This is a genomic window from Gryllotalpicola reticulitermitis (assembly GCF_042651345.1).
Lineage (GTDB): Bacteria > Actinomycetota > Actinomycetes > Actinomycetales > Microbacteriaceae > Gryllotalpicola > Gryllotalpicola reticulitermitis.
The window spans coordinates 905741-961694 of sequence record NZ_JBHSCN010000005.1; the positions used below are offsets into that span (position 1 = coordinate 905741).

General features: G+C 68.8%; 51 protein-coding genes, 3 tRNA genes and 1 pseudogene (2 of these 55 cut by a window edge). 29 read left to right on the plus strand and 26 right to left on the minus strand.

What is annotated here, in order from left to right; translation table 11 throughout:
* From gnd to ACFOYW_RS11425, 9 genes are all read left to right on the plus strand, one after another.
* A protein-coding gene (gene gnd / locus ACFOYW_RS11385; RefSeq protein WP_390229048.1) for a phosphogluconate dehydrogenase (NAD(+)-dependent, decarboxylating) crosses the window boundary here: on the plus strand, window positions 1-164 show its 3' end. 724 nt of this gene lie to the left of the window's left edge; only the last 164 of its 888 coding nucleotides appear in the window; the start codon falls outside the window, past its left edge; the stop codon is at window positions 162-164.
* Window positions 165-193: 29 nt separating this feature from the next.
* Window positions 194-1363 (plus strand): DNA replication/repair protein RecF, encoded by a 1170-nt coding sequence (recF, locus tag ACFOYW_RS11390; protein WP_390229049.1) that lies wholly within the window; start codon window positions 194-196, stop codon window positions 1361-1363.
* Window positions 1360-1851, plus strand: a complete 492-nt coding sequence (locus ACFOYW_RS11395; RefSeq protein ID WP_390229050.1) for a DUF721 domain-containing protein — start codon at window positions 1360-1362, stop codon at window positions 1849-1851. Before recF ends, ACFOYW_RS11395 begins: the two co-directional genes overlap by 4 nt.
* Before the next feature lie 122 nt (window positions 1852-1973).
* Window positions 1974-3986 carry a DNA topoisomerase (ATP-hydrolyzing) subunit B gene (gene gyrB, locus ACFOYW_RS11400; protein WP_390229051.1) on the plus strand — a complete coding sequence of 671 codons (2013 nt, stop codon included), beginning with the start codon at window positions 1974-1976 and terminating at the stop codon, window positions 3984-3986.
* Between the two features lie 31 nt (window positions 3987-4017).
* Window positions 4018-6624, plus strand: a complete 2607-nt coding sequence (gyrA, locus tag ACFOYW_RS11405; RefSeq protein WP_390229052.1) for a DNA gyrase subunit A — start codon at window positions 4018-4020, stop codon at window positions 6622-6624.
* Window positions 6614-7024, plus strand: coding sequence for a DUF3566 domain-containing protein (locus tag ACFOYW_RS11410; protein ID WP_390229053.1), 411 nt, complete (start codon window positions 6614-6616; stop codon window positions 7022-7024). Before gyrA ends, ACFOYW_RS11410 begins: the two co-directional genes overlap by 11 nt.
* 92 nt (window positions 7025-7116) lie before the next feature.
* Window positions 7117-7190: transfer RNA gene (locus tag ACFOYW_RS11415), tRNA-Ile, on the plus strand.
* Window positions 7191-7301: 111 nt separating this feature from the next.
* Window positions 7302-7374 (plus strand) — tRNA-Ala (locus ACFOYW_RS11420).
* Between the two features lie 167 nt (window positions 7375-7541).
* On the plus strand, window positions 7542-8138 hold the full coding sequence (locus tag ACFOYW_RS11425) for a class I SAM-dependent DNA methyltransferase (protein ID WP_390229054.1): 597 nt from the start codon (window positions 7542-7544) through the stop codon (window positions 8136-8138).
* Between the two features lie 213 nt (window positions 8139-8351).
* Here ACFOYW_RS11425 and ACFOYW_RS11430 read toward each other — a convergent pair whose 3' ends face one another.
* A complete protein-coding gene (locus ACFOYW_RS11430) occupies window positions 8352-8999 on the minus strand; it encodes an alpha/beta hydrolase (protein ID WP_390229055.1) in 648 nt (215 codons plus the stop codon).
* Between the two features lie 330 nt (window positions 9000-9329).
* Here ACFOYW_RS11430 and ACFOYW_RS11435 point away from each other — a divergent pair, with 330 nt between their 5' ends.
* Genes ACFOYW_RS11435 through ACFOYW_RS11445 form a run of 3 tightly spaced genes read left to right on the plus strand, consistent with a single transcriptional unit; the run spans window position 9330 to window position 10752 of the window.
* Window positions 9330-9899, plus strand: coding sequence for an adenylate kinase (locus ACFOYW_RS11435; RefSeq protein ID WP_390229056.1), 570 nt, complete (start codon window positions 9330-9332; stop codon window positions 9897-9899).
* 8 nt (window positions 9900-9907) lie between these two features.
* Window positions 9908-10300 carry a PPOX class F420-dependent oxidoreductase gene (locus ACFOYW_RS11440; RefSeq protein WP_390229057.1) on the plus strand — a complete coding sequence of 131 codons (393 nt, stop codon included), beginning with the start codon at window positions 9908-9910 and terminating at the stop codon, window positions 10298-10300.
* 29 nt (window positions 10301-10329) lie between these two features.
* Window positions 10330-10752 (plus strand): NUDIX hydrolase, encoded by a 423-nt coding sequence (locus ACFOYW_RS11445; protein WP_390229058.1) that lies wholly within the window; start codon window positions 10330-10332, stop codon window positions 10750-10752.
* A 68-nt stretch (window positions 10753-10820) separates the two neighbouring features.
* Here the strand turns inward: ACFOYW_RS11445 and ACFOYW_RS11450 are convergent, their stop codons facing one another.
* The gene (locus tag ACFOYW_RS11450) at window positions 10821-11360 is read right to left on the minus strand and encodes a hypothetical protein (protein WP_390229059.1); all 540 of its coding nucleotides are present in this window, start codon (window positions 11358-11360) and stop codon (window positions 10821-10823) included.
* 131 nt (window positions 11361-11491) lie between these two features.
* Here ACFOYW_RS11450 and ACFOYW_RS11455 point away from each other — a divergent pair, with 131 nt between their 5' ends.
* Window positions 11492-12031, plus strand: a complete 540-nt coding sequence (locus ACFOYW_RS11455) for a peptidylprolyl isomerase (RefSeq protein WP_390229060.1) — start codon at window positions 11492-11494, stop codon at window positions 12029-12031.
* 111 nt (window positions 12032-12142) lie between these two features.
* On the opposite strand, the gene ACFOYW_RS11460 is transcribed toward ACFOYW_RS11455, so the two are convergent.
* The gene (locus tag ACFOYW_RS11460) at window positions 12143-12304 is read right to left on the minus strand and encodes a hypothetical protein (protein WP_390229061.1); all 162 of its coding nucleotides are present in this window, start codon (window positions 12302-12304) and stop codon (window positions 12143-12145) included.
* On the opposite strand from ACFOYW_RS11460, the gene ACFOYW_RS11465 reads away from it, so the two are divergent.
* Complete coding sequence (locus tag ACFOYW_RS11465) at window positions 12303-12944, plus strand: rhomboid family intramembrane serine protease (protein ID WP_390229062.1); 642 nt, start codon at window positions 12303-12305, stop codon at window positions 12942-12944. The two genes, ACFOYW_RS11460 and ACFOYW_RS11465, sit on opposite strands and share 2 nt — an antisense overlap.
* A gap of 110 nt (window positions 12945-13054) precedes the next feature.
* On the opposite strand, the gene ACFOYW_RS11470 is transcribed toward ACFOYW_RS11465, so the two are convergent.
* Entirely contained in the window at window positions 13055-13300 is a 246-nt protein-coding gene (locus ACFOYW_RS11470) for a cell division protein CrgA (RefSeq protein WP_390229063.1), read from the minus strand.
* Between the two features lie 41 nt (window positions 13301-13341).
* Here ACFOYW_RS11470 and ACFOYW_RS11475 point away from each other — a divergent pair, with 41 nt between their 5' ends.
* Genes ACFOYW_RS11475 through ACFOYW_RS11485 form a run of 3 tightly spaced genes read left to right on the plus strand, consistent with a single transcriptional unit; the run spans window position 13342 to window position 14945 of the window.
* Window positions 13342-14115 (plus strand): class E sortase, encoded by a 774-nt coding sequence (locus tag ACFOYW_RS11475; RefSeq protein WP_390229064.1) that lies wholly within the window; start codon window positions 13342-13344, stop codon window positions 14113-14115.
* A gap of 30 nt (window positions 14116-14145) precedes the next feature.
* Complete coding sequence (locus ACFOYW_RS11480) at window positions 14146-14307, plus strand: hypothetical protein (protein WP_390229065.1); 162 nt, start codon at window positions 14146-14148, stop codon at window positions 14305-14307.
* On the plus strand, window positions 14304-14945 hold the full coding sequence (locus tag ACFOYW_RS11485) for an anthranilate synthase component II (RefSeq protein ID WP_390229066.1): 642 nt from the start codon (window positions 14304-14306) through the stop codon (window positions 14943-14945). Before ACFOYW_RS11480 ends, ACFOYW_RS11485 begins: the two co-directional genes overlap by 4 nt.
* Window positions 14946-14955: 10 nt before the next feature.
* Here ACFOYW_RS11485 and pknB read toward each other — a convergent pair whose 3' ends face one another.
* The 7 genes from pknB to ACFOYW_RS11520 all read right to left on the minus strand — a co-directional run bounded on the left by pknB (window position 14956) and on the right by ACFOYW_RS11520 (window position 24104).
* Window positions 14956-16713, minus strand: a complete 1758-nt coding sequence (gene pknB / locus ACFOYW_RS11490) for a Stk1 family PASTA domain-containing Ser/Thr kinase (RefSeq protein ID WP_390229067.1) — start codon at window positions 16711-16713, stop codon at window positions 14956-14958.
* An 86-nt stretch (window positions 16714-16799) separates the two neighbouring features.
* The gene (locus ACFOYW_RS11495; protein ID WP_390229068.1) at window positions 16800-18611 is read right to left on the minus strand and encodes a protein kinase domain-containing protein; all 1812 of its coding nucleotides are present in this window, start codon (window positions 18609-18611) and stop codon (window positions 16800-16802) included.
* On the minus strand, window positions 18608-20065 hold the full coding sequence (locus ACFOYW_RS11500) for a peptidoglycan D,D-transpeptidase FtsI family protein (protein WP_390229069.1): 1458 nt from the start codon (window positions 20063-20065) through the stop codon (window positions 18608-18610). Before ACFOYW_RS11500 ends, ACFOYW_RS11495 begins: the two co-directional genes overlap by 4 nt.
* Window positions 20062-21489, minus strand: a complete 1428-nt coding sequence (locus ACFOYW_RS11505) for an FtsW/RodA/SpoVE family cell cycle protein (protein ID WP_390229070.1) — start codon at window positions 21487-21489, stop codon at window positions 20062-20064. The genes ACFOYW_RS11500 and ACFOYW_RS11505 overlap by 4 nt, the downstream gene beginning before the upstream one ends.
* Complete coding sequence (locus ACFOYW_RS11510; RefSeq protein WP_390229071.1) at window positions 21479-22720, minus strand: PP2C family protein-serine/threonine phosphatase; 1242 nt, start codon at window positions 22718-22720, stop codon at window positions 21479-21481. The genes ACFOYW_RS11505 and ACFOYW_RS11510 overlap by 11 nt, the downstream gene beginning before the upstream one ends.
* A 5-nt stretch (window positions 22721-22725) precedes the next feature.
* Entirely contained in the window at window positions 22726-23430 is a 705-nt protein-coding gene (locus ACFOYW_RS11515) for an FHA domain-containing protein FhaB/FipA (protein WP_390229072.1), read from the minus strand.
* Window positions 23427-24104: an FhaA domain-containing protein gene (locus ACFOYW_RS11520; RefSeq protein WP_390229073.1), complete on the minus strand. Its 678-nt coding sequence runs from the start codon at window positions 24102-24104 to the stop codon at window positions 23427-23429. Before ACFOYW_RS11520 ends, ACFOYW_RS11515 begins: the two co-directional genes overlap by 4 nt.
* A gap of 141 nt (window positions 24105-24245) precedes the next feature.
* On the opposite strand from ACFOYW_RS11520, the gene ACFOYW_RS11525 reads away from it, so the two are divergent.
* Window positions 24246-24332 (plus strand) — tRNA-Leu (locus tag ACFOYW_RS11525).
* A gap of 76 nt (window positions 24333-24408) precedes the next feature.
* Here ACFOYW_RS11525 and ACFOYW_RS11530 read toward each other — a convergent pair.
* The gene (locus ACFOYW_RS11530) at window positions 24409-25671 is read right to left on the minus strand and encodes a tyrosine-type recombinase/integrase (protein ID WP_390229074.1); all 1263 of its coding nucleotides are present in this window, start codon (window positions 25669-25671) and stop codon (window positions 24409-24411) included.
* 24 nt (window positions 25672-25695) lie between these two features.
* A complete protein-coding gene (locus ACFOYW_RS11535) occupies window positions 25696-26277 on the minus strand; it encodes a helix-turn-helix domain-containing protein (protein WP_390229075.1) in 582 nt (193 codons plus the stop codon).
* Window positions 26278-26369: 92 nt separating this feature from the next.
* Here ACFOYW_RS11535 and ACFOYW_RS11540 point away from each other — a divergent pair, with 92 nt between their 5' ends.
* Together ACFOYW_RS11540 and ACFOYW_RS11545 are read left to right on the plus strand one after the other, a co-directional pair.
* Window positions 26370-26579, plus strand: a complete 210-nt coding sequence (locus tag ACFOYW_RS11540; RefSeq protein WP_390229076.1) for a helix-turn-helix domain-containing protein — start codon at window positions 26370-26372, stop codon at window positions 26577-26579.
* A 93-nt stretch (window positions 26580-26672) separates the two neighbouring features.
* The gene (locus tag ACFOYW_RS11545) at window positions 26673-27968 is read left to right on the plus strand and encodes a Fic family protein (protein WP_390229077.1); all 1296 of its coding nucleotides are present in this window, start codon (window positions 26673-26675) and stop codon (window positions 27966-27968) included.
* Window positions 27969-27971: 3 nt separating this feature from the next.
* Here the strand turns inward: ACFOYW_RS11545 and mobF are convergent, their stop codons facing one another.
* The 3 genes and pseudogenes from mobF to ACFOYW_RS11560 all read right to left on the minus strand — a co-directional run.
* Window positions 27972-31388 carry a MobF family relaxase gene (gene mobF / locus ACFOYW_RS11550; RefSeq protein WP_390229630.1) on the minus strand — a complete coding sequence of 1139 codons (3417 nt, stop codon included), beginning with the start codon at window positions 31386-31388 and terminating at the stop codon, window positions 27972-27974.
* Window positions 31389-31519: 131 nt separating this feature from the next.
* Window positions 31520-32062, minus strand: a complete 543-nt coding sequence (locus tag ACFOYW_RS11555) for a hypothetical protein (protein ID WP_390229078.1) — start codon at window positions 32060-32062, stop codon at window positions 31520-31522.
* 76 nt (window positions 32063-32138) lie between these two features.
* Window positions 32139-32974: pseudogene (locus tag ACFOYW_RS11560) on the minus strand (integrase core domain-containing protein); the annotation flags it as partial.
* Window positions 32975-33036: 62 nt separating this feature from the next.
* On the opposite strand from ACFOYW_RS11560, the gene ACFOYW_RS11565 reads away from it, so the two are divergent.
* The 4 genes from ACFOYW_RS11565 to ACFOYW_RS11580 all read left to right on the plus strand — a co-directional run bounded on the left by ACFOYW_RS11565 (window position 33037) and on the right by ACFOYW_RS11580 (window position 36469).
* A protein-coding gene (locus ACFOYW_RS11565; RefSeq protein WP_390229079.1) for an IS3 family transposase occupies window positions 33037-34193 on the plus strand; the annotation gives its coding sequence in 2 pieces (ribosomal slippage) (window positions 33037-33310 and window positions 33310-34193; 1158 coding nt in all).
* 236 nt (window positions 34194-34429) lie between these two features.
* On the plus strand, window positions 34430-35020 hold the full coding sequence (locus tag ACFOYW_RS11570; RefSeq protein WP_390229633.1) for an NTP transferase domain-containing protein: 591 nt from the start codon (window positions 34430-34432) through the stop codon (window positions 35018-35020).
* A complete protein-coding gene (locus tag ACFOYW_RS11575; protein ID WP_390229080.1) occupies window positions 35017-35283 on the plus strand; it encodes a DUF6457 domain-containing protein in 267 nt (88 codons plus the stop codon). Before ACFOYW_RS11570 ends, ACFOYW_RS11575 begins: the two co-directional genes overlap by 4 nt.
* Window positions 35276-36469 (plus strand): molybdopterin molybdotransferase MoeA, encoded by a 1194-nt coding sequence (locus tag ACFOYW_RS11580; RefSeq protein ID WP_390229081.1) that lies wholly within the window; start codon window positions 35276-35278, stop codon window positions 36467-36469. Before ACFOYW_RS11575 ends, ACFOYW_RS11580 begins: the two co-directional genes overlap by 8 nt.
* A gap of 36 nt (window positions 36470-36505) precedes the next feature.
* Here ACFOYW_RS11580 and ACFOYW_RS11585 read toward each other — a convergent pair whose 3' ends face one another.
* The 4 genes from ACFOYW_RS11585 to nirD form a co-directional block, all read right to left on the minus strand.
* A complete protein-coding gene (locus tag ACFOYW_RS11585; RefSeq protein WP_390229082.1) occupies window positions 36506-38140 on the minus strand; it encodes an FAD-dependent oxidoreductase in 1635 nt (544 codons plus the stop codon).
* Window positions 38137-40302, minus strand: a complete 2166-nt coding sequence (locus ACFOYW_RS11590) for a molybdopterin oxidoreductase family protein (RefSeq protein WP_390229083.1) — start codon at window positions 40300-40302, stop codon at window positions 38137-38139. Before ACFOYW_RS11590 ends, ACFOYW_RS11585 begins: the two co-directional genes overlap by 4 nt.
* Window positions 40299-41720, minus strand: coding sequence for an MFS transporter (locus ACFOYW_RS11595; RefSeq protein WP_390229084.1), 1422 nt, complete (start codon window positions 41718-41720; stop codon window positions 40299-40301). Before ACFOYW_RS11595 ends, ACFOYW_RS11590 begins: the two co-directional genes overlap by 4 nt.
* A gap of 95 nt (window positions 41721-41815) precedes the next feature.
* Entirely contained in the window at window positions 41816-42916 is a 1101-nt protein-coding gene (nirD, locus tag ACFOYW_RS11600; protein WP_390229085.1) for a nitrite reductase small subunit NirD, read from the minus strand.
* Between the two features lie 197 nt (window positions 42917-43113).
* Here nirD and nirB point away from each other — a divergent pair, with 197 nt between their 5' ends.
* The 3 genes from nirB to ACFOYW_RS11615 are packed head-to-tail and all read left to right on the plus strand — an operon-like array spanning window position 43114 to window position 47663.
* Window positions 43114-45696 (plus strand): nitrite reductase large subunit NirB, encoded by a 2583-nt coding sequence (gene nirB, locus ACFOYW_RS11605; RefSeq protein WP_390229086.1) that lies wholly within the window; start codon window positions 43114-43116, stop codon window positions 45694-45696.
* A 17-nt stretch (window positions 45697-45713) separates the two neighbouring features.
* Entirely contained in the window at window positions 45714-46478 is a 765-nt protein-coding gene (gene cobA, locus ACFOYW_RS11610; RefSeq protein ID WP_390229087.1) for a uroporphyrinogen-III C-methyltransferase, read from the plus strand.
* A gap of 9 nt (window positions 46479-46487) precedes the next feature.
* On the plus strand, window positions 46488-47663 hold the full coding sequence (locus ACFOYW_RS11615) for a uroporphyrinogen-III synthase (RefSeq protein ID WP_390229088.1): 1176 nt from the start codon (window positions 46488-46490) through the stop codon (window positions 47661-47663).
* A gap of 662 nt (window positions 47664-48325) precedes the next feature.
* Here the strand turns inward: ACFOYW_RS11615 and ACFOYW_RS11620 are convergent.
* From ACFOYW_RS11620 to ACFOYW_RS11645, 6 genes are all read right to left on the minus strand, one after another.
* Window positions 48326-49726, minus strand: a complete 1401-nt coding sequence (locus ACFOYW_RS11620) for a type II toxin-antitoxin system HipA family toxin (RefSeq protein WP_390229089.1) — start codon at window positions 49724-49726, stop codon at window positions 48326-48328.
* On the minus strand, window positions 49723-50034 hold the full coding sequence (locus tag ACFOYW_RS11625; RefSeq protein WP_390229090.1) for a helix-turn-helix domain-containing protein: 312 nt from the start codon (window positions 50032-50034) through the stop codon (window positions 49723-49725). Before ACFOYW_RS11625 ends, ACFOYW_RS11620 begins: the two co-directional genes overlap by 4 nt.
* A gap of 92 nt (window positions 50035-50126) precedes the next feature.
* Complete coding sequence (locus ACFOYW_RS11630; protein WP_390229091.1) at window positions 50127-51158, minus strand: aldo/keto reductase; 1032 nt, start codon at window positions 51156-51158, stop codon at window positions 50127-50129.
* 142 nt (window positions 51159-51300) lie between these two features.
* Window positions 51301-52104: an ABC transporter ATP-binding protein gene (locus ACFOYW_RS11635; RefSeq protein ID WP_390229092.1), complete on the minus strand. Its 804-nt coding sequence runs from the start codon at window positions 52102-52104 to the stop codon at window positions 51301-51303.
* A gap of 19 nt (window positions 52105-52123) precedes the next feature.
* Entirely contained in the window at window positions 52124-53176 is a 1053-nt protein-coding gene (locus ACFOYW_RS11640) for a FecCD family ABC transporter permease (protein WP_390229093.1), read from the minus strand.
* Window positions 53173-54249 carry a FecCD family ABC transporter permease gene (locus ACFOYW_RS11645; protein ID WP_390229094.1) on the minus strand — a complete coding sequence of 359 codons (1077 nt, stop codon included), beginning with the start codon at window positions 54247-54249 and terminating at the stop codon, window positions 53173-53175. The genes ACFOYW_RS11640 and ACFOYW_RS11645 overlap by 4 nt, the downstream gene beginning before the upstream one ends.
* A gap of 74 nt (window positions 54250-54323) precedes the next feature.
* Here ACFOYW_RS11645 and ACFOYW_RS11650 point away from each other — a divergent pair, with 74 nt between their 5' ends.
* Both ACFOYW_RS11650 and ACFOYW_RS11655 read left to right on the plus strand, forming a co-directional pair.
* Window positions 54324-55328, plus strand: coding sequence for an iron-siderophore ABC transporter substrate-binding protein (locus ACFOYW_RS11650; RefSeq protein ID WP_390229095.1), 1005 nt, complete (start codon window positions 54324-54326; stop codon window positions 55326-55328).
* 8 nt (window positions 55329-55336) lie between these two features.
* Window positions 55337-55954 carry the 5' portion of a siderophore-interacting protein gene (locus ACFOYW_RS11655; RefSeq protein WP_390229096.1) on the plus strand. The gene runs 228 nt beyond the window's last position, so the window shows 618 of its 846 coding nt (coding positions 1-618); it begins with the start codon at window positions 55337-55339; its stop codon lies off the right edge, out of view.

Sequence of the window (55954 nt, forward strand, 5' to 3'; positions counted from 1 at the left end):
GCTGGACCGTCGAGGAGGGCATCGCGAACGCCGTTCCGCTGCCCACGATCTCAGCGTCGATCTTCGCGCGCTTCGTCTCCCGTCAGAAGGACTCGCCTGCGATGAAGGCCGTCGCCGCCCTGCGCAACCAGTTCGGCGGCCACGCGGTCAAGGCAGTCGACTAAGCAGGGAAAAAAAGGGAGCGCAGCGGCCGTTGCACGTGAAACGGCTCTCCCTGACGGATTTCCGGAACTACCGTGACGCCGAGCTCGAGCTCGAGCCCGGCGTCACGGTGTTCATCGGTCCGAACGGTCAGGGCAAGACCAACCTCGTCGAGTCGCTCGGCTACTTGGCGACGGTCGGCTCGCACCGCACTTCGACCGATCAGGCCATGATCCGGGCGGGGCAGGACGCGGCGATCGTCCGGGCTCTGCTCCGGCACTCCGAGCGTGAACTGCTCGTGGAAGTGCAGCTGAATCGCGGCGCGGCCAATCGCGCGCAGGTCAATCGCTCAGCCATCCGCACCCGGGATCTGCCCCGGTACTTCTCGAGCGTCCTGTTCGCACCGGAGGACCTGGCGCTCGTCCGAGGCGAGCCGAGCATCCGTCGTCGTTTCATCGACGAGTTACTCGTGCAACGAGCGCCCCGCCTCGCCGGCGTGCAGTCGGACTACGCGCGCGTGGTCACTCAGCGCAATTCGCTCCTCAAGTCGGCGCGCGCGCAGAACCTCAAGGCCGCGCAGCTGACGACCCTCGATATCTGGGACGAGCGCCTCGTCGCTCTCGGTACCGAGCTGATCGAGCGGCGTGCTGACCTCGTCGGTGAGCTCGCCGACCCATTGCGCGCGTCATACCAGGCGGTCGCGGGCGTCGATCAGCACCCGCGCATCTCGCAGCGGCTGACGATTCTCGGCGCAGCGGGCGACGGAGATGAGACGGATGCCTCGGCCGGCGCTCTCGCCACCGATGCCGGCATGGCCGGTGAAGACCTCGCCGACCAATTCCGCGCCGCGCTCGCGACCGTGCGCCGCAAGGAGCTCGAGCGGGGACTGACCCTGGTCGGTCCACACCGTGACGAGCTGCTCTTCGAACTGAACGAGCTGCCGGCCAAAGGCTATGCGAGTCATGGCGAGTCGTGGTCGTTCGCCCTCGCGTTGCGGCTCGCGTCGGCTCGGCTGCTGCGCGAGGACTCGGTGGTGGGCGACCCGGTGCTAGTACTCGACGACGTGTTCGCCGAGCTCGATTCCGGGCGGCGCCGGGCTCTCGCGGGCGCGATCTCCTCGTTCGAGCAGGTGCTGATCACGGCCGCGGTGCTCGAAGATGTTCCTGAAGAGCTGGGTGCGCGCATGGTGCGGATCCGGTCGGGCGAGGTGGTCACGTCATGAACGAGTCGCAGAGCGAGGCATCCGTCGTCTATCTGCGCCTCAAGCGAGTCTTCGGGGGCGCGACGACGAGATCCCGCAGCAGCGGCAGAAGCCAGCGTGGCTCGGAGCCGGGTTCTGAGCCGTTCGGCGCGGGGCGAGACCCTCGTGGGCTGGGCGCGGTGGTCGAGTCACTCACGAGTGAGCTCGGCTGGGATTCGGAGCTGGACAAGGCCGAGCTGATCGACGCATGGGCGGAGCTGGTCGGCGCGACGACCGCGGCGAAGTCGAGCCCGGTCGGAATCGAGGACAGCGTGCTGACGGTCCGGTGCGAGTCGACCGCGTGGGCCACTCAGCTGCGCATCATGCGGTCCGAGTTGCTTTCTGCAATCGCCCAGAGATACCCGCGCGCGGGCATCCAATCGATCCGCTTTAACGGGCCGGACGTACCAAGCTGGAAATACGGTCCCAGGTCGATGCAAGGGCGTGGTCCTCGCGATACCTACGGCTGACAAGGCAAAACTGGTGTCGGGCCCAATAAAAACGCGTCAGATCGGCGTATGAGCCCCGGAATGATGACCCCTCCTGATAGCATGGAATGTCAAGACTCTAGGGGTCAGGAGCTCAATTTCAGATGACGATCGAACCCACACCGCAGGCCGGGGCAAGCAATTCCAACTCTGACAACGAGAGCTACGGCGCTAACCAGATCCAGGTGCTCGAGGGCCTCGAGGCGGTGCGGAAGCGCCCTGGAATGTACATCGGCTCGACCGGGCCCCGCGGCCTTCACCACCTCGTGTGGGAGATCGTCGACAACGCCGTAGACGAGTATCTCGCCGGCAGCGGCGACCGCATCATCGTGACTCTGACCGCTGATGGCGGCGTTCGCGTCGTCGACAACGCCCGCGGCATTCCCGTCGGCATCCACCAGCCTGAGGGCATCTCGACAGTCGAGCTGGTGCTCACCGTGCTGCACGCGGGCGGCAAGTTCGGTGGCGGCGCGTATGCCGTCTCCGGCGGTCTGCACGGCGTCGGCTCATCGGTCGTGAACGCTCTGTCGAGCCGCCTCGAGGTCGAGGTCAGGCAGCAGGGTCACGTCTGGACGCAGACGTACCGCGACGGAGCGCCCGAGGCCCCCCTCACCAAGGGTCCCGCCGCGCAGACGACCGGTACGACGATCACGTTCTGGCCGAGCAAAGAGATCTTCGAGAGCACCGAGTACGACTACGACACGCTGCGCACGCGGTTCCAGCAGTACGCCTTCCTTAATAAGGGGCTGTCGATCGAGCTGCACGACGACCGCGACCTCGAGAAGTTCGATGACGAAGGCGAGCCGGTCCCGGCCCGCACCGCGGTGTTCCACTACGACCGCGGCCTTGAGGACTACGTCGAGTACCTCAACTCGATCAAGAAGAACGAGATCGTCAACGACGAGATCATCCACTTCGAGTCGGAAGACACCGAGCGCAAGATCGCTCTCGAGGTCGCCATGCAGTGGACGACTGCCTACAGCGAGAGCGTGCACACCTATGCGAACACGATCAACACGCACGAGGGCGGCACACACGAAGAGGGGTTCCGGGCGGCGCTGACCACGCTCGTCAACAAGTACGCGCGTGAGAAAGGCATCCTCAAAGAGAAGGACGACAACCTCTCCGGGGAAGACGTCCGCGAGGGTCTGACCGCCGTCATCTCCGTCAAGCTCGCCGAGCCGCAGTTCGAGGGCCAGACGAAGACCAAGCTCGGCAACACCGAGGCCAAGGCATACGTGCAGAAGGTCGTCGGCGACCAGCTCGGCGACTGGTTCGATCGCAACCCGAACGTCGCGCGCGACATCATCCGCAAGGGTCTGCAGGCTGCGACCGCGCGGCTCGCCGCCCGCAAGGCGCGCGAGACCGCCCGTCGCAAGGGGCTGCTCGAGGGCGGCGGCATGCCCGGCAAGCTGAAGGACTGCCAGTCGAAGGACCCGACGATCAGCGAGATCTTCCTCGTCGAGGGCGACTCGGCCGGCGGCTCGGCGACCCAGGGCCGCAACCCGATGACGCAGGCGATCCTGCCGCTGCGCGGGAAGATCCTGAACGTCGAGAAGGCGCGCCTCGACCGTGCGCTCGCCAACGCCGAGATCCAGGCGATGATCACGGCGTTCGGTGCCGGCCTCGGCGAAGAGTTCAAGGCCGAGAAGGTGCGGTACCACAAGATCGTGCTGATGGCGGATGCCGACGTCGACGGCCAGCACATCACCACGCTGCTGCTCACGCTGATCTTCCGGTACATGCGCCCGCTGATCGAGCTGGGCTACGTCTACCTCGCGCAGCCCCCGCTATACCGCCTCAAGTGGACTAACGCCGAGCACGACTATGTGTACTCGGATGCCGAGCGCGACGCGCTCATCGTCGCGGGCCAGGCCGCCGGCCACCGGTTGCCGAAAGAGAACGGCATCCAGCGCTACAAGGGCCTCGGCGAGATGAACTACCAGGAGCTCTGGGAGACGACGATGAACCCCGAGACTCGCACGCTGCGCCAGGTCACCATGGAGGACGCGGCGACCGCCGACGAGGTGTTCGCGACGCTCATGGGAGACGACGTCGATTCGCGCCGTCACTTCATTCAGAAGAACGCCAAGAACGTCCGCTTCCTCGACGTCTAACGCTCGATAGACCCCGTAGAAAGAGACATTCATGTCTGACGAAACCCCCGGTGACGACGAGCGCGCTGCCGCTGAAGCCGCCGCCGCACTGAGCGTGCACGGCAAGATCGACCAGGTCGACCTGCAGCTCGAGATGCAGCGCTCGTACCTCGACTACGCGATGGCCGTCATCGTCGGCCGCGCGCTGCCCGAGGTGCGCGATGGCCTGAAGCCGGTGCACCGCCGCGTGATCTACGCGATGTACGACGGCGGGTATCGCCCCGACCGCCCGTTCTCCAAGTGCGCGCGCGTCGTCGGCGATGTCATGGGGCAGTACCACCCGCACGGCGACTCGGCGATCTACGACACCCTCGTGCGCCTGGTTCAGCCGTGGTCGCTGCGCTACCCGCTCGCGCTCGGTCAGGGCAACTTCGGCTCGCCCGGCAACGACGGTGCGGCGGCCCCCCGGTACACCGAGACGAAGATGGCCCCGCTCGCTCTCGAGATGGTGCGAGACATCGGCCAGGACACCGTCGACTTCCAGGACAACTACGACGGTTCCACCCAGGAGCCGATCATCCTGCCGAGCCGGTTCCCGAACCTGCTGGTGAACGGGTCCGTCGGCATCGCGGTCGGCATGGCGACGAACATCCCGCCGCACAACCTGCGCGAGGTGGCGGAAGCCGCGCTGTGGGGGCTGGCCCACCCCGACGCCTCCCGCGAGGAGCTGCTCGAGGCGGCGATCGCCCGCGTCAAGGGTCCCGACTTCCCGACCGGCGCGCAGATCCTCGGCGTCAAGGGAATCCAGGATGCGTATCGCACCGGTCGCGGATCGATCACGATGCGCGCGGTCGTCAACGTCGAAGAGATCCACGGCCGCACCGCGCTCGTCGTCACCGAACTGCCGTATCAGGTCAACCCCGACAACCTCGCGATCAAGATCGCCGAGCTTGTCAAAGACGGGAAGATCGCCGGCATCGCCGACATCAACGACGAGACCTCGGGCCGCACCGGCCAGCGACTCGTCATCACGCTGAAGCGCGACGCCGTCGCGAAGGTCGTGCTGAACAACCTGTACAAGCACACGCAGCTGCAGGAGAACTTCGGCGCGAACATGCTGGCGATCGTCGACGGCGTGCCGCGCACGCTGGCGATCGACGGCTTCATCAGCGCCTGGATCGACCACCAGATCGAGGTCATCGTCCGGCGCACGCAGTACCGTCTGCGCGAGGCCGAAGAGAAGGCGCACATCCAGCGCGGCCTGGTGAAGGCGCTGGATGCCCTCGACGAGGTCATCGCGCTGATCCGCCGTTCGCCCGACGTCGATGAGGCTCGCACCGGCCTCATCGAGCTGCTCGACATCGATGAACTGCAGGCCAATGCGATTCTCGCGATGCAGCTGCGCCGCCTGGCAGCCCTCGAGCGGCAGAAGATCGTCGACGACCTCGAGGCGCTCGAAGTCGAGATCGCCGAATACCGCGCGATCATCGCGTCGCCCGAGCGCCAGCGCTCGATCGTGAGCGACGAGCTCACTGAGATCGTCGACAAGTACGGCGACGAACGCCGCACCGAGATCCTGTTGGGCTACGACGGCGACATGTCGGTCGAAGACCTGATCCCCGAGGAAGAGATGGTCGTCACGGTCACCCGCGGCGGCTACATCAAGCGCACCCGCAGCGACAACTACCGTTCGCAGCATCGCGGCGGCAAGGGAGTGAAGGGCGCGCAGCTGCGCGGCGAGGACATCGTCGACCACTTCTTCGTGACGACGACGCACCACTGGCTGCTGTTCTTCACGAACCTCGGCCGGGTGTACCGCGCCAAGGCGTACGAGGTGCCCGAGGCCGGCCGCGACGCGAAGGGCCAGCACGTGGCGAACCTTCTGGCGATGCAGCCCGACGAAGAAATCGCCGCGGTGCTCGACATCCGTGATTACGAGGTCGCGACGCACCTCGTGCTCGCGACCCGCGACGGTCTTGTGAAGAAGACCGAGCTGACGGAATACGACACCAACCGCACCGGCGGCATCATCGCGATCAAGCTGCGCGAGGGCGACGAGCTCATCTCGGCGCTGCTGGTCGAGAACACCGACGACGTTCTGCTTGTCTCACGCAAGGGCATGTCACTGCGCTTCACGGCGAACGACGACGCTCTGCGGCCGATGGGCCGGTCGACCTCCGGTGTGAAGGGCATGAGCTTCCGCGACGGTGACAGCCTGCTCGCGGCATCCGTTGTCAGTGACGAGGGTTACGTCTTCATCGTCACCGAGGGCGGCTACGCCAAGCGCACCTCCGTCGATCAGTATCGTGTGCAGGGCCGCGGCGGCCTGGGAATCAAGGTCGCAAAACTCGTCGAAGACCGTGGCGATCTCGCCGGCGCGCTGATCGTCGGCGAAGATGACGAGGTGCTCGTCGTCCTGCAAACGGGTAAGGTTGTGCGCTCGGCTGTCTCAGAGGTTCCTGCGAAGGGCCGGGATACGATGGGCGTCGTCTTCGCTCGCTTTGCCGACGATGACCGGATCATCGCCCTGGCGCACAACACCGAACGAAACCTGGTGGCGCAGGACGAGGCGACCGAAGCGGTGGAGACCGCACACACGGACGACAGCAAGCCCGAGGGGGACCCGGGCGCGGAGGGTGTAACGACCGATGAGCAGTAGCGTTGCCGAGCGATTGGCCAAAAAGACGGCCAAGCGCCCGACCTCGAAGCAGGTCCGCCTCAAGCTGGTCTACGTCGACTTCTGGTCGGCTGTGAAGATCTCCTTCCTCGCGGGCCTGGCCTTCGCGATCATCGGCATCGTCGTGACGTTCCTGCTGTGGACCGTGCTCACCCAGACCGGCGTCTTCAAGACAGTCGGCGACCTGTTCAACTCGATCAGCGGGCAGGGCTCCAACAGCTTCATGAGCGCCCTCGGGCTCGGCAACGTGATGAGCTTCTCGATCATCGTCGGCATCCTTGACCTCATCGTCGTGACTGCGCTCGGCGCCGTCGTGGCGCTGCTGTACAACCTGTCGGTGAAGATCACCGGCGGTCTGCTGGTGGGGTTCACCAACAACTGATTTCACGCGTGACGGATGCCTGATTCAGGGGTTTCCCGGGCCGATTTCGTTAGCGAGCAATCGTCCGGTAATCTCTAACAGGTCCGTTTCACGGGGCTATAGCTCAGGCGGTTAGAGCGCTTCACTGATAATGAAGAGGTCCCAGGTTCAAGTCCTGGTAGCCCCACGGTGTTTGTTTTGCAACATGATTCGCTTCCGCACCACAGCGATTCGGCGGCGTGTACGGCGAATCGCGTAGCGAATCTGGCCGGGCGAGGACCGGCCTGACCACAAGCAAGGGGCCTTAGCTCAGTTGGTAGAGCGCCTGCTTTGCAAGCAGGATGTCAGGAGTTCGATTCTCCTAGGCTCCACAATTCGAGCCGTGCTCGAACTCCTGACATCATTCGGTCTTGGGCTTGCGCCGGCTCTTTGACTCGTGCCCATCTCGGGTCTGGCGGTCCGTTAGCGCCCGTCCGATACCGTTTCGGTCATGGCCGGGAATCTCCTCGTAAAGCAGACTCGTGAGGCGTACGACATCGTGGCCGAAAGCTACGCCCGGATGTTGCCGGACGCTTCCTACGAAGCGCCGCTTGACCTTGCGATGATCGGGCACTTCGTCGCGCAGCTGGCGAAGGATGCGCGGGTCCTGGATGCTGGCTGCGGCGCCGGTCGGATGATCGACTACTTGACGCAACTGAATCCGTCTTTACACATCGAGGGAGTCGATCTCTCTCCGGCGATGGTCGAAGTTGCACGGGCGGCTTACCCGGATGTGCGGATCAAGACCGGTGAGCTCGGCGCTCTCAGCTATCAGGACGGCGAGTTCGACGGCGTCTTAGCCTGGTATTCACTCATCCATTGTCCGAGCGAGGGACTGGGTCCGATCTTCGACGAGCTGTACCGTGTTCTCGCCCCCGGGGGCGTTGTCCTCACCGGATTCCAGTCTGGCGAGGGCGAGTGGCTGAGCACACGCCCCTACGGTCACATCGTGGAGCTACGTTCGTTCCTTCGAAGCACCGACCAGATGGCACGCTGCGCCGAATCGGCGGGGCTTGTGGTCATCGCACGACTCGACCGAGGCGCGCGGAAGAACGACCGCCACTCGCAGGGATTCATCCTTGCTCGCCGTCCCTAGTTCATGAGGTCAGCGGCGCGAGTCGCTAGCCATGAGGTCAGCGTCATCGTGTGGCGCGATCAGCCTGGAAGCCACGTCGTGTGCAGATCCGGTGCGTCGTCCGGACCTCGTCTCGATGTTTGTTTGTTCGCGTTGACGTTCGGAGCGGGCGGCCCGGTGGGCTCGAACTCCTGACATCACTCGGTCTTGGTGCGAGCGCGCGCCAGTTGCTGACTAGCCCACGTGCCGGGCGAAGAATCGCGCCGCGTCCTCGCCGGCGAACGCCGGTACGCCCACGTGCCCGCCCATGTTGGCCTGCAGGGTCTTTTCATGCGAGCCAAAGGCGTCGAACAGGGCGAGGGCCGCTTGCCGGTCGTTGTCCACGTCGTCCCACTGCAGCAGAACATGCAGCGGGATCGTGACGTGGCGTGCCTCCTCGAACATGGCGGCCGGAACAAGGCTTCCCGCGAAGAGCCCGGCAGCCACGATGCGCGGCTCAACCACTGCCAGCCGGATTCCGATGGAGATCACACCGCCCGAATATCCGACCGGGCCTCGGACTTCCGGCAGTGTGAGCAGGGCATCCAACGCCGCCTGCCATTCCGCGACAGCCTGCTCGACGAGCGGCAGGACGAGCCGGTCGATGATGTCGGAGCTGACCTGCTCGCCGGCCGCCAGCGCGCGTCGCAGGTCGGCGCGCGCTTCCTCGGCTGCGGACAGCCGTGGCCGATCGCCCCTGCCGGGGAGTTCGAGGGTCGCCGCAGCGAAGCCGTCGGCTGCCGCCCGCTGCGCTCGTGCGAAGAGGCGCGGGCGCATCTGCGTGAGGCCGCCCGGGTGGCCGAGCAGGATCAGCGGCACGGGTGCCGGGACGGTTGCGGGCATCCATAGGATGCCCGCAACGCCGCCAAGGGTGAAGTCGCGTTCGACGATCCCGTCGCCCGGTCGGGGTTCAGAAATGAAGGTTAAGTGCATGGTCGTGCCTTTCGGGAGTGCGCTGGAATGGCGCTCCCGGGCGACCTATTGCCCGACCGTGAGACCAGAGGGAGCACCCACGTATACGTTCACAGGTACCACCTCCTCATTCAGCTGCACGGACCGTAGGAGCTTAGCAATGCGCGACTCGCGCGGCGCTGTGGCGCCAGAACAATCGATAGCGAATCTCCGCGTCAGGGCCGCTGGCGCGGTCATGCTGCAGTGAGTAGGCTCCGCCGAGTGTCTGTGCCTCTCGCGCCGCGTCGAATTCTGTTGCACGGTGCCACCGGTTCGGGGAAGAGCACCGCGGCGGTGCGAATCGCCGCGATTCTCGGTCGTCCGGTGACCCTCGCCGATGAGATCGGGTGGCTGCCCGGCTGGCGAGAGCGCCCGGTTGAGGAGCAACGAGCCATGGTGCAGGCGGCGGCCGCGGGTGACTCCTGGGTATTCGACAGTGCGTACTCGAAGTGGCGAGATCTCGTCATGCCCAGCGTCGACCTGATCATCGGGCTGGATTACTCACGCTGGCTGTCGCTCACGCGCCTCATCGTGCGGACGGCCCGCCGCGTGATCACGGGCGAGTTCATCTGCAACGGCAACCGCGAGACCCTCCGCAAGGCACTCAGCGCCGACTCCATCGTCATCTGGCACTTCCGAAGCTGGAAAAAGAAGCGGGTCACCATGCGCGCATGGTCGGCCGACCAGACGGGGCCGCCGACGATCCTGTTCCGGCGTCCCCGTGACCTCGAGGCGTGGATTGGGGGACTCACGCCTGTCAAGGCGGGCGGAGTGAGGCATCCGCTTGATTGAATTGCCGCATGAGCGTAGCTGACATACCGGCCGACCTGATCACCCTGCTCGAAGAGCCGAACTTCGGGGTTCTCGGCACGATCCGCCCCGACGACACCGTGCAGGTGAACCCGATGTGGTTCGAGTTCGATGGCGAGGTCATCCGCTTCACTCACACGACGTTCCGGCAGAAGTTCCGGAACCTGCAGCACAACCCGTCGATGAGCGTCGCGGTATTCGCCACCGACAACCCGTACCGCTATCTCGAGGTGCGCGGGAAGCTGCTGGAAGTGGTCCCGGACCCGACGGGCGCGTTCTATGTGCAGTTGGCGCACCGCTACGGACGGGATCAGGAACCGCCGGCCGACAGCGCGGACCGCGTCATCCTCGTGATGTCGGTCGAGCACTACACGACCCAGTAGCCGTCGGCGCCGCGGTTAGGCTCGACACCATGGCTTTGCGAGTTGCCGCGTACTGCATCATCGTCGATGACAACCGGATTCTGCTGTCCCACTGGAATGAGGGCGGCAACAGCGGGTGGACGCTACCGGGTGGTGGTCTCGACCCCTATGAGGACCCGGCGGATGCCGCGGTGCGGGAGGTCTTCGAGGAGACCGGGTACCGCGCCGAGCTCGGTGAACTGCTCGGTGTGGACTCGCATGTGATCCCTGCGGAGAACCGGTTCCACGGCGCGACCGAGCCGTTGCAGGCGCTGCGGATCGTGTATCGCGCGCGGGTCACCGGCGGCGAGCTCACCAATGAGGTCGGCGGCTCGACCGACGAGGCGGCGTGGTTTCCTCTCGGAGACGTGGCGTCTCTGCACCACGTCGGCCTCGTCGATGCGGGGCTGCGCTTCGCCGGCCTCAGCGCGTAAGGCCGCGCCCGAGTAGACGAATCCCCCTCGACGCGTGGGGCGGAGGGGGATTCGCGGAGTGCTGAAGGTCAGGACTCGGGGTTGCTCGTCGACTCAGGCTCGTCGGCGACCCAGAGCTCGTCGTCGGAGCGGAAGGTCTGCCAGACGGCATACGCGACGCCGGCGAGGGCCGCGACACCGAGGCTCACGCCGATGATCGTGCCGACGTGGGACTTCCTCTTCGGCTTCTTGCCGCCGGGAAACTGGCGGGCGATCTGGTTGCCGCTCGCCTTCACGCGCTTCACGGCTGCCTTGACGCGCGTGTCGTTCGCGATGTCTGCGACCGAGAGAGCGGTGCCGAGCACAGTGCCGACGGCGGGAACGATGCTGTGGGTGACGACGTGGCCGGCGCGCTCGGCAGCCGGGGTGACGTAGCTGGCGTAGCCGCCGCGAACACGCGGGTAGACCTGCTCACGAGTCAAGTACTGCGCCTGCTTGCCGGCCTGCTGCGCGACGTCGGTTGCGTGCGCGAGCACATCCTGCTGGTGGGCGAGGAGCGCCTGCGCGTCCGCCTTGAGCTTTCCGAGTTCTTTGACACGCTTTTTCGAAAGAGAAAGGGACGTACTCACCGGGGTTACCTCCAAGGGAGTTGCTTGCGGGCGGCGTCAAACTGACACCCATCTTGCCACTTGCCCCCGGGCAGACAACCAGGCATTGACATTGCGCCGGGCGTTGACACCGCCTGTGGAACAATTGCCGCATGTCGATTCACACCGCCGTTGCCACGCTTCACACGAACCACGGCGATATCGTCGTCAACCTGTTCGGCAACCACGCTCCGAAGACCGTTCGCAACTTCGTCGGTCTCTCGACCGGCGAGCAGGAGTGGACGAACCCCGAGACCGGCGCGAAGACCAACGAGCCGCTGTACAAGGGCGTCATCTTCCACCGCATCATCCCCGGCTTCATGATCCAGGGGGGCGACCCGCTCGGCACCGGAACCGGTGGCCCTGGCTACCAGTTCGACGACGAGATCAACCCCGAGCTCGACTTCAACAAGCCGTACCTGCTCGCCATGGCGAACGCCGGCAAGCGGGGTGGCAAGGGCACGAACGGCTCGCAGTTCTTCATCACGACCGACCCCACCCCGTGGCTGCTCGGCAACCACACCATCTTCGGTGAGGTGGCGGACGACGCGTCGAAGCAGGTCGTCGCGAAGATCGCCGCGGTCGCCACCGACGGCCGCGATCGCCCCGTCGAAGACGTCGTCATCGAGTCCGTCGACATCGCGGGTGTCTGAGACGGATTCCTGAACGAGCGGCCTACCGCCCGCGACGCGCATGACCGACTACCAGCCAGAACGCTCGAATTACTGCTACCGGCACCCCGACCGGCAGAGCTATGTGCTCTGTCAACGCTGCGGGCGCACGATCTGCGGCGAATGCCAGACCCCCGCGCCGGTGGGGGTGATCTGCCCGGAGTGCATGCGCGAGGCGCGCGCGGGTGCGCCCCGAACGCGGCCTGAGGCGGTGCGGCGCATCAGCTTCATGAGCCGCAGCGGCCAGCCGGTCATGACGTACGCGTTGATCGGTGTCTGCGTCGTCGTGTTCATCCTCCAAGAGGTGACGGGCATCGGCAGCGGGCCGGTGACGCGCGCTCTGCTCTACAACGGCATCTACTCGCAGCCGACGGGCACATACCCCGGCTTCGCCTTCGAGCCGTGGCGCCTGCTGACGAGCGTCTTCCTGCACGCGAACATCCTGCACATCGCGCTCAACATGTACACGCTGTGGATCTTCGGCCAGATTCTCGAGCCTGCCGTCGGCAAGTGGCGCTATCTGGTCCTGTTCCTCATCAGCGGTGTGGCCGGGTCGGTCGGCATGCTGGTGCTCGCGCCGACCACCTCGGCGGTGGGCGCCTCCGGGGCGATCTTCGGCATGTTCGGCGCGCTGGTCGTGATCCAGCGCAAGCTCGGCGGCCCGATCAGGCAGCTCGTCGTGCTGATCGTGATCAACCTGGCCCTCGGGTTCTTCCCCATCTTCGGCGGGGCGATCGCGTGGCAGGCCCACGTCGGAGGCTTGGCCGGCGGCCTGCTCGTGGGTCTCGTTCTCACCGAGACGCGGCGCATTTCGCAGCGGCCGCTGCAGATCGCTCTGCTCGCGGTGCTGGCCGTGGTCGTGATCGTGGCAGGCATCTACCCCGTGATCTTCTAGCGAAGTCCACACCTGTGGAGAACCGCCGGGTTATCCACAGGTTTAATAACACTGGGGATAATTACAGCCGTGTAATTATCCCCAGTGTGAGTGGCATGTGGATGGAAGCGCTACTTCCACCGCGTGGTCATCAGGAAGCCGATGAAGGCGATCGCGAAACCGATCAGGATGTTCCACGAGCCGAGGCCCGGAATCGGGTAGAGGCTTCCGCTCAGGTAGAAGACGATGATCCACAGCAGGCCGACGACCATGAATCCGATCATCAGCGGTTTGAACCAGACGGGGTTGCCCGCGTGCTCGCGTGCGGCGGCGCGCTCATCGCGGGTGAGCTTGTTTCGGGTGGTCTTGGGGGCCATAGCCCGGTAGTTTACCGGGCCGCCCAGTTAGACTCACGCCCATGAGCCGCGAGGAACAACGCAGTGCGCGCGCCCGCGGGCCGCGTCGCAGGGTCTCGTTCATCGGCGTCTTCGGCGAAGTCCTCATCACCGCCGGCGTGATGGTGCTGCTCTTCATCGCGTGGCAGAACGTCTTCAACAGCTGGTATCTGAACGGCAAGCAGGACAGTGCGGCGGCACAGCTCGGCAAGCAGTGGCTGGAGCAGTCGGAGGGCTCGGGCACATCCTCAGGAAGCGGTGGGGGCGCCCAGACCGCCGTCGGGCCGAACGCCGCGATCCCTGTGGAGAAGACCGCACCCGCCTACCTCGGCGCCGTCGGCGTGATCTACGTGCCGCGGTTCGGCACGGACTGGAAGCGCACCATTCGTGAAGGCACCGACACCCCGGTGCTCAACAGCACGTCGGCCGGCGTGGGCCACTACCAGAACACCGCGATGCCGGGCGCCGTCGGCAACTTCGCCGTGGCGGCGCACGACACCGGCTACGGCAACACGTTCCTGCACATTCAGAATCTGCGAGTGGGCGACAAGGTCTACGTGCAGACGCAGGACGGCTTCTACACCTACGTGTTCCGCAACTACGTGTACGTGCAGCCGAATGCGGTGCAGGCGCTGCAGCCGGTTCCGATGAAGAACGGGCAGAAGGCATCCGATCGCATTCTCACGATGACGACGTGCAACCCGCCCTATCACTCGGTGGAGCGCCTGGTCGCGTACTCGGTGCTCGAGTCGTTCTCGAAGACGCCGCCGGCCGCGATCGCAGGGGCCGTGGGTTAGTGGTCGCAGAGTCGGAAAGGGACGGCTGAGATGTACGCAGCTCTGTGGCGAATCCTGCCCGGGCCGTGGTGGGTGCGCCTGCTGATCCTGCTGGCGATTCTCGCGGCCGTGCTCTACGTGCTGTTCGACTTCGTCTTCCCGTGGGTCGACGGCATCCTGAACCCCGACCAGCAAGGGACAGTGGGAACGTGACGCGAGTTCTCGTCATCGACAACTACGACAGCTTCGTCTACACCCTGAACGGCTACTTGCAGGAGCTCGGTGCCGAGACCCTCGTGCTGCGCAACGACGTGTTCGGCGAGGCGGATGCTGCGGCGAAGCTGGCCGAATTCGACGCCGTTCTGCTCTCGCCGGGCCCGGGCACGCCGAGCGGAGCGGGCGTGTCGATCCCGATCGTCCACGCCGCGCTCGAATCGCGCACGCCGCTGCTCGGCGTCTGCCTCGGTCATCAGGCGATCGCTGAGGCCTTCGGCGCCGTCGTGACGAACGCCGACGAGCTGATGCACGGCAAGACGTCGCTGGTGACGCACGACGACGACGCGTTCTGGGAAGGGGTGCGGCAGCCGTTCACGGCGACCCGCTATCACTCGCTGGCCGTCGTGAACGGCACGCTGCCGCCCGAGCTCGTCGTCACTGCGCGCACCGAGGGCGGCGTCATCATGGCGCTGAAGCACGCGAGCGCGCCGATCTGGGGGGTGCAGTTCCACCCCGAGTCGGTGCTCACCGAAGACGGCTACCGCATGCTCGGCAACTGGCTCGAAGCGGCCGGCGTCACGGGAGCTCGCGAACGTGCGCTGAGCCTCGACCCGCTCGTCAAAGCGGGCGCCTGAGCCGCAGCGTCTAGTTGCTCGCGGTCGGCGCGGTCGTCGGCGTCGGTGCCGGGGGTGCCGCGGGTGCACTGCCGGTGCAGTAGTACACCGTGACGGCAGCGCCCTGAGGCTGGTCGCCGACGATCGACTGGCGGGTGACGGGCGTGCCCTGCTGCACCTGGCACGTCGAGTCGGGCGTCGCCGTCACGCGCAGGCCGAGGTTGTTGAGCTCGGTCTGCGCCGTTTGCAGCGGCTGACCGGTGGTGTCGGTCACGTGAACTTGCCCGTTCGACTCGGTGAGGTTCACCGTGTCGCCCTTGTGGCCCTGGGTCTGGGCGGCCGGATCGGTCGACAGCACCTGGCCCTTCGGGGCGTTCTGGTCGTCCTGCTGGTGAACGTAGCCGATCTCGAAACCGTCGCCGGTCAGGGCTGCTTGCGCTGCCGCGTCGCTCTTGCCCACGACGTTGGGCACGGTGATCAGCGGTGGCCCGCTGGACACCCACACCGTGATGTCGGCGTTCTTCTGCGTCACGAAGCCGCCGCTCGGATCAGTGCGGGTCACCGAACCGCTCGGAACGGTCGCTGAGGACTCGTGCTCGATCGACATCTTGAGGTGCGCGACCTTCATCGCGGTCTGCGCTTGCGCGAGCGGGTCGCCCGTCACCGACGGCACCGTCGCCGATGATGAGCTGATCACGTCGCTCGGGTTGTTCTCGACCACCCAGATGAGCAGGGCCGCGAGAACGGCCATGAGCGTGATGATGCCCGCGACGACCCAGAGGGCCGGCGGCCGCCGCTGCGTGCGCACCATCTGACTGTCGTCGGCGAGCTGGCGAATCGTCGCCTCGGCCTTGGACAGCTGGGTGGTCGGCGGGGCGAACAGGGCATCGGATGCATCGACCCGGCGCGGCGTGCGCGGTACACGACCCTCAGCCGCCGCCTCGAGGTCGGCGCGGAACGCGGCTGCTGTCTGGTACCGCTCGAAGCGATCCTTCTGAAGGGCTTTGCGCAGCACGAGGTCGAGAGCGGGAGAGACCTTCGAGTTGAGGCTCGAGGGCTTCACCGGGATCTCGCTGATGTGCTGGTACGCGACCGCGACCGGGGTCTCGCCGCGGAACGGCGGACGCCCGGTCAGCATCTCGAAGAGCACGACACCGGTCGAATAGAGGTCGGTGCGGGCATCGACCTGCTCGCCCTTGGCCTGCTCGGGCGAGAAGTAGTTGGCGGTGCCGAGGATCGCTGTTGTGTGCGAGAGCGACGCGGAGGTCTCGCTGATCGCGCGTGCGATGCCGAAGTCCATCACCTTGACCTGGCCCTGCCGCGTGATCATCACGTTGGCCGGCTTGATGTCTCGGTGAACGACGCCGGCGCGGTGGGAGTACTCGAGGGCGGTGAGGATGCCCTCGGTGATGCGAATGGCGTGCATCGGGTCGATCTGACCGCGACGCACAAGCTCGTCGAGCGGTGCGCCATCGACGTATTCCATGATGATGAACGGCGCCTGCACCTCGCGGCCGTCGACGTCGCGCACGGTGTCTTCACCGGCGTCGAAGACGCGCACGATCGTGGGGTGCGCCATGCGTGCCGCCGCCTGGGCCTCCTGCCGGAAGCGTGTGCGGAACGCCGGGTCGCTCGCGAGCTGAGGCTTGAGGAGCTTGATGGCGACCGGGCGGCCGAGGCGCGTGTCGGTGCCCTTGTGCACGTCGGACATGCCGCCCCGACCGAGCAACTCGCCCACCTCGTAACGACCGGCGACCATGCGCGGGGTCGCGGGCGTCACAGGGGCCACTGCCAGTTCCTCAGTACTCATCTGGCGACAGAGTAGCAATCGGTCCTTGAGGCGCCCCTGAACCGCGGCGGGTCGTTACCTGGCGGTTATCCGTTGCCGCCGCCGGAGCCGTCGGCGGCCGGGGACGTCGTCGGGTCGGGCGTGCCGGTCGGGGTCGAGGTCGGCGTCGACGTGGGCGTCGGAGACGAGGACGCGATCGGCACGGCCAGGGCGGGGGACTGGCTCGACCAGTTCGTCCCCGCGCACTGGTAGGTGTAGCTCACCTGCACCGTCCGGCCCGCGTCGCTGCCCGTCGCCGTCCACTGCGCCGTCGGCGTCGAGCCGTCTACCGCGGGCTGCTGCGTGCCGTTGATGTACAGGCGCCGCTGAGTGAGCGTCTGCCCGGCGGGACACGAGTCGTTGCCGAAGGCGAAGGTGAACTGGGTGCCGGGAACCGCGGGAGTGGCGCTCTGGCTCTGCACCGTGGGCGCCGACGAGGGAGCGCTCGGGTGGATGAGGCCGCCGTACACGTACAGCGTCACGGGCATGTCGAACGGCACGTACTGCGACGGATCGACGTTGTACACCGTTCCCACGTCACTCTGCTGCGTGGCGTACTGCTGGTTGTTGACCGTGTGGATGGTGTGCCACCCTGCAGCGTTCAGCTTCTGCGTCGCCTGATCGACCGTGAGTCCCTGGTAGTCGTTCGGGTCGAGGTAGCCGCGAGTGGTGGGCGTCGTCGTGGCGGTCGGTCTCGGGGAACTGGCGGTCGGCGTGCTGTGCGGCGTGGTCGGCGCTGCCGTGGGCCCGTCGGTGGGGCGCAGGAATGCGATCAGCGACCAGATCAACGCGCCGACCAGCAGCACGATCAAGACGATCAGCGGAATCGTCCACGGGCTGCGCCTCTTGGTCTGGCGTGCCGCGTCGGCGCGCGTCGAGGCGACGGCCGGGCTCGCGAGAGCGTTCGTCGGCTGCGGTGCGTAGACGGTGGTTGCGGATGTCGCCGCGCCCGCCCCCGACGGCATCAGCTGCGTCATCGCCGTCGACGAGAGAGTCGCGCCGGCGAGTACGGCGGGAACCGCCGCGGCCGCGCTCGCGACATCGCCACGGCGCAGCGACTGCGCCGCGCGGGCGAGGTGTGCGGCGGAGCTCGGCCGGTCGACCGGGTTCTTGGCGATGCACGCCATGATCAGGTTGCGGACCGGCTCGGGAACCGTCGTCGGCAGCTCGGGGGGCGCTTCGTTGATCTGCGCCATCGCGATCGCGACCTGCGACTCGCCCGTGAAGGGGCGGCGCCCGGCGACGCACTCGTAGGCGACGATGCCGAGCGAGTAGATGTCGGTCGCGGGGGATGCCGGGTGCCCGCTGGCCTGTTCCGGCGACAGGTACTGCACCGTGCCCATCACCTGGCCGGTGGCGGTCAGCGGCACCTGGTCGGCGACGCGCGCGATGCCGAAGTCGGTGATCTTGACCCGGCCCTCGGGGGTGATCAGCAGGTTGCCCGGCTTGATGTCGCGGTGCACGAGCCCGGCGGAGTGCGCGGCCTGCAGCGCGGCGGAGGTCTGCGCCACGATGTCGAGTGTGGTGTCGGCCGAGAGGTGGCCCTCGCGCTCGAGGATCGACGAGAGAGCCTCCCCCGGAACGAGTTCCATGACGAGGAACGCGCTGCCGGCGTCTTCCCCGTAGTCGAAGACATTCGCGATGCCCTCGTGGTTCACGAGCGCCGCGTGCCGGGCCTCGGTGCGGAAGCGCTCAAGGAATGCCGGGTCGCCGAGGTACTCGTCTTTCAGGATCTTGATCGCGACGGTGCGCCCGATCACCTGGTCGGTCGCCTGCCAGACCTCGCCCATGCCGCCGATTGCGATCCGCGACTGCAGCTCGTAACGCCCACCGAAGGTGAGCCCTGCCGTGGGTCTCATTTGCTCAGCACCGCCTCAAGTACCTGTCTCGCGATCGGGGCGGCAACGGAATTTCCGGTACCGCTCTGCCCCAGCCCGCCGCCGTTCTCGACGACGACCGCGACAGCGACCTGCGGGTTGTCAGCAGGCGCGAATCCAGTGAACCAGAGCGTGTACGGCGCGTTGGAACCGTTCTGCGCCGTACCGGTCTTGCCGGCCACGCTGACGCCGTTAATCTTGGCATTGGTCCCTGTGCCTTCATTGACTCCGGTGACCATCATCTGTGTAACGGTCTTGGCGACGGAGGCACTGGTGGCCCGGCCGAACTGGCTCGGCTGGAACTGCTGCTGCGGGCTGAGGTCCGGCGTGATGACCGATTCCACGAGGTTCGGGGTCATGACCACGCCGCCGTTGGCGATGCCCGACGAGTCGAGGCAGATCTGCAGCGCCGTCGCGACGTCGCTCTGCTGGCCGAAGGCGCTCTGCATCAGCTCGGCCTGGTCGTCGTAGCCCGGGTAGCGGCTGACCGAGACCGGCATCGGGATGGAGAACTCGTGGTTCCAGCCGTACGCCTCGGCCTGGTTCTTGATGCCGTCGCTGCCGACCTTGGCCCCGAGTTCGGCGAACGGGATGTTGCAGCTCCACACCTGCGCGTTCTCGATCGAGACCTTGCCACCGGAGCCGCCGTTGCAGGCCGCACCGGTGTCGTTGTGGATCACCGTGCTGCTCCCGGGCAGCTGCAAGCCCGACGGGTTCGGCAGCGTGGTGCTCGGGCTGAAATCGCCGCTGCCGAAGGCCGCTGAGCTGACCACGGGCTTGAACGTCGAGCCCGGGGGGTTCAGATCGGTGATGGCCTTGTTGATGAGCGGCGACCCGGCGGCGTTATTGAGCGCGTCGTAATTCGCCTGGTAGGTCGAGTTGTCGTGCACGGCGAGCTTGTTGGGGTCGAAGGCCGGGGTCGAGGCCAGCGCGAGGATCTTGCCCGTCTTCGGCTGGATGGCGACGACGGCACCCTGCAGACTGCCGAGGGCCTCGACGGCGGCCTCCTGCGCGGCTGGATCGATGGTCAGCTCGACCGAGTTCCCCTGCGGATGCTTGCCCGTGATGATGTTCTTCACGCGGGTGAAGAAATCGGCGTTCGAGGTGCCGGACAGCTCCTGGTTCATCGCGCCTTCGATGCCGGTCGCCGAGCCGTTCACGGCCAGATAGCCCGTGACTGCAGAGTAGAGCGGGCCGTTCGAGTACTCGCGCTGCCACTGGTAGCGGTCCTTGCTCGGCACGGACTGCGCGATCGCCTTGCCGGCGACGAGGATCGACCCGCGCTGCACGTTGTAGCTGTCGTTCACGGCGCGTGTGTTGCGGGAATCCGCGTTCAATTGATCGGCGTAGCCGACCTGAATCGTGCTCGACGCGACGAACAGCGCGACGAACATCAGCAGGACGACGATCGACAGGCGCTTCAGTTCCCGGTTCATGAGTGCACCGACCTCGGCTGGTTGCGGACAGTGTCGGACAGTCGCAGCAGCAGCGCGACGATCACCCAGTTGGCGACGAGCGATGAGCCGCCCGCGGCGAGGAACGGCGCCGTCAGACCCGTCACCGGGATCACTCGCGTGATGCCGCCGATCACGACGAAGGTCTGCAGCGCGACGACGAAGCCGAGGCCGATGGCGAGCAGCTTGCCGAAGTCGTCCTCGCTGGCGAATCCGACGCGGAAAGCGCGTGCGACGAACAGCATGTAGAGGCAGAGCAGGGCGAAGACGCCGATCAGCCCGAGCTCCTCACCGAGCGACGCGAAGATGTAGTCACTGTTGGCCACGGGCGTGATCCACGGCTGGCCCTGCCCGAGCCCGGTGCCGAGCAGTCCGCCATGGGCGAGCCCGAACAGACCCTGAGCGAGCTGGAAGCTGCCGCCCGTCGCCTCGTACTGCGCATGGCCGAACGGGTTGAGCCAGTTCTCGAAGCGACCGTGCACGTAGCCGAGCTTGGGAATGACGCTCGAGAGCCCGTTCACCGCCCACGCGCCGCCGACCAGTGCCATCACGCCGAGCAGCGCCCAGCTGGTGCGCCCCGTCGACACGTAGAGCATCGCGATGAAGAGGCCGAAGTAGAGCAAGCCGGTGCCGAGGTCGCGTTCGAGAAGGATCACCAGCAGCGTGAGTACCCAGATGATCGCGACCGGACCGAGGTCGCGCGCACGCGGGAACGTGACGCCGAGCACACGCGTGCCGACCGCCGCGAGCGACTCGCGCCGCTGCACGAGGTAGCCGGCGAAGAAGATCGCGAGCGTGATCTTCGCGATCTCGCCGGGCTGGAAGTTGAACGGCCCGAACTGGATCCACACCTTCGCGGACTGGTTCGCCGTGCCGATCACCGGCAGCAGCGGAAGGAACACCAGCACGATCGACAGCAGGCCGCAGAGGTACGTGTACCGCTGCAGCGCGCGGTGATTGCGCAGGAAGATGAGCACCAGGATCGCGCAGACGATCGCGATCGCGGTCCACATGATCTGCCGAACGGATGCCGCGGCCCAGCCGCTCAGGTGGTAGTGGATGTCGATGCGGTAGATCATCGCGATGCCGAGGCCGTTCAGCAGGGTCGCGATCGGCATGATGAACGGGTCGGCGTTCGGTGCCGTGATGCGCAGCACGACGTGCACGCCGAACACGAGGATGCCGAGCGCGACGCCGAAGAAGGCGAGCGAGCCGTCGATCGTGCCGTTCGCGCCCAGCTGCACGAGCACCTCGGCGCCCACGACGACCGCGAATGCGAACACCAGCAGCCCGAGTTCCAGATTGCGCAGGCGGCGCGGCATCCGGATGCGCGGCACCACGCTCGTCATCGTCGAGACGAGTCCCGTTCGCGGCTGGGCGCCGCCCGCCCTCTGATCAGCCGCCATGACTCAGCTGCCCCACGATGCCGCGCGCGTCCTGCAGGCTGCTCGGATTGGTCGTCTGGCGCAATTGCTGCCGCTCGAAGTCGGTCAGGTCACCTGCTTGCAGTTCAGTCTCCTGATAGATGTGCGAGAGGTGCCAGGGGCCGACCTGCTGCTGCACGCCGCGGTAGATCGCCACGTTGCCGTCCGGCGCGATGCCCACGTAATAGCGGGTCTGGGTCCACTGGTACCCGAGCACGCCGATCGCCGCGAGCACCACGGCGGCGATGATCGCGAAGCTGATCCAGAACGCCCGCCGCCGGCGATGCCGCCGTTCGTCCTCTTCGATGAGCTCGCCGAGGTAGTCCTCGGTCTGGGGCTCGAAGTGCGTGGGCACCTGCACGGGGCGAGTGGGGTGGAGGAGGAGAGAGGGGAGCGGCAGCCGCGGGGCACGCGGGCGCGAAGCATCCGTCACATACGACAGCGGCGCGGCCGCCGACCCGACCGTCACCGGCTCGTGCGGCTGATCGCCGCGATCGATGTCGATCACGATGACCGTCACGTTGTCGGGCGCACCGCCGTCGAGGCTCGCCTTCAGCAGCCGATCGGCGACGGTCTTGGGCGACGCCGGATTCGCGAGGATGCGCGCGATGAGCTCGGACTTCACCACCCCGTGCAGGCCGTCGCTGCACATCAGCCAGCGGTCGCCGGGGCGCGTCTCGAGAATCCACGAGTCGACGTCGGGGTGCGCGTCGACGTCGCCGAGCACGCGCATCAGCACGCTGCGGCGCGGGTGCACCGCCGCCTCCTCCTCAGTGATGCGACCCGTGTCGACGAGGCGCTGCACGAAGGTGTGGTCCGTCGAGACCTGGGTCAGCTCGCCCTCGCGCCACAGGTAGATGCGACTGTCGCCGATGTGCGCGAGCGCCATGAAGTCGCCGACCCGCAGCGCCGCGCTGACCGTCGTGCCCATGCCCGTGAGCTCGGGGTGCTCGTACACCGTCTCGGCCAGCGCCTCGTTCGCCTCGAGCAGCGCGTTCTTGAGGGTCTCGCGCGCGACCTCCGGATCGTCGTACTCGCGGTCGACCTGCTTGATGTGGTTCGTCGCGATCGCGCTCGCCACGTCGCCGCCCGCGTGGCCGCCCATGCCGTCAGCGACCAGGAACAGGTCGTGGCCGGCGTAGCCCGAGTCCTGGTTGTTGCTGCGCACACGGCCGACGTTGCTCACGGCGGCGCCGCGCGTGTTCGACGCCACCAACGTCACCGTCGCAGCTCGAAGATCGTCATGCCGACCTTGATCGGCGTGTCGAGCGGAACCTGCGTCGGTGCGTGCACGCGCTCGCCGTCGAGGAACGTGCCGTTGGTCGAGTCGAGATCCTGCAGCATCCACTCGTTGTTCCACAGCATGAGTCGGGCGTGGTGCGTGCTGGTGTAGTCGTCGCGGATCACGAGGCCCGACTCGCTGCTGCGGCCGATCGTGAGAGGTTCCGGGGTCAGGTCGTACTCGACGCCCGTGCGGGGGCCGCCCGTGATGACCAGCTTCGAAGCGTTGTAGACAGTGGCATGCACGCGCTTGCCCTGAGCGCTCGGCACGACGGGGACGGAACCCGTGCGGTCGATCGCGAGGCCGGCGAGCGGATTCTCCGAGCCGCTGCCGAGCGGTTCGGGCTCGAGGGGGGCCGGGGGCGCGGGCTGCTTCGGCGGCGCCGAGACGCTCGCGAACAAGTCGGTCGGACTCGTGCCGGGTGGTGCTGCGGGCGACGCGGCCGCAGGGGTCGGGGTCGGCGGCGTGCGCGGATGCGACTGGCCGGGGGTCTGCGCGTTCGCCGACTCGTTCGGCAGCCGCTTCGCGCGCGTGCCGAACAGGTCGCCGCGCAGGGCGTACACGATCACGAAGACGAACACCCACAGCACGATCAGGAACGCGATGCGCAGGAGAAGAAGGGTGAGGGAGCTCGGATTCACGAGTGACCCCCAGACCGCGGGACCACGTTGAAGACGATGCGAGTGCGGCCGGCCGTGATGACGTCGCCGGGCTCGAGCACCGAGCGGCTGAGCGGCTGGCCATTGAGCTTGCTGCCGTTGGTCGAGCCGAGATCGCGGGCCTCGCCGCGGCGCCCGTCCCACGCGATCTCGACGTGGCGGCGACTGATGCCGCTGTCGTTGACCGTGATGTCGGCCTCGCTGCCGCGCCCGACCACCGTGCGCGCATGGCCCAGGTTGTGCCGCTGCCCGTTGATGTCGATGACCGGCGCCCAGGCCACGTCCTGCTTGACGTTCCCCGACTCGATCTCGAGAACCCCCGTCGCGAGGGCCGGGTCGCTCGCGAGATCGATCGAGACCGCACCGGCGAACTGGTATCGCTGCGTGCGCGCGTGGGTGTTCACGAAGCTCGTGAGCTCATCGGTCAGCGCATCGCCCATGCCGCTCATGCGCGTGTAGTCGGTCGGTGCCATGCGCAACGTGAATGCGTTCGGAGTGAGGATCCGATCGCGGGAGACGACGGCCGCCTTCGTGTCCATCTCGCGGCGCAGGGCGCTCGTCAACTCGACCGGCTGCAGCCCCGAGCGGAACGTGCGGGCGAACGCCATGTTGACGCCGCGCTCCAGCCGTTTCTCGAAGTTGTCCAGGAAGCCCACGTGTTCTCTCCGGTCGATGCTCTCCGTTGCATGGTAGCGGGAGGCTTTGGCCGGGGCCCTCATGGACGGGCGGCGGAATGGAACTCCCAGTTCGCTCGTGATATCTTCGTGAGGTTGCCGTTTCACGAGAGCGGCAACACTGCGCGAGTGGCGGAATAGGCAGACGCGCACGGTTCAGGTCCGTGTGCCCGTGAGGGCGTGGGGGTTCAACTCCCCCCTCGCGCACCAGTTGAGAACGGCCCTTGATCTGGGATTTAGCTTCCCAGGGACGGGGTCGTTTTCCGTTGAAGTGCTAGAAAAAGTGCTAAGCATCCCCGAGGTGGGCTGCGAAGCGGTCGACCGCCGACCTCTGCATGGTTGGGGTGACGTGGCTGTAGATGTTCATCGTGGTGGTGATGGTGGAGTGCCCGAGGCGTTCCTGCACCACCTTGGGGTGCTCGCCCAGTTCGAGCAGCAGCGTCGCATGCGTGTGTCGCAGGCCTTTCAGTGTGACCCGGTTCAGGCTGTCGAACTTCGCCGTCGCCCACTTCAGGCGGCGGTCCCATCGGCTGGTCATCGCGTCGGGTGAGCGCAGGTTCCCCTCGTCGTCGGCGAACACGTAGGCGTCGGCCTTGGCGAGGTCGAACGAGAGTTCGGCGCGCGCGACCTTGTAGGCGGCCAGCGCCTTCAAAGTTTCAGCGTCGATGTCGAGCACGCGGGCGTTGCCGGTCTTGGTGGTCTTGGTCTGCGTCCAGTCCTCGGTGTTGACGGCGCGGCGGATGCTGATGCGCATCGTCTTGGCGTTGATGTCCGACCACTTCAAGGCGAGGGCTTCGCTGCGGCGCATGCCTGAGTAGGCGATGAGCCGCCATAGCGGGAACAGCTCGTCCTTCCGCTCGTCGCGGTCCCAGGCGAGGAAGGTGGAGAGCTGTTCGCCGGTCCAGGTGACAATCTCCGGCTTCTGTGCCCGAACCTCGCTGGTGGTCGGGGCTTTCACAGTGCGCTTCTTCTTGGTCGGGTTGACCGTGACGTGCCCGTCGTCGATCGCGGCGTCCATGATCGAGCTGAGCAGGACGTGCACCTTATTAACAGTGTTGGCCGAGAGTGGCTTGCCTTTGCCGAGCTTGTCGGCGCGGCCGTGCTGTTCCAGGTCGCGGTAGTGCCGGGCGATGCGGGTGGCGGTGAGCTGGTCGAGGCGGATGTCTCCGAGCTGGGGCCGGATGTGGTTGCGGATGATCTTCTTGTAGCCCTTGATCGTGGAGTCCGCGAGTTTCAGTCCTTCGACCCATTCGTCCGCGTAGACGGAGATCAGCGGCACCTTGCTGCCGAACTTCTCGTTCTGCTTGCGCTGCTTCAGCGCCTCTTGCAGAGCGTCGTTCGCCTCGTCGGTGCTGGTGAAGCCGGAGCGGGTGAGTCGGCGAGACCCGAGCTCGGGGTACTCGGGGTCTTTGGGCACGTAGATCTGGAACCGCCATCGCTTGCCCTCGCGGGTGGGGTACTCCTGGATGGAACCGGGCTGCCGTGAGCGGGAGCGGCGCTGCCGCTTCACCGGCTCGCCGTCCTCTGGCGGTTTGATCTGGACTGGCATGGCTGCGTTCCTTTCTGGGTGCGGTTAGTCGCCGTCGGTCTCGGTGAGTGGCGGACGGGTGGGGTCGAGTTCGAGCAGCCGGGCACTGATGCGCTCTAGGCGCTCACGTTGGGTGGCCAGGCTCTCCTGATACACCGAGGTCGGGGTTACCCACCGACCGCTGGGCGGCGTCGCGGCCTCCTGGCCCTTGATGAGCCCCTTGAAGCGGAAGATATATCCCTGGCAAACGTGGGCTTCGTCAGTCCAGTAGCGGATCAGGTCGGAGACGGTGAGCTTCACCCGGCCCTGGATCCAGGCCTGCACTTCCTCGGAAAGGAAACGGTCTGTCACTCCAGTCGGTGCGGGGGCATCGTTCGGCGGTGCGAGCAGTTCGGCCGGAGTGGTCTCCAGTGCGTAGGCGAGGGTGGTGAGGTCGTCCACGTCCACACGCCGGTCGCCGTTCTCGATCCGGCTGAGTGCCGTGGGTGAGATGGTGCGCCCGGCCGCCTTAATGCGGGCGGAGAGTTCGCGCAGGTCGACGCCGATGCCCTGCCGGGCGCGACGTAGGTTCGCCGCGACATGCGCGTTCGTGTTGCCGGGCGGATTGCCTCGTTGCCGTGTATCCATATAAGAAACGTACATGATTATACTTGACACAGCAAGATCGTTCGATTACGTTCTCTAGATCGCGCGCGGGAGCAGGGAACGGTAGGTGCGGCATGCGGACGACCACGGTGACCATCGATCAACTCCGGGAGTCCCGGAGCGTCATCATCACGCGCGCCGAGGCGGCTTCCGCCCTCGGCATCGACCCGCGTACCGTCACCATCGCGATCGAGAATGGAGATATCCCCTCGATCAAGCTCGGACGGCGCGTGGTTATCCCCCGCGAGAAGTTCCTGCGCCTGTTCGACCCCGATGCCAAGTAGAGCAGACCGGCACGCTAACCGTGAGCGCCGTCGGTCTAATTCTCACTTAGACGGCCTAAAGTAGAGGTTCGCGATGGGGTCGGGAGGCTGCAGATGGGTGAGTACGTTGAACGCCTCTGGCATCCGGAGGACGCGGCGGGTCTGAGCCGCAAGGATCGGGCTCCGGGTCGCTATTTCGCGTATGTGCCGGACGAGCTGGGGGACCGGCTTCCTGTCCTGGGTGCTGCGGCGCAGGCTGCTGCGGAGGATGCGTTGGCGGTGTTGGCTCGGGCGGATGAGCGGATCGGTTCGCGGGGCCGGTTTCTGAATCATCTGTTGATCCGTTCGGAGTCGATCTCTTCGTCGTGGATCGAGGGGAACCGGGTGAGTCCGAAGCGGTTGGCGATCGCGGAGCTGCTGCATCACGGACCCCGGCAGGCTCTGGATGTCGTGGCGAACGTGCAGGCCACGGAGGCGGCGATCGCGGACCTCGCCAACCGGGACCGCGTGATCACGGTCGATGACCTCGTGGATCTCCAGCATGTCATCGAGCCCCGCCTGGAGCGGGGGCTGCGGGGGGAGCAGAACTGGGTCGGGGGTCCCGGATGGTCGCCGTTGCGGGCGGCGTTCGTGCCGCCGCCGGAGGCGGAGGTGCCGCGCCTGGTCGAGGATCTCGCCCGGTTCGCGACGGACACGGTGGGGAATCCTGTGGTGCGTGCGGCGATCGTGCATGCGCAGTTCGAGACGATCCACCCGTTCATTGACGGCAATGGCCGCACGGGGCGGGCGTTGATTCATACGGTGCTGCGCCGCGCGGACGCGTTGCGGAACGCGCTCATCCCGATCAGTACCGTCTTCGCGGGAGACACTGATTCCTACCTTGCCGGGCTCACCGGTTACCGGGCCGATCCTCCTTTGCTGGATGAGTGGGTGGCTGGGTTCGCGCAGGCCGCCGAGCGTGCGGCGGGCAACGCGGTGCGTCTGGCCGAGGACATCGCCGCCCTGGACGAGCAGGTACGCGAGGAGCTAGTCACGTTCCGGCAGGCTCGGGGTTTGAGCCCGGCGGCGCCGCGTCGGGACGCGGCGGTGCTGCGCATCCTCGACACTCTCGCCTCCGACCCGGTGCTGACCGCCGAGTCCGTCAGCGGCCGCTTGGGTGTCTCGCCGGCTGCTGCGCATCGGGCGCTGACGGAGCTGGCGGAGGCGGGCATCCTGGGGCGGGCGAAGGAGGGCGGTCGGCTGATCTGCTGGACCGCTGACCGGCATCTCGCCTTGGTCGCTTTGACTGAGCGCAGTAACCGTGTCGGCGGTGAGGACACGAGCGTTCGCAAGCCCCGCCTCGGGCCGCCCCGGCCGTTCCTGACCGCTGGGCCGGATCGTCCTGCTGGCCGGGACGTGCCGCGCCTGTAACGGTCAGCGGCCGAGCCCGCGCTCCGATGTGCCGGGGTTCTGCGGCGGCGGCGTGGGCGCAGTGGTGCGGGCTTGTCGCTCAGCAAGAGCCAGGACGGCTTCCCGGCAGGCCTGCTCCTGTTGGACGCGCGCCCGGATGAACTCGACCGCCTCGCCTGGTGGTAGCGCTTCGATGCGGGCCAGGTCTGCTCGGGCTGCTTCGGCTTGCTGTTGCAGTCGCTGCACGGCTTGCCTGACTGTGCTTGGGGTGTGGTCTGCGAGGAGCTGGCGCCGCAGTGTCGCGCGTTCGTGCATCTGCCGGGCAGTGAGGTCCCGACGAGCAACCTGGGCTTCAGTGAGCTGTTTGCGGGCGTGGACCACTGCGGGGGCGGTCTCGGCCGTCTGGCGGGCAGCTTGCTGGGCCCAGGCGGGGATGGCGTCTCGGCTCTGCGGGACCTCGCCCCAGTGCTCTCGCACACTGGTTTCTGCGGCTTGTGCTTGCTCGCTTGCCTGTGCAAGCGCGCGAGCGGCGGCACGGCCTCGGCGCCCGCGGGCGCCACGCTGGGCCTGGGCTGCCGCCCACATCCGCTCCCGGGCTGCGAGGAGTGCTGTCCCGTCGCCCGCGGCTTCGCGGATCAACGGCGCCATGGCCTCAGCAAGGGCGTGTTCGGCGTGAGTCTCCGCCGCCTGGACGACGTCCTGCTGTGCCTCGGCCTTGGCCTGATGCGCCTGGGCTTGCCGGGTCAGCTCGGCGAGGGCTTGCTCCAGTTTCCGGGCGTGCTGGTCGGCGTGCTCGATGAGCGTGACCAGGCGGCCGCGCTCGGCGTTCACCGTCTTGACCGGGCCGTCATCGGTGAGTCCGGCCACGGCGGTGGCGGCTTGTTGGGTGGCTTTCTCCAGGCCCCGGTCGGAGCGATCCCGCACCAGTGCGGTCGTGAACTGCTCGCGCGCATCCTCAGCGTCGGCGGCAACCAGGTGGAGGACGTTGGCTTCCCGGCCGCGGGTGAGGCCGACATACACGCCGGCGGCATCCATCGCCTCAGAGAGGATCGTGTGGGAGGCAGGCGCCGTGACGCCCTGGGCTCCGTACCCGGTAGCGGCATAGGCCAGGTGGGAGTGCTCGGCCACATACTCCGCCGGCAGGCGGATCGTGCGGTGATGCTTGCGCCGATCAGCGGAGTTGGTGACCCAGAGGGTGCCGTCGTCGCCGGCGTGCTGCACGGTGAAGGTCTGCCGGTTGGTCACCCCGATCTCGGCGTCGTTGCGGCGGGTCTGGATGAGGTCCCCGCCCCCGATCGGCAGGCCGTCGCTGCCGAACGCTATCCGGGTGTCATCGACCGCACCGTCTCGGACACGCTGAGCGCGGATGCGCTCGTTGAGCTCCCGCGCTTCGTCGTTCGTCGCAACTGTGACCGCGACGCCGTCCTGATGCTGCCCTGCGATCGCGTCGCGCAGGGTGTCTTCGTCGTCGTGGAGTCGGATCAGTCCGAGAGCCTGGAGGCGGTTGAAGATCAGGGCCGGGTTGCGGGCCTCGCGCAGCTCGAGGGTCAGCTGTGCGTACTCGGGGTCGGTGAAGCGGCGTACCCCGGTCATCTCCACCCGGCCGGGGGTGAGCTGGGCGGCAATGTCGAGAACGCCGCCACGCCCGACCGCAGCGAGCTGCGCCCGGTCCCCGACCAGCGCGAGCGTCGCACCGGATTCCTGGATGATGGTGAGCAGGGCGAGCGCGGTGTCCTGATCGAGCATGCCCGCCTCATCCACCACGACCCGCTCGCCGGCAGCGAGCCGTGCGTCCTCGGAGGGGCCACGATAGACAGCGTCGGTCTCCGGATCGGTCTCGCCCGGGGTGAGACGGGACCAGACGCCGTCCGCGTTCCATCGGTAACCGTGGGCGTACACGAGGGCGGCGACCGAGTTGGCCGGCACGCCAAGCTCCTGGGCGGCGACGGCGGCGGCCTTCTTCGTCGGCGTCACCACCCGCACCGGCCGGCCCTCACGCCCAGCCGCGTGGATCGCCGCTCCCAGCATGGTCGTCTTCCCGGCGCCTGCTGCGCCCTCGACCACCACGAGCGGCGCCGTGGATGCGATTGCGGCGGCGGCCTGCGACTGCTCCTCATCCAATTGCGCATCACGCACCACCGGGGTTGCAGCATCGTTCGACGCGTCCGCGAGGTGCTGGAGGCGGTCGCGCAGCTCGGTCTCCACCGCAACAACATGCAGCGAGGTCAGATGCGCCACGTGCTGCGGCGTCGGCGCATCCGGCGGCAGAACCGAGAGGCAATCCTCGGCCGCGAGCCGGGTGGTGATGCGCACGAACTCCCGCAACTCGGCCGGGGTTGCACGCACCCCGGCCTCGGTCGTCAGCCGGGTGGCTTGCTCCTGAATGTCGTGAACCGTCCAGGTGGATGCAGCGGCCGCGCAACGGTCCAGCGCGCGGGAGGCAATCCCCTGCACCGCCAGGTCATCCAGTGAACGCACCCGGGGAGCCGCGGCGCGCGGAAGGTCGGGGGTGTAGCCGGCGTCCTGCAACTCGCGCAACCAGCCTGCCTCGCTACCCAGCGTGCTCGGTTTCTTCGACGGGCGCTCGTGGTCCCACGCCTTCGCCAGCAGCCGGGCGCGCACCACCGGTCCTGGCTCCTCACCGGGATGCGCTTCCTCCCATTGCGCCTCGAACATCGCAAGGTTGCGGCCCACCTGCGCGCCGCGCTTCGACATCACCGGATTGAAGGGCTGCAACTCGATCACCTCGCCCGTCACCGGGTCGAGTGTCAGCCCGTGCGCATCCAGCACCGCCGCAAGTTGCGGATGCGCGGCCAAGACCGCGGTCCCGAGCGCACGGATCGCGCCCTGCTGCTTGAACAATGCGCCGGTGTCCAGGCCCCGCCAGGCACCGGCTGCCCACACCCGGGTGCCGATCTGGAAATGGATATGCCGGTGCGGGTCCCCAGCACGGGATGTCTTGTGCGAGACCGCGACAGTTTCGAGCTGTTCGACCGGCGCCACCTCCTGCCGCCCGCGCGGGCCGACACGTGTGACGGAGTGCTGGCCGAGCCACGAACGGATCTCCGCCACCGCATCACGCTGCGCCGCGTCCAACGCGTCGGAGACCTCGGGATGCAAAGCTGCGGCGACCGACAGTGACTTCGGGACGTTCACGACCATCTCCGCAAACCGCGGCGAACCCCGACGACCATTCCCCGGCAGACGCGGAATGCCCATCGACTCGCCCGTCAGCGGGTTCACCCAATCCACCCACTGCGCATACTCGCCCGCGGTCAGACCCAGTTCGCCAACGACCTCGCCGCGACCGTCGACCGCTACGAACTCCGCCAGTGCGGTGCCACCCTCCAAGTAGTAGTCATCCGCCCGCGAGCGATCCGACTCCAAGTAGCGGCGCGCGTCCGTGCCGGAGCCTCGGAACAGGATCACACCGCCATGCATCGCATTCACCTGTGTTTCTTATAGCGCGTAAACGGTATCTACCACGGTAGTATACGTCCATTCAAGTCGACCTGTGATGTCTCAGGAGATGGTGGGCAGTTCTGCATCAGACATCTCGGACATTTGGTGCCTCAGGACATCTCGGACCGTTCGTCGGAGACAGTCTTGGTGGGCTCGAAGGTGGGGGTTCGGCGGTTGTAGCGGACGTAGCCGACGTGCATGGTTCCGGGCTCGGAGATGAGGTGCTCGGCGATGATCTCCCCGGTGGCGGCGTCGCTGAAGGTGGTGGTCGTCATCGTCGATGACGGCGTGGAGTCGGCGACCGGTGTGTTGTTGGCCGATGCCGTAGACGCCGCCTCGGATGCTGACCCGCCCGTCGGTGCGCACGGTGCGGTGGTATTCGGCGGGCGAGAGATCAGCCGCTTGGTATAGGGCTTGGTGACGTGCTCGGGGCGCTTCGCACCGGCGCCGCTGGGTCGGCCGTCGCGGACGTGCTTGGTCCCCGGTGCAGGCCAGGAGTGCTTCAGGAGCAGTCCGCCGGTGGAGTCGTAGAACTTCACGCCCTCGGCCAGCATGGCCACGAAGATGGTCTGCCCGGCCAGCTCGCGGGCGACCTGGTGGGTCACCCCGCGAAGCTCGATCGCGCCGGAAGACTTCACCCGGCGGGTGGTCATTTTCTCGAACGGCAGTGGCGCGCCCGGTGCTGCTGGCGCGGGATCGAGGACTATCGGGCGCTCGGCGGCCGGGGGCCTGCGCGACCGGAGTGGCGTCCCACGCGGCTTGCGGGGCGAGGCGGCCGGGCAGCCCTTGGTGCGGACGCTGCGCGTTGTAGACCACATCGAAAGCGTCAACCTGGGCTTGCAACTCGGTGAGGGTGGCGGCGACGGGCTGGTTTTCGACGTACCGGAACAAGGTCTGGTGGAACCGTTAGTTCTTACCCTGCGTGGTCGGCTTGTACGGTTTCCCAGTGATCGCCTCCACACCGAGTCCGGTCGCGAAGGCGGTGAGCCGTCCGATCCAGCCGCGCCGGGCAGGGTTCAAAGCGGCGTCGTTGTCGGTCAGCAGCCGCTGCGGAACCCCGCGCTTGGCGACGCCCTTCTGGAACACGATCACCGCGTCGGCGCTCGTCTCCCCGGTCGCGACGTGCGAAGCGACGGCCAGGCGGGAGTGGTCGTCCTCGAGCTGGAAGATCACACACTTCGGGCCACCCTGGAGGATGTACTCGGTGGCATCCAGTTGCCAGCACGCGTTCGGCGCCGGATAGGCCGGCGATACGAGGCCCGCGGCCGCTTCCGTGGCTCGGATCGGGCGACGCCGGCCTGCCGGAAGATCCGCGCCAGTGACATGACCGATGGTGCGACCATCCCGAGCGCGGCCATCTTGTCGTGAACGCTGATCGGCCCATGATCCAGTCCCGAAGACTCCAGCGCGGCGCGCACCTGGACCGCCTGCTGTGCGATCTCGTCGGTGATCCTTCCGGGGCTGGTCTTCGCGCGCCTCGACCGCGGCGTCAACAGCGCGGCCTGCCCTTCCTGGCGCGCACGAGCGCGCCGCTCGTAAAAGGTGCTGCGGCCGATACGGGACTGCTGCAGCTTTGGTTGACTCCTGACGTGTGGTGACGGGAGTCGCCGCTGGAAGGATGGCAGTCATGCCGAAGCCGTTTCCGAAGGAGTTCCGGGACGATGTCGTGGCGATCGCAAGGCGCCGGGAGGCGTCGTTCGCGCAGATCGCGAAGGACTTCGGGATCTCCGAATCGTGTGTCCAACGCTGGGTGAAGATCGCTGAGGTCGACGAGGGCATCAAGCCGGGAACCACCACGACGGAGCTGGCCGAGCTGCGGGAGGCGAAGAAACGCATCCGGCTGCTGGAGCAAGAGAACGAGGTGCTGCGCCGGGCGGCGGCGTATCTCGCGCAGGGGTCGCTCCCAAAATGATGTACCCGCTCGTCCGCGAGCTGGCTGCCGAGACCGCGCCCGTCCGGGTGCCGGTGGCAGTGACGTGCCCGGTTCTCGGGTTCTCCACGCAGGCGTTCTACGCGTGGGCGGCGAACCCGGTTACCTCCCGCGATTGGGATGAGGCGCATCTGATCAACGCGGCGATCGACGCGCATGAGTCGGACCCGGCGTTCGGGTACCGGTTCATCGCCGATGAGCTCGCCGCGCAAGGCATCATGGCCGGCGAGCGGCGGGTGTGGCGGTTGTGCTCCCAGCAACGAATCTGGAGCCTGTTCGCCAAGAAGCGAGGCCTGAACCGCAAGGCCAGCCCGCCCGTGCACGACGACCTCGTCAAGCGGGAATTCACCGCCGAAAAGCCGAACCGGCTGTGGCTGACCGACATCACCGAGCACTGGACCGGCGAGGGCAAGCTCTACCTCTGCGCGTTCAAGGACGTGTTCTCCAACCGCATCGTGGGCTACTCGATCAGCGACCGGATGACCGCCGAGCTCGCCGTGACCGGGTTGCGCAACGCGATCGCCCGCCGGCAGCCCGTCGGGACGGTCGTGCACTCGGATCGCGGCAGCCAATTCCGTTCCAGGAAGTTCGTGGCCGCGCTCCATCACGCCGGGCTCACCGGCTCGATGGGCAGAGTCGGAGCATGCGGCGATAACGCCGCCATGGAGTCGTTCTTCGCGCTCCTGCAGAAGAACGTCCTCGACCGGCGCCGCTGGGCCACGAGGCAGGAGCTACGCCTCGCGATCGTCGCCTGGATCGAGACGACGTACAACCGCCGCAGACGCCAGCGCGGCCTCGGGAAACTCACCCCAATCGAGTATGAAATGATCACCCAAGTCGCACTCGCGGCCTAAACAACCCGAGTCAACTCAAGCTGCAGCAGTCCCGGGGTTGGCAAACGCGGCGCAGGCTCAGGTAACGTCATGGCCGCGCACCTCACGGTCGCCTATGACGACTGTGAGATTTCGGCCATGTGCCGTTACGTCGATGCAACCGCAGCGCAACGGCGATTGCCTAATTTCGATGCGTGATTTGGGACACGGTGCTGCTCGCCGGCGGTCGCGCCCGGCGGCTTGGCGGTATCGACAAGATGCAGTTAAAGTACGGCGGGCGCACGCTGCTGGAGCGAGCGCTCGGAGCCGTTGCTGATGCACGCCGCGTCGCCGTAGTCGGCCCACGCCGCGCGGGTGATTCGCAGGCCCGTATGCCGGAGCGAGTCGTCGAGGTCGTCTATGTCAGCGAGGTTGTAACCCACGGCGGTCCGGCGGCCGCCATAGCCGCCGGATTCGGTGCGCTCGACTTGGCAGACGGCGACCGGGCCGAGTGGATCATCGTCCTGCCTGCCGATCTCATATGCCCAGAGGCGGCGGCGGCACTTCTGTATGATGCTGCCCTCCACGCCTCCGCGTTGGTGGACGCCGTCGTAGGAGAGCGTGCGGGGCACGCACAGCATCTCGCCGTTGCCTACCGGCCCGTCGCCCTGGAGGGCGCGATCGCCAGGTGGGGCGGCGAGTTCGGCCTCGCCGGCAGACCGGCCCGTGTGCTGCATGAGCCGCTGCGCAAGCTGTTCCTCAATCTGCCCGCCGGTGCGTGCGTTGACATCGACAGTCCAGACGATGCTCTCGCCCACGGGCTGCACCTCCCGCCTGCAGCATCGACCGAACTGGAGCCCGTCATATGAGTGAGCAGTCCACGCCTTCGGCCCTCGATGAGTGGCTTGCCGAAGCATGCCGGCTGCTCGGCATCACGACCGATCCTCGACTGTCCACGCCGCTACTGCTTGACGTCGCAGCTCGCGCCGCACACACCGTCGTACGTCCGGCCGCACCGATCACGACTTTCCTCGTGGGGCTGGCCGCAGGCCGCGTCGGCGGAAGCGACGAGGACGTAGCGCGTGCCGTGCGCGCAATTCTCGCCGGACTCGAGGCATGGGAACATGACTGAGTCGGCGCTTGCCCAGCGCACGGGCCTAGCCGAAGCGCGTGACCTCGCCCACGCGGCCGGCATGACAGCACGGCCAGTGCTCGGTGTCGAACGTGTGCCGCTGACCGATGCTGCAGGCCGCGTGCTCGCGACGCCGGTGAGCGCTCGCGCGCATCTCCCCAGTTTTTCGTCATCGGCGATGGACGGGTGGGCGGTTTCTGGCTGCGGCCCCTGGCGGCTCGGCGACGCCGTCCTTGCGGGTGCCGCAACGCCCGCTCCGCTCACACCCGGCAACGCCTGTGCGATCGCCACCGGCGCGGTGTTGCCGGCGGGGGCGCATGCGGTAATGCGGCACGAGCGAGGTTGGGCCGACGATGATGGATGGCTGCATGCGCAGGAGCAGGTCCGCATCGGCGCGGATGTGCGCTATGCGGGCGAGGAGGCGTCACCTAACGAGGAGCTGGTTCCGTGCGGTACCCGCATCACTCCCTCGATCGTCGCGCTTGCCGCCGCTGCCGGGCACGACGAGGTCATCGTCACGTGTCGGCCGGGTGCCGCTGCGCTCGTGCTGGGCGACGAGGTCGTCGCAGCCGGTGTGCCTGCCCCGGGACGCGTGCGCGACGTATTCACTCCCGCTCTTCCGGCGGCGCTCGCACGGCTCGGTGCGGAGTGCGTTCGTCGCCGCCGCGTCGGCGACGACCTCGCTGTGACGATGGCGGCGCTCGAAGAGGAACTTGCGACCTCGCCTCTGGTGTTGACCACGGGGGGGAGTTCACATGGCCCTGCCGATCATTCGCGGGCGGCGCTCGAGGCGCTCGGAGGCGAGGCGGTCTTCGATGGTGTGGAGCTGCGGCCTGGGCATCCGGTTATGCTTCATCGGATGCCGCAGGGCCAGCTGGTTCTCAGTCTGCCGGGGAATCCGCTGGCGGGTTTCGTGTGCCTGGCCGTGCTCGGCCCCCCGCTCGTCGACGGCATGCTCGGCCGTCGTATGACGGGCTTGCGGCGGGAGATCCTGGCGGTAGCGGTTGCGAACCCCAGACCGGGCCGGCGGGTGTTGCCATGCGTGCGGGGCGATGATGGCCTCATGCCGACGGCGTGGCAGGGTTCGGCGATGCTGCGCGGTCTCGCGGCCGCCGATGTGCTGGCGGTGATACCTCCCGGTGGTGCCTCGGCTGGCGCCGCCGTGGAGGCGGTCGAGCCGGTCTGAATCTCATGCGCTGGGGCGGCGTGGCCTCGCGGATGGTCAGTCGGCCGCGACGCGCACGGGTTCGGCGCTGTCGATGAGTGCCTGGATCCTGTCGTGGCAGCCGCCGCAGCCGGTGCCGGCTCGAGTGGCGCGGCCGACAGCGTCGATTGTCACGCAGCCTGCGGCTGCGGCATCCGTGATGCGGGCGGCCGTGACGCCGTTGCAGGTGCAGACGACGGATTCCGGGCCGAGCGCACCCGCGTCGGAGGAGGCCGCGTCGGGGCCGTCGAGTCGGAGCAGCACGGAGCGGTCGGCTGGCAGCGGGGCGCCCTGCTCGAACATCAGGGTGAGTTCGGCGCCCGTGCGCGGCAGCCCGACGCACGCGAAGCCGGTGACGCGATCGCCCTCGGTGATGAGCTTCAGGTAGCGCCCGGCGAGCGGGTCGGCCCACTGGCTGATGCGGCGGTCGTGGTGCGCGCATCCGTGCGCGTCGACGTCGTCCCAGATGTCGGGCTTCGCGTTGCCCGCGGCGACCACGTCGAGGCCCTCGGCCTTGAGCATCACGATGGGTGGGCGCTCGGCTTCGAGCGAGGTGACGGATGCCTGCAGCCCGAGCGACTCGTCCGCGAGACGGGCCGCGAGCCACGCCGCCTGCCGCCAGCCGGGCCCGACGAGTCCGCTCGGGCCGCCGGGAAGTCGCCCGGCCGGGTCCGCGCGGACGGACTCGTCGACCGCGGCGGGAGAGACGGATTGCGCGCAGTCGCCGATGGCGTAGACATCCGGGTCGCTCCACGAGCGCAGCTCCTCGTCGACGACGATGCCCGCCGCGACGCGCAGCCCGGCGGCGGCGGCCAGCTCGGTGCGGGCGCTCGCGCCGCAGGAGAGCACCAGCAGCGAGCCGCGCACGACCGTGCCGTCGGCGCACACCAGGCCGTCGAATACCTGGCGGCCGTGGTCGTCGTCGCGCAGCAGCACCTCCTCGGCGCGTGCGTGCGGGTGCATCGCGATGCCGACGGCGGTCGAGAGTCGCGCGAGCACGCGCCCGGCACCCTGGTCGAGGTTGCGGCCCATGGGCACGCCGTCGTGGTAGACGACGGCGACGGATGCCCCGACCTCGGCCGCCGCGAGGGCGAACTCCATTCCGAGGACCCCGGCGCCGAGCACCACAACGTCGGCGCCGGGGTGGCTTTCGAGGTGCGCGCGCACGGTCTCGGCGTCCTCGAGGGTCCGCATGGCGACGATGCCGCGCGGCAGTGGGCGGGCGCCCGCGTCGACCAGGGCCGGCTCGCGGGCGACGGCCAGCCGGTCGCGGCGGGAGCGCTCGAGTCCGTCGAGGGTCGGCACGTTCGCCCGCGCGCCGGTGGCGAAGACGAGCCGGTCGTAGGGCAGTCGCTCGCGGCCCCGGTCGTCGCTTTGTAGGTGGATCACGTGCTCTTTCGGCGAGATCGCGACGACCGCGGCGCCGAGGCGGAACTGGACGCCCGCCGCCGCAGCAGACTCGGTGTCGGTGGTCTCGAGGCGCTCCCGGGTCGATCGGCCCACGGCGTACTCGGCCATGAGCACCCGGTTGTAGGCATCGTGAGGCTCGGCGCCGACGACCGTCAGCTCGACGCCACCGGCCTCGACGGCGGGCAGCAGCTCCTCGACGAAGCGCGCGCCCACGGGGCCGTAGCCGATCACGACGACTCTCATGCGGTGGCCGCCTCCCCGGTCAGCGCGCGCACCCGCACGCGGCTGCGCTTGAACTCCGGCATGCCCGAGATGGGGTCGCAGGCCGCGGCGACCAGCCGGTTCACGCTCTCGTCGCCGGCGAAGTGGAAGGGCAGGAACACCGTGTCCGGGCGGATGCCGGGGGCGAAGACCACGCGGCACTCGACCCGGCCGTGCTCGTTGGAGAGCTCGACGGCCGCGCCGTCGCCGAGACCGAGGCGCGCCGCCGTTGCGGGGTGGATCTCGAGTAGCGCCTCGGGTGCCGCCTCGAGCAGCTCGGGGACGAGCCGCGTCTGCGCACCCGACTGGTAGTGGCCGAGCAGCCGGCCGGTGATGAGGGTGAGCTCGTCGTCGGCGGGTCCGGCCGGGACATCCGCGATCTCGCTGCGGACCTTCACCGCGACGAGCCGGGCGCGCCCGTCGGGGTGTGCGAAGCCGTCGGCGAAGAGCCGGGGCGTGCCCTCCGATTCGTCCGTGGCGCCCGCGGCGAACGGCCAGTAGGCGGCGCGGCCCGCGGCGAGCTGGGCGTCGAGGCGCGCATGGCTGAGGCCGGAGTAGTCGGCGATGCCGCCGGCGCTCGCGAGCGCCAGCTCGTCGAACACGACGGCGGGGTCGGTCGGCCAGGTGCTCGGCGCGTCGAGGCGGCGGGCGAGCTCGGCCATGATCCAGAGCTCGCTGCGGGCCTCGGCGGGCGGCGCGATCGCGGCCTGACGGCGCAGCACCCGGCCCTCGAGGTTGGTCATGGTGCCCTCCTCCTCCGCCCACTGCGGCACGGGCAGCACCACGTCGGCGAGGGCGGCGGTCTCGTTGAACACGAAGTCGCAGACGACGAGCAGGTCGAGGCCCGCGAGCCCCGCGCGCACCGCGTTCACGTCCGGAGAGGAGACGAGCAGGTTCGAGCCGTGCACCAGCAGGCAGCGCACGCCGCCTCGGGCGCCCGGTCGGCCGAGCAGTCCGAGCAGCTCGGTCGCGGGAATCCCCGGGCCCGGCAGCGTTTCGGGTTCGACGCCCCACACCGCGGCGACGTGGGCGCGCGCGGCGAGGTCGGTGATCTTGCGATAGCCCGGCAGCTGGTCGGCCTTCTGGCCGTGCTCCCGGCCGCCCTGGCCGTTGCCCTGGCCGGTCATGGTGCCGTAGCCGCCGTCGGCCGAGCCGACGAGGCCGAGCACGAGCGCGAGGTTGATCGCGGCGGTCGCCGTGTCGGTGCCGTCGACGTGCTGCTCGACCCCGCGCCCGGTGAGCAGGTAGGCGCCGCCCTCGGCGAGGCGGCGCGCGACCCGGCGCTGCAGCTCGACGGGCACGCCGGTGACGGATGCCACCCGCTCGGGCCACCACTGCGAGACGGAGCGGCGCAGGGCGGCGAATCCCTCGGTGCGGGCGTCGATGAACGCGCGGTCGACGAGGTCCTCGGCGATGACGAGGTGGGTGAGGCCGAGCAGCAGCACGAGATCGGTGCCGGGGGCCGGCTGCAGGTGGATGCCGGCGCCGTCCTGCGTCAGCTTGGCGGTGGTGGTCTGCCGCGGGTCGACGACGATCAGGCCGCCGGCCTCGCGCGCCCCCTCGAGGTGGCGGGTGAAGGGCGGCATGGTGTCGGCGGGGTTCGAGCCGATCAGCATGATCGTGCGGGCCTCGTCGAGGTCGGTGACGCGGAACGGCAGCCCGCGGTCGAGCCCGAAGGCCCTGTTGCCGGCGGCCGCCGCCGAGGACATGCAGTAGCGGCCGTTGTAGTCGATGCGGCTCGTGCCGAGCGCGAGGCGGGCGAACTTGCCGAGCTGGTAGGCCTTCTCGTTGGTGAGCCCGCCCCCGCCGAAGACCGCGACCGCGTCGGGCCCGAAGGTGGCCCGCGCGGCGCGCAGCCGCTCGGCGATCAGCTCGAGCGCGGCATCCCAGGCCGCCTCGGCGAAGGAGCCGTCCGGCTGCCTGATGAGCGGATGCACCACCCGGCCGGGCCGTGCGAGCAGCTCGGCCGAGGTCCATCCCTTGCGGCACAGGCCGCCGCGGTTCGTCGGGAACTCGCGGGGCGAGACCGTCACGGGGGCCGCCCGATGGTTGAGCTTGTCGAAGCCATCGTCGCTGCCGGCCGTGACGGGCGTGAGCCGCATCGCGCACTGCAGCGCGCAGTAGGGGCAGTGCGTGTCGCTCACAGGCGGGAGCGCTTCCGGGCGGCGGGCACGACGTAGGCGATGAGCGTGACGCCCAAGAATCCGGCATAGGCGGCGACGAACCACCACAGGCCGTGGGCGTAGTCGCCGAAGTGTGACTTGGATGCCCCGAGCAGCTGCGGCACGAGGAATCCGCCGTAGGCGCCGAAGGCCGCCACGATGCCGAGGGCGGCGGATGCCTTGCGTTGCGTGCTCACGTCGCCGCCGTGGCGGTGCGCATCGGCCGAGCCGCCCCGCAGTGCGAACACGGTCGGGATCATGCGGTACATCGCGCCGTTGCCCACCCCGCTCGCGACGAAGAGCACGAGGAAGCAGACGAGGAAGATCGCGAAGTTGTGCGCGGGCAGCGTGAGCACCGCGGCGGTCGTTCCCGCCGCCATCACGACGAAGGCGATCGCGGTCATCGGGGCGCCGCCGAAGCGGTCGGCGAGCCGGCCGCCGTAGGGCCGCGAGAGCGAGCCGACCGCCGCGCCGAGGAAGGCGAGCGAGAAGGCGATCGTGCCGACGTGGATGGCGGAGAACTGAGGGAACTCGTCCGCGATGAGCTTCGGGAAGACGCCCGAGAAGCCGATGAAGGAGCCGAAGGTGCCGATGTAGAGCAGGGCCAGCAGCCACAGGTGCGGCTCGCGGATGGCGGCGACGGATGCCGCGAGGTCGGCCTTCGCCCCGGTGAGGTTGTTCATGCGGGTCGCCGCTCCCACGATCGCGATGGCGATGAGCGGCAGCCAGAACCATCCGGCGATCGGCAGGTTGAGTGTGGCGCCGGCGGTGAGCGTGACAAGGATCGGCACGAGCAGCTGCGCGACCGCGGCGCCGATGTTGCCGCCCGCGGCGTTCAGGCCGAGCGCCCAGCCCTTCGTGCGCTGCGGGTAGAAGTAGGTGATGTTCGCCATCGAGCTCGCGAAGTTGCCGCCGCCGAAGCCCGCGAGCGCTGCGACGAGCAGCATCACGCCGAACGGCGTCGAGGGGTGCGCCAGCGCGATCGCGAGGGCGGTCGCCGGGATGATCAGCAGCGACGCCGAGACGATGGTCCAGTTCCGGCCGCCGAACTTCGGCACCATGAAGGTGTAGGGGAAGCGCAGTGTCGCCCCTACGAGGCTCGGCATCGAGATCAGCCAGAAGGTCTGGCCCACCGAGTAGTGGAAGCCGGCCGTCGGCAGCGAGACGACGACGATGCTCCACAGCTGCCACACCACGAAGCCGAGGAACTCGGCGAAGATCGACCAGCGCAGGTTGCGGGCCGCGATCGCACTGCCGCCGTTCTCCCACTGGGTCGCGTTCTCGGGGTCCCAGCCGTCGATCCAACGGCTGGGCAGCAGGGTCAGGCCGGGGGCCGTCGATGCGCCCGAGGCCGGTGCGAGAGCGGGCACGGATTCGGTGGTGGTGCTCGTTGCAGACATGGGGGTAGCTCCCTGTGGGCTCGCGGAAGGAAAAAGAGGGTGGAGCGGGCTCGGTCTCCATTCGCGCTGCGCGCGAGTCGACCGGCGGAAGCGGATCAGCCGAGCGCGGCGGTGAAGCGCGCGAGCACGATCTCGACGAGTTCGATGGGCGGTGGTGCGGATGCCTCGAGCAGCGGCTCGCTCACCAGCTCGGCGCCGCCCTCGCGGGCGAGCTTCGCGGCGAGGCCGTGGAAGTAGCCAGGGGCGAGGAGGTAGCTCGCGACGGCGATGCGGCCGTGGGCGCCGGCATCCGCCCGCGCGGCCTCGACCGCGTCGCGCAGCGGCGGCTGCGCGGCCGAGACGAAGCCGACCGGGACCGGAGCGCCGATCTCGTGGGCGAGCAGCTCGGCGGCGATGCGGCAGTCGGCGACGGCGGCGGGGTCGGTCGAGCCGGCGGCCGCGAGGACCACCGGGTCGCCCGGCTCCCAGCCGGCCTCTCGCAGTCGGCGCAGCAGCACGGCCGTGAGCCGCGCGTCGGGGCCGAGCGCCGCGGCGACGGCCGCGTCACGCGTGTCGTCGCGGTGGCCGTCCGCCGCCTCGGCGAGGTCGACGCGCACGTGGTAGCCGGCGGAGAGCAGCAGCGGCACGAGGACGGCGTCCCCCTCGATTCCGGCGGCGACGCTGGGGACATCCGGCTGCTGGACATCGACGAAGGCGTCCTCGATACGGATGCCGGGCGCCGCCTGCCGCACCTCGGCGACGAGCGCCGCGACGGCGGCGCGGCCGGGCATCGAGTCGGTGCCGTGCGAGGCGGCGACGAGCACGGGCATCGGCGCGAGCTCGACGACCCCGTCACGCACCCGCACCCGCCACAGCGGCAGCGCGAACTCGGGGTCCGTGTAGCAGCGGCCCGTCTCGAGATCGTAGACATCCTTGTGCAGCGGCGAGGCGATGGTGGGGCGGGATTCCCCTGCGACGGTGCGTGTGCCGACGAGTCCGCGCGACATCACCATCGCGCCGGCCTCCGGGTCGAGGTTGTCGCAGGCGAACAGGCGGCCACCGGGAAGCAGGAACAGCGCGGCCTGGCGCCCGTCGGGCAGCAGCACCGCCTCGCCCCAGAGCGGCTCGAGCTGGTCGAGGCGGCACACGGCGCTCCATCGCGCGGCGAGCGGGGTGACGCCGTGGCGCCGCACTGCGGGGGACTCGATGATCGACATCCATGCCTCCTTCATTCACCTGGTGCGCCGAAGCGCTTGGGGAAGAAGCTAGGAAAGGCGCGTTTCCGCGTCGTCACGAGCGATGACCTCTGCGTAACAAAGTCCTCACGAGCCGCGGATCTCGCTGTGAGGATTCGGACACAACCCGTCACACCGGCGCAACAGCGGGGAAAAAGCGGGTTCATATCGTCGTCGGCATGAGTCGAGACACCTGTGTCGAGCCCCGGCGGGACATCCGTCGCATCGTCGTCATCGGCGGCGGCCCCGCCGCACACCGGCTGGTCGACGCCCTGAGCTCGCGCCCGGATGCCGGCGAGCGGCTGCACCTCACGGTGATCAGCGAGGAGGTGCATGCGCCCTATGACCGCGTGCAGCTCTCGAAGCGCCTCGCAGGCGACGTCGACCTGACGCTCGGCGACCTCGCGCTGTGGGCATCCGCGCACGTCACGCTGCTGAGCGGGCGGCGCGCGACCGCGATCGATACGGATGCCCGCCGCGTCGAGCTCCACGACGGAACGGCGGTCGCCTACGACGAGCTCGTGCTCGCGACCGGCTCGGCGGCGACGGTGCCGCCCGTCGAGAACGCCGAGGCGGGGCGCGTCTACCGCACCATCGACGACGTCGACGCGCTCGTCACCGAGATCGGCGCGCTGCGCGGGCGGCTCGGGCGGGCGCCCCGCGTGGTGGTCGTCGGCGGCGGACTGCTGGGGCTCGAGGCCGCGGGCGGCATGGCCGCGCTCGGCGGCGGCGCCGCGATCGTGCACTCGGGCGCGTGGCTGATGAGCTCGCAGCTCGACGAGGGCGCCGGCCGGGCGCTCGGCCGCCTCATCTCGGCGCGGGGCATCGAGCTCGAGCTCGGGGTGCGGCCGACCGGCATCCTGATCGCGCCCTCCGGCGCCGTGACGGGCGTGAGTCTCAGCGACGGCCGCGCGATCGCCGCCGACGTCGTCGTGTTCTCGATCGGCATCACGGCCCGCGACGAGCTCGCGGGCGCCGCCGGCCTCGAACTCGCGCCGCGCGGCGGCGTGCTGATCGACGACGCCTGCGCGACGAGCGCACCCGGGGTCTGGGCGATCGGAGAGGTCGCCGCCTACGAGGGCCGCACGGTCGGCCTCGTCGCCCCCGCGAACGCCATGGCCGAAGTCGTCGCCGACCGGCTGCTCGGCGGCACGGCCACCTTCCCCGGCATCGACGACGCGACCAAGCTCAAGCTCTCGGGCGTCGAGGTCGCGAGCTTCGGCGACGCGCGCGCCGCGGCCGAGGGCGCCCTCGAGGTCGTCTACGCCGACCCGGCCCGCGGGCTGTACCAGAAGGTCGTCGTCGCCGACGACGCCAAGACCCTGCTCGGCGGCATCTTCGTCGGCGACGCCTCGCCCTACCTCGCGCTGCGGCCGCTGCTCGGCACCGAGCTGCCCGCGGAGCCCGGCGCCTACCTCGCCGCCGCGGGCGCCGAGCCGCCGACCTCGGCCGAGCTGCCGGATGCCGCGCAGGTCTGCTCGTGCAACAACGTCAGCGCGGGCAGCATCCGCGAGCACATCGCCGCGGGCTGCATCGAGCTCGGCGAGCTGAAGAGCTGCTCGCGCGCCGGCACCCAGTGCGGCTCGTGCGTGCCGATCGTGAAGAAGATCCTCGACCAGGAGCTCGTGAAGAGCGGCGTCGAGGTCTCGCGGGCGCTGTGCGAGCACGTCGCGATGAGCCGCGCCGAGCTGTTCGAGTCGGTGCGGATCCTCGGCCTCCAGACCGTGGGCGAGGTGCTCGAGCGCTTCGTCGCAGGCGGCATCGGCTGCGACATCTGCAAGCCGGTCGTGGCATCCGTCATCGCGACCCAGACCAGCCGCTACATCCTCGACGAGGGCGCGGGCGCCCTGCAGGACACCAACGACCGCGCGCTCGCGAACATGCAGAAGGACGGCACGTACTCCGTCGTGCCGCGCATCCCCGGCGGCGAGATCACGCCCGAGAAGCTCGCCGTCATCGCGCAGCTCGCGATCGACTACGGGCTGTACACGAAGATCACCGGCGGCCAGCGCATCGACCTGTTCGGCGCGCGGCTCGAGCAGCTGCCCGAGATCTGGCAGCGGCTGATCGACGCGGGGATGGAGTCGGGGCAGGCATACGGCAAAAGCCTGCGCACCGTGAAGTCGTGCGTGGGCTCGACCTGGTGCCGCTACGGCGTGCTCGACTCGGTCGGCATGGCGGTGCAGCTCGAGCTGCGCTACCGCGGGCTGCGCTCGCCGCACAAGCTGAAGATGGGGGTCTCGGGCTGCGCGCGGGAGTGCGCCGAGGCGCGCGGCAAGGACGTCGGCGTGATCGCCACGGCGAACGGCTGGCAGCTCTGGGTCGGCGGCAACGGCGGCATGACGCCTGCCCATGCGCAGCTGCTCGCCGAGGGGCTCGACGACGAGACGCTGCTTGCTTACATCGACCGCTATTTCATGTACTACATCCGCACCGCCGACCGCCTGCAGCGCACCGCCCGCTGGCAGGAGGAGCTGCCCGGCGGCCTCGAGCACGTGCGCCAGGTCGTCGTCGAGGACTCGCTCGGAATCGCGGCAGAGCTCGAGGCGGCGATGGCCCGACACATCGGCAGCTACGAGGACGAGTGGGCCGCGACCCTCGCCGACCCCGAGCGGCTGCGCCGCTTCCGCTCCTTCGTGAACGCGCCCGCCGACGGCGACCCCGCCGTGATGCGCGTGCCCGACGGACGCGGCCAGTCGCGCCCGGCCTCCGCTGATGAGAAGGTTTTACTCGGCGCGACGATCCCGGTGCGTGCACGATGAGCGAGAGGTGCGAGCAGATGCCTGATGCCGTCCCCTCGGGGACCGTGACTCTCGTCGGCGGCGGCCCCGGCGACCCGGACCTCATGACCGTCGGCGCGCTCAAGGCGCTCGCCGCCGCCGACGTCGTGCTCTACGACCGCCTCGCTCCGCGCGAGCAGCTCGAGGAATGGGCGCCGCGCGCGCTGCTCATCGATGTCGGCAAGACGCCCGGCCACCACGCCGTGCCACAAGAAGAGATCAATCGCCTCGTCGTCGAGCACGCGATCACCGGCCGCGCCGTGGTGCGGCTCAAGGGCGGCGACCCCTTCGTCTTCGGCCGCGGCGGCGAAGAGCTCGCGGCGTGCCGCGAGCACGGCATCCCGACGCGGGTGGTGCCCGGGGTGACGAGCGCGATCGCCGTGCCAGCATCCGTCGGACTGCCCGTCACCCATCGCGAGGTGAGCCGCGCGTTCACGGTGATCAGCGGGCACGTGCCGCTCACCGCCGACGAACTCGACGCGCTCGTGAAGCTCGGCGGCACGATCGTCGTGCTGATGGGCATCGGCACGCTGCCGCAGCTCGGCGCGGGCCTCCTGAGGCACGGCATGCCGGGCACGATGCCGTTCGCGATCATCGAGCGCGGCTTCCACGCTGACCAGCGCACGACGGTGGCGACGCTCGGCGAGCTCGTGCGCGTGCTGGGCGAGGTGCAGCCGCGCTCGCCTGCGGTCGTCGTCATCGGCGAGGTCGTGCGGCAGGCCTCCGTCGACCTGCACTCCCTGCTCGCCGAGGCGGGCGCATAGGCTCGGCGCGTGGACGACATCGAGGGCGCGGCACAGCCCCCGGGTTTCCGCCCCGATCAGCTCGAGGGCTTCAGGATCGGGGTGACGAGCGACCGGCGCTCGGAGGACCTCATCGCGGCGTTCGAGCGACGCGGCGCCGAGGTGCTGCACGCGCCGACCATCAAGATGGCCGGCGTCGCCGACGACGGCCACCTCGAGCGCGAGACACGGGCGATCATCGCGGCGCGACCCGCGATCCTGCTGGCGACCACGTCGTACGGCCTGCGGCGCTGGTTCGAGGCGGCGGACGCCGCGGGCTTCGGCCACGAGCTGGTCGAGGTGCTGTCGGCGGCGCGCGTGCTGGTGCGCGGCCCGAAGGCGCGCGGCGCGGTGCGCGCCGCCGGGCTCGACGACAGCGGCATGAGCGAGCGCGAGACCACCGAGTCGCTGATCGACATGGTGCTCGCCGGTGACGTGCGCGGCACCACGGTCGCCGTGCAGCTGCACGGAGCGACCGACTCGGGCCAGCTGGCGAGGCTGAGGGATGCCGGGGCATCCGTCCTCACCGTCCGCCCGTACTTCTGGCAGGAGCACGAGGACCAGGCCCGCGTCGCGCGGCTCGTCGCGGCGATCGCCGCGGGCGCCGTCGACGCGGTGACGTTCACGAGCGCCCCCGCGGCCGACGCCCTGCTGCGGGCGGCCGAGCGCGAGGGGCGGCTCGACGAGCTGCTCGCGGCGTTCGGGGCGGATGCCGCATCTTCGGGTGCAGGCGCGGGTGCAGCGCCCGTGCCGGTGCTCGCCGCCGCCGTCGGCCCGGTGACAGCCGAGCCGCTGCTTGAGCACGGCATCGAGCCGGTCGTTCCCGAGCGCTTCCGCATGGGCGCGCTCATCAAGCTGGTCTGCGACGAGCTCGAGACGTCGCGGGTGCTGTGCGTCGAGACGGCATTCGGCTCGGTGCTGCTGCGCGGTCGCGTCGCCGAGATCGGCGGGATGCGGGTGGCGCTCTCGCCGGTGTCGCTCGCACTATTCCGGCGCCTCGTCCATGCGGGCGGAGCGATCGTGCCGCGCGACCGACTCGCGCTCGCCGCCCCCGAACCGCTCGACGAACACGGCATGGACGTCGCGATCAGCCGCTTGCGCCAGAGCCTCCCCGAGCCGAAGCTCGTCGAGACCGTCGTCAAACGCGGCTACCGCCTTATTCGTTGATCCTCGGCGCCCCTCCCCGGCCAACGAATGGCTTCGCTAGAACGACCCGGCCCGGCGCCTTTCCCTGAGCACCTACACGTGTTTACAGGTTCTCCGCCGAGGCGGCGAATTCTCGAGGAGTTGGCGGGCCCATGGCGAGTTCGTCAAGTAACGAAGTAACTGAGAATGCTCGCCTTGCAGCGTATCTACCACCGAACGTGGCCTGCGCACCGGCGCCAGGGTTGAAGGCTGCTGCTTGTTGTGTGTCAGAGGCTGATGAACCCAAGGACCGCTGCCCCAACGGCCAGTGCCTCAAGAACCACAACCCCGTCGGTGCATCCCCGCTGAAGGATCCTCTTACGCACCCTGGGCGGATGTTCGTTGCTTTGCTGGATCGGGCTTCGCGACGGGGTCGCCAACGGCCCAAAAATGCTAATTCCGGTGCTAAGCAGGGTGTAGGCGCGTGCATCGCGATGCTGTTATCCACAGGCGATGCGCTCCAGAACGTTGATTTTCCGGGCCTGAACGCCCATTCGTGCTCCTGTGCGCGAGGGGGCCGAGTGCAGTTCAACTCCCCCCTCGCGCACAGTGGGGTATTCGCGAAACTCAGCCGAGTTATTCGCAGAATTCCGAAAGAGATCCAGGCCCCCGACGAATCGGGGGCCTGGATTCGTTCTGGCGTCTCAGCGCGCTTGGCCCGTGCCCCTGAGGTAGCCCTTCACCGGCTTCCCGTTGCGGATGTGCGCCGGGACCCACCTCGATGAGGAGCCCGCCGGCGTGCGCTCGTCCGAGTCGGCCGCGGAGCCCGGCAGCTGGTCCGCGATCGCGCGGGCCCGGTCTCGATTCTCGTTCTCGAACGCGCGAGCCATTCTCGCGATACTGTCGTGCTCCACGCCGAATCGCCCGGCGACGTGCGCCCATTCCGCGCTCGCCAGCTCGACCTCGCGGATGATCCGGGCCGCACGGGCCGTCGTGAGCCGGAAGTGCCCGCAGTTCTCGATGAGGAGTCGAAGATCGCGGCTGTACGGGTCGTCCTCGGGAGACACCGGGGTGGAGTCGACGCCCGTCTCCATCGGGAACGGATTCACGTCGAACACCGGGCTGATGCGCCAGCCGGCTGCACCGCGAAGCAGCCCGTGGTTGCGCATGTGGTCGTCGACATTGCTGACGAGGAGCGACAGCGCGACCCGGCGGAACAGCTGCTCCGCGTCATGCGTGGGCGACGCGCTGATCTCGGTGAGGTGATCGGCCAGGAGCGTGTAGTCGACCGGCGCGCCGTCGTCGGCGAGCATGAGCCCCTTGGCGCTCAGGTACCCGATCCTGCCGCCCGTGGGCGTTCGGTCGAAGCGGGTGACCGTGAGCACCGCGCGGAAGTCGCTGAGAGAGTGCAGCTTGAACGGGGGCGTCTCGATGCCGGAGTCCGCGGCCAGCTGAAGCGCCACGGCCTCCCACCGCATCACGTCCCAGCGGTCCTCCGGGTGCGGCAGCTTGGCGATCGCAAGGCGCCCTTCGTCGTCTTCGACGATGGCCTTGGGCCTTGCGCCGCCCTGAGTGGTGCCGACCTGGACCAGCTGCCTGATCGAGGTGTCGTCCAGGTCGTAGTCGCCCCGCTCGAATCTCTCGGCGGCTGCGACGAGGTCTTCGAGGTCGACGACGCTCGGCACACGGGTGTTCACCTCCGACACGAACGGGCCCGAGGGATCGGCCTTGAACCGCAGCGCCCCTTGGCGGGTGATGTCGGGGACCGCGAGCAGCAGGTCAAGGCCCGTCGGCGGCTCCCAGCGGATGCCTGCCTCCCGAGCCGCGCGGCGGGATTCGGATTGCAGGAGTCGGCGCCCCCAGCTGTCGGGCTGGACGTCGGCCAGCGCCATGAACGTCTCGCGCTGCATCGGTGCGCTCTGGTACCCGGCGTTGAGCGGGAGGTCGGGCGAGAACGCATATGCGCCGGGCGCGCCGAGGTAGTCCTGGGCGTACTCGAAGTTGATCGTGGGCTTGTACTCCCCGGGGTTGATCTGGAAGTGGATCCAGCCCGCGAGAACGGTCTCGCCGCCCGGCAGTTCGACGAAGACACTGGTGTCGGTCACCGGCTCGTCCTTCCGGGGATGACTCGCGTCGGCAGGATCCGCTCGGCGTTGGCCCTCCCGACATCGGTGCTCAGCGGGTCGGTCGCGTCGACGACCAGGCGGGCGACGTCGAGCACGCGCATCACCGCCATGATGCTGTCCCACCGCTGCGCGCCGGTGCCGTTCTCGATGCCCCGGAGCGTCGCCCTCGTGATGCCGGCCCGTTCGGCGACCATCTGCGCCGTCAGCCCCCGCACCTTTCGCCATTGGGCGAGGTGCAGACCCAGCGCACGCAGATCGGCTTCCAGCATCCGAGACTTCGTGACCATTGCCCCTCCGGTAGTTTCACTGATCATTATCGGGTCTAATGGTCAATATAGCTACCAATGGCGACGTCTGATGCGGCGCTGGCGGCCCGGGCTCACCGCCCGCCCGTGAGCTTCCGGTCGCGCTGCGCCACGCCGGCACGGCCGTACGGGTAGTCATCGACGCGCGGGTGGCTCGCCGCCGACAGCTCGGCGAGGTCGTCGATCGAGAGCTCGACATCGACCGCGCCGAGGTTGTCGGTGAGCTGTTCGACCGTGCGCGCACCGAGGATCACGCTCGTCACGGCCGGTTGCGCCCCGACCCAGGCGAGCGCGACCTGAGACATCGAGGCGCCGCGGGCGTCAGAAATCCGCTTCACCGTATCGATGACCTGCCACGTGCGCTCGTCGGCATTCCTCGCCTCCCACGCCTCCATGCCGCGCTTCGGGTCCTCGCCGAGCCGCGTCGCACCGCTCGGGTCGACGTTGCGCTGGTACTTGCCGCTCAGCCAGCCGCCTGCGAGCGGCGACCAGGGCAGCAGGCCGATGCCCGCGTCGGCGGCGGCCGGAACCACCTCGTGCTCGATGTCGCGCACCAGCAGGTTGTACTGCGGCTGCAGTGTGACCGGGGCGGCCCAGCCGTGCGCCTTCGCAACGTGCACCGCCTTGGTCAGCTGCCAGCCGAGGTAGTTCGAGAATCCGTAGTACGCGATCTTTCCGCTCGCCACGGCCTCGGCAAGGAAGCCGAGCGTCTCGTCGATCGGGGTGTGCGCGTCCCAGGCGTGCATCTGGTACAGGTCGATCTGCTCGACGCCGAGCCGGCGCAGCGAGTCGTCGAGCGCGCGCCCGAGGTGGCGGCGGCTGAGGCCGACGTCGTTCGGCCCGTCGCCCATCGGGAAGCGACCTTTGGTGGCGATGACGACATCGCGCGCCTCGGTCGGGTGCGCGGCGAGCCAATGGCCGATGATGGTCTCCGACGCCCCTCTGCTGTAGACGTCGGCGGTGTCGATGAAGTTGCCGCCCGCCGCGAGGAACGCGTCGATGATGGCGTGGGATGCCTCTTCGTCGGCCTCTGCGCCGAAGGTCATGGTGCCGAGAGTCTGCTCAGAGACGACGGTGCCGCTGTTACCCAAAGTCCGGTAGTGCATGTTCCTGCTTTCCGATCTGTGCTGGTCCATCCATGGTGTACCCGGCCATGGTGTACCCGTCCGGTCATCATCGGTCCCAGCCGGGGTCGCGATGAGCGCCTCGGCGGTGGCCCGTCAGCGGTGGCCCGTCAATGGTGGCCCGTCAGCGCTGCCCTTTGAGCGGGATGACCAGCGGGGTTCCCGTCACCGGGTCGGGGACGACGACGCAGGGCAGCCCGAAGACCTCCTCGACGAGCTCGGCCGTGACGATGTCGGCGGGCTTGCCGTGCGCGACGATGCGGCCGTCTCTCATCGCGATCAGCTCGGTCGCGTAGCGCGCCGCGTGGTTCAGGTCGTGCAGCACGGCGACGAGCGTGCGGCCCTCGCGGTGCAGACGTTCGAACAGTTCGAGCAGCTCGATCTGGTGCGCGATGTCGAGGAAGGTCGTGGGCTCGTCGAGCAGCAGGGCGGACGTCTGCTGGGCGAGCGCCATCGCGACCCAGACGCGTTGCCGCTGGCCGCCTGACAGCTCGGCGACGGGGCGGTCGGCGAAGTCGGTCACGCTGGTCGCGAGCATGGCGGCCGCGACGGCCGCCTCATCATCGGCGGATGCCGAGCGGAACAGTCCTTGGTACGGGTAGCGTCCGCGTGCGACCAGCTCGGCGACGGTGATGCCGTCGGGAGCCTGTGAGTCCTGCGGCAGCAGCCCGACGCGCTTCGCCGCGTCCTTCGGCCGGTGCTTCGCGATGTCGGTGCCGTCGAGCAGGATCGTACCGGCACGCGGGCTGAGCAGGCGGGCGAAGGCTCGCAGCAGTGTCGACTTGCCGCAGCCGTTCGGGCCGACGATGACCGTGAACGAACCCGGTGTGATCGACACGTCGAGGTCGCTGACGACCTGCGCCGCGCCGTCGTACGACAGGCTGACGTGCTCGGCTTCGAGGTGCGCGGGGGCTGATGCATCCGTCATGTGGTCTCCGTTCCTGCGCTCATGCGCGGCCGCCTCGCACACCGCGCGGGCCGCGCGCGCCGCGTGCCAGCAGCGCGATCAGATAGAGCCCGCCGAGCACGATCGTGACGATGCCGACCGGGATCTCCTGCGGCAGGGCGTGCTGCGCGAGCTGATCGGAGGCGAGCAGCAGCACGGCCCCCGTGAGCGCCGATTGGCCGATCGGAAGGCCGGCCCCGCCCGCGAGCCGCTTCGACACCTGAGGCGACGCGAGCGCCACGAACGCGATCGGGCCGGCGACCGCGGTGGGAAGCGCGGTGAGCACGACGCCGAGCACCACGATGCCGAGGCGCGCCGCCTCGACCCGCAGACCGTGCGCGGCGGCATGGTCGTCGCCGAGTTCGAGCTGCCGCAGCGGGCGGATGGCGGCGAGCACCAGCACGGCGCAGGCGGCGAGGGCCGCGAAGGTCAGCCACAGCCCCGGCCAGGCGACCGTGCCGAGCGAGCCGGCCGCCCAGAACGACGCGGTCATCGCCACGTCGGTCTGGGCGCGCAGCTGCAGCCACACGTTCAGCGCCTGCAGCATCGCGGTCACGCCGATTCCGGTGACGATGAGGCGGATGCCGTGCACCCCGCGGCGATAGGCGAGCAGATACACGATGAGCGCGCTGAGGATGCCGCCCGCCAGCGCCCAGATGCCGGTCGCGATGCCGAGCCCCGGCAGCAGCGTGATGCCGATGAGCACGCCGGTGTACGAGCCACTCGAGAAGCCGATGACGTCGGGCGAGCCGAGGGGGTTGCGGGTCAGCGATTGGAACAGTGCGCCCGAGACGCCGAGCGCTGCGCCGAAGACGAGGGCGGCGGCGACCCGGGGCAGTCGCCACTGCACGACGACCGTGGTCGCGAAGCCGTCGTCGTGCACGAGCGCGTGCACCACCTGGGCGATCGAGAGCGGGTAGTCGCCGATGCCGAGGGCCACCAGGCCGAGTGCAAGGGCGACGGCAGCGCTCACGGATGCCGCGAGCACGCGGCGCGAACGGCCGGGTGCACGGTGCGCCTGAGCCGCCCGCAGCGTCGACACCGCGCCCGTCACAGCCCGCTCACCCGCCCGCGGCGCACGAGCGCGATGAGCGCGGGCGCGCCGAGGAACGCTGTGACGAGTCCGACGGGCGCTTCGCCCGGCCAGAGCACCAGGCGGGCGGCGATGTCGGCGATCAGCAGCAGAATCGGTGCGAGGACGAGCGAGAGCGCGATGATCCAGCGCTGATCGGGGCCGGTGAGCCAGCGAGCGACGTGCGGGATCATGAGGCCCACGAAGGCGATCGGCCCGGCGATGGCCGTCGCGCCGCCGGCGAGCAGCGTGACGGCGGCGATCGAGACGATGCGCGTGCGCGTCACCGACGAGCCGAGCGCGACGGCGCGATCCTCGCCGAGGGCCAGTGCGTTGAGCGGACCGCCGAGAGCGATCGCGAGGATCGCCCCGATGGCGAGCACGGGAAGCGCGGGCACGAGAGTGTTCCAGTCGCGGTCCCGCAGGCTGCCGGCCGCCCAGACCTGCAGCGTCTCGAAGCGGCGGGGTGCGGAGAGCTGGATCGCGGACACGATCCCCGCGAGCACGGCGCTCAGCGCGACTCCTGCCAGCAGCAGTTGCTCCGGTCGAGCACGGCCGGTGCCCGCCGAACCGATGGCGAACACGGCGACGGTGGTGAGCAGGGCTCCGGCGAGGGCGAACCAGAGGTAGCCCGCCGGTGCGGTGACGCCCGCGGCGGCGACGGCCAGCGCGACGGCGAAGCCCGCGCCGGAGGTGACGCCCAGGATGCCGGGGTCGGCGAGCGGGTTCCGCGTGACGGCCTGCACGATCGCGCCCGCGCCGCCGAGACCTGCGCCGACGGCGAGGCCGATCACGGTGCGGGGGAGTCGCAGGTCGACCACCGCTGCGGCATCCGCGGCGCTGACGTGGCCGCCGGTCAGCGCGGCCCACACGCTCGCGGGGGGCACGGGAAGCGAGCCGATCGCGAGGCTCGCGATGACCGCGACCGCGAGCAGGGCGAGAGCCACCACGAGCGCGGTCCACCGGGCGGCACGGCGTGCGGTGGTCGGGCGCGGGGTCGAGCGAGGACGAACGGATGCTGGGACGCTCACGTTCTTCCTCTCTTCCCTCTTCAAGAACTTAGGTTAGGCTAACCTGCTGTTCGGCCCGTGCTGGTCGATCTCACCCGTATGGAAGGCTCTCAAACCCGATGAAGAAAGTCCTGGCCGCCGCTGCGGCCCTCGCCGCCGCCGCGCTCGTGCTCACCGGCTGCTCCGGCTCCGGCAGCGACGCCGGGTCGTCTTCATCATCGCCGTCGGCGAGCTCCACCACCGGGGCGTACCCGGTCTCGATCCCCACCAAATTCGGCGACGTCAAGATCACCAAGAAGCCGACCCGGATCGTCGCGCTCGGCTGGGGCGACGCCGAGACGGCGCTCGAGCTGGGCGTGCAGCCGGTCGGCGCCTCCGACTGGCTCGGCTTCGGCGGCAACGGCGCCGGGCCGTGGGACTCGGGCAAGTACACGACCAAGCCGACGATCATCGGCACCCTGCAGCCCAACTACGAGCAGATCGCGGCCCTCCACCCCGACCTGATCCTCGACGTGCGCAGCTCCGGGGACGCGGCCCGCTATCAGAAGCTCTCGTCGATCGCGCCGACGGTCGGCGTTCCGAAGGGCGGCGACAACTACCTCACGACCACCCAGCAGGAGACCACGATGATCGCCGAGGCCCTCGGCGAGAAGGCGCAGGGCCAGGCGCTGCTCGACAAGGTCGACGCCGCTTTCACGGCCGCGGCACAGGCTCACCCCGGCTGGAAGGGCAAGTCCGTCACCGTCGCTACCCGCACGAGCGACGGCTGGGGCGCGTACACCAACGGCGACGTCCGCGTTCAGTTCCTCGAGCGCCTCGGCTTCACGTTGTCGCCGACGATCGCCAAGATGAAGCCGAACTCCAGCGGATTCTCGGTGTCGATCTCCGACGAGCAGCTGAACCTGCTCGACGCGAACCTGATCGTGGCGTTCCCGATCTTCATCCCGAGTTCGCAGATCACCGGCAATGCCCAATGGAAGGCCGTGCCCGCCGTCAAGGCCGGCCGCGACGTCGTCGTCGACGGCACGCTGTCGAACGCGTACTCCGACGGCACGCCAGGAGCGGAGCTGTACGCGCTCGACAAGCTCGTCCCGATGATCGAGCAGACCCCGCTCGGGAAGTAACCCGCCCGATGACAGAGCAGTTGACCTCGGGGCGCGCGGTGCGACCGCGTCAGGCATCCGTTCGGCGCCTCGCCGTGCATGCGACCACGCAGCCCTCACCCGGCTTCGTGCGCATCACGCTCGCGAGCACCGGCGACGGTTTCGAGGACGACTTCGAGTACCAGGGCTTCGACCAGTGGTTCCGACTGTTCCTGCCCCGCGCAGACGGACGACTCGTGCTTCCCGACGGCCCTGCCGAGGGGTGGTATTCGCGCTGGCTCGGCATGGACGAGTCCGTGCGGCCGGAGGTTCGGAACTACACGATCCGTGACGCCCGCAGCGACGGCGGCCGGTGGCTGCTCGACGTGGACTTCGTGATCCACCGCTCGGCTTCCGGCACGGTCGACGGGACTGCGGCCGGCTGGGCGGTGGGCGCGACGGTCGGCGACGAGGTGGGGCTGCTCGACCAGGGCCGCATCTTCAACGTGCCGGCCGGCGAGCATCCGATCACCGTCATCGCCGACGAGAGCGGCCTGCCGGGCGTCGAGGGCATCGCGCGGGCGCTCGGCGATCGGGCGGCGCGGTATCTGATCGAGGTGACGGATGCCGCAGACATCCGCACGCTCTCCCCCTCGGTTCCCGACGCC

Bases quoted from the DNA above. Each gene is read 5' to 3' on its own strand.
- ACFOYW_RS11395 (WP_390229050.1), top strand. From the start codon at position 1,360: ATGAACGAGTCGCAGAGCGAGGCATCCGTCGTCTATCTGCGCCTCAAG.
- gyrB (WP_390229051.1), top strand. From the start codon at position 1,974: ATGACGATCGAACCCACACCGCAGGCCGGGGCAAGCAATTCCAACTCT.
- gyrA (WP_390229052.1), top strand. From the start codon at position 4,018: ATGTCTGACGAAACCCCCGGTGACGACGAGCGCGCTGCCGCTGAAGCC.
- ACFOYW_RS11410 (WP_390229053.1), top strand. From the start codon at position 6,614: ATGAGCAGTAGCGTTGCCGAGCGATTGGCCAAAAAGACGGCCAAGCGC.
- ACFOYW_RS11430 (WP_390229055.1), bottom strand. From the start codon at position 8,999: ATGCCCGCAACCGTCCCGGCACCCGTGCCGCTGATCCTGCTCGGCCAC.
- ACFOYW_RS11440 (WP_390229057.1), top strand. From the start codon at position 9,908: ATGAGCGTAGCTGACATACCGGCCGACCTGATCACCCTGCTCGAAGAG.
- ACFOYW_RS11445 (WP_390229058.1), top strand. From the start codon at position 10,330: ATGGCTTTGCGAGTTGCCGCGTACTGCATCATCGTCGATGACAACCGG.
- ACFOYW_RS11455 (WP_390229060.1), top strand. From the start codon at position 11,492: ATGTCGATTCACACCGCCGTTGCCACGCTTCACACGAACCACGGCGAT.
- ACFOYW_RS11465 (WP_390229062.1), top strand. From the start codon at position 12,303: ATGACGTACGCGTTGATCGGTGTCTGCGTCGTCGTGTTCATCCTCCAA.
- ACFOYW_RS11460 (WP_390229061.1), bottom strand. From the start codon at position 12,304: ATGACCGGCTGGCCGCTGCGGCTCATGAAGCTGATGCGCCGCACCGCC.
- ACFOYW_RS11470 (WP_390229063.1), bottom strand. From the start codon at position 13,300: ATGGCCCCCAAGACCACCCGAAACAAGCTCACCCGCGATGAGCGCGCC.
- ACFOYW_RS11475 (WP_390229064.1), top strand. From the start codon at position 13,342: ATGAGCCGCGAGGAACAACGCAGTGCGCGCGCCCGCGGGCCGCGTCGC.
- ACFOYW_RS11480 (WP_390229065.1), top strand. From the start codon at position 14,146: ATGTACGCAGCTCTGTGGCGAATCCTGCCCGGGCCGTGGTGGGTGCGC.
- ACFOYW_RS11495 (WP_390229068.1), bottom strand. From the start codon at position 18,611: ATGAGACCCACGGCAGGGCTCACCTTCGGTGGGCGTTACGAGCTGCAG.
- ACFOYW_RS11500 (WP_390229069.1), bottom strand. From the start codon at position 20,065: ATGAACCGGGAACTGAAGCGCCTGTCGATCGTCGTCCTGCTGATGTTC.
- ACFOYW_RS11505 (WP_390229070.1), bottom strand. From the start codon at position 21,489: ATGGCGGCTGATCAGAGGGCGGGCGGCGCCCAGCCGCGAACGGGACTC.
- ACFOYW_RS11530 (WP_390229074.1), bottom strand. From the start codon at position 25,671: ATGCCAGTCCAGATCAAACCGCCAGAGGACGGCGAGCCGGTGAAGCGG.
- ACFOYW_RS11535 (WP_390229075.1), bottom strand. From the start codon at position 26,277: ATGGATACACGGCAACGAGGCAATCCGCCCGGCAACACGAACGCGCAT.
- ACFOYW_RS11540 (WP_390229076.1), top strand. From the start codon at position 26,370: ATGCGGACGACCACGGTGACCATCGATCAACTCCGGGAGTCCCGGAGC.
- ACFOYW_RS11545 (WP_390229077.1), top strand. From the start codon at position 26,673: ATGGGTGAGTACGTTGAACGCCTCTGGCATCCGGAGGACGCGGCGGGT.
- mobF (WP_390229630.1), bottom strand. From the start codon at position 31,388: ATGCATGGCGGTGTGATCCTGTTCCGAGGCTCCGGCACGGACGCGCGC.
- ACFOYW_RS11555 (WP_390229078.1), bottom strand. From the start codon at position 32,062: ATGACCACCCGCCGGGTGAAGTCTTCCGGCGCGATCGAGCTTCGCGGG.
- ACFOYW_RS11570 (WP_390229633.1), top strand. From the start codon at position 34,430: ATGCAGTTAAAGTACGGCGGGCGCACGCTGCTGGAGCGAGCGCTCGGA.
- ACFOYW_RS11575 (WP_390229080.1), top strand. From the start codon at position 35,017: ATGAGTGAGCAGTCCACGCCTTCGGCCCTCGATGAGTGGCTTGCCGAA.
- ACFOYW_RS11580 (WP_390229081.1), top strand. From the start codon at position 35,276: ATGACTGAGTCGGCGCTTGCCCAGCGCACGGGCCTAGCCGAAGCGCGT.
- ACFOYW_RS11585 (WP_390229082.1), bottom strand. From the start codon at position 38,140: ATGAGAGTCGTCGTGATCGGCTACGGCCCCGTGGGCGCGCGCTTCGTC.
- ACFOYW_RS11595 (WP_390229084.1), bottom strand. From the start codon at position 41,720: ATGTCTGCAACGAGCACCACCACCGAATCCGTGCCCGCTCTCGCACCG.
- nirD (WP_390229085.1), bottom strand. From the start codon at position 42,916: ATGTCGATCATCGAGTCCCCCGCAGTGCGGCGCCACGGCGTCACCCCG.
- nirB (WP_390229086.1), top strand. From the start codon at position 43,114: ATGAGTCGAGACACCTGTGTCGAGCCCCGGCGGGACATCCGTCGCATC.
- cobA (WP_390229087.1), top strand. From the start codon at position 45,714: ATGCCTGATGCCGTCCCCTCGGGGACCGTGACTCTCGTCGGCGGCGGC.
- ACFOYW_RS11625 (WP_390229090.1), bottom strand. From the start codon at position 50,034: ATGGTCACGAAGTCTCGGATGCTGGAAGCCGATCTGCGTGCGCTGGGT.
- ACFOYW_RS11630 (WP_390229091.1), bottom strand. From the start codon at position 51,158: ATGCACTACCGGACTTTGGGTAACAGCGGCACCGTCGTCTCTGAGCAG.
- ACFOYW_RS11635 (WP_390229092.1), bottom strand. From the start codon at position 52,104: ATGACGGATGCATCAGCCCCCGCGCACCTCGAAGCCGAGCACGTCAGC.
- ACFOYW_RS11650 (WP_390229095.1), top strand. From the start codon at position 54,324: ATGAAGAAAGTCCTGGCCGCCGCTGCGGCCCTCGCCGCCGCCGCGCTC.